General features: G+C 69.2%; 55 protein-coding genes and 1 pseudogene (1 of these 56 running past the window's edge). 10 read left to right on the plus strand and 46 right to left on the minus strand.

The window, feature by feature from the left end:
• Nucleotides 1-636: 636 nt before the first annotated feature.
• The 7 genes from tyrS to AB8M85_RS16490 all read right to left on the minus strand — a co-directional run bounded on the left by tyrS (nt 637) and on the right by AB8M85_RS16490 (nt 9032).
• The gene (gene tyrS, locus AB8M85_RS16460) at nt 637-1956 is read right to left on the minus strand and encodes a tyrosine--tRNA ligase (RefSeq protein ID WP_372699923.1); all 1320 of its coding nucleotides are present in this window, start codon (nt 1954-1956) and stop codon (nt 637-639) included.
• A gap of 31 nt (nt 1957-1987) precedes the next feature.
• Complete coding sequence (locus AB8M85_RS16465; protein WP_372699924.1) at nt 1988-4270, minus strand: UvrD-helicase domain-containing protein; 2283 nt, start codon at nt 4268-4270, stop codon at nt 1988-1990.
• Nucleotides 4271-4342: 72 nt separating this feature from the next.
• On the minus strand, nt 4343-4858 hold the full coding sequence (locus tag AB8M85_RS16470; RefSeq protein WP_372700009.1) for an adenine phosphoribosyltransferase: 516 nt from the start codon (nt 4856-4858) through the stop codon (nt 4343-4345).
• Nucleotides 4859-4888: 30 nt separating this feature from the next.
• A complete protein-coding gene (locus tag AB8M85_RS16475) occupies nt 4889-5590 on the minus strand; it encodes a DNA-3-methyladenine glycosylase (protein WP_372699925.1) in 702 nt (233 codons plus the stop codon).
• Entirely contained in the window at nt 5587-6336 is a 750-nt protein-coding gene (locus tag AB8M85_RS16480; RefSeq protein WP_372699926.1) for a maleylpyruvate isomerase family mycothiol-dependent enzyme, read from the minus strand. The genes AB8M85_RS16475 and AB8M85_RS16480 overlap by 4 nt, the downstream gene beginning before the upstream one ends.
• A gap of 63 nt (nt 6337-6399) precedes the next feature.
• Nucleotides 6400-7821, minus strand: a complete 1422-nt coding sequence (gene argH / locus AB8M85_RS16485) for an argininosuccinate lyase (RefSeq protein WP_372699927.1) — start codon at nt 7819-7821, stop codon at nt 6400-6402.
• A gap of 2 nt (nt 7822-7823) precedes the next feature.
• Complete coding sequence (locus tag AB8M85_RS16490; protein ID WP_372699928.1) at nt 7824-9032, minus strand: argininosuccinate synthase; 1209 nt, start codon at nt 9030-9032, stop codon at nt 7824-7826.
• A 126-nt stretch (nt 9033-9158) separates the two neighbouring features.
• Here AB8M85_RS16490 and AB8M85_RS16495 point away from each other — a divergent pair, with 126 nt between their 5' ends.
• Nucleotides 9159-9632, plus strand: coding sequence for an ankyrin repeat domain-containing protein (locus AB8M85_RS16495; protein ID WP_372699929.1), 474 nt, complete (start codon nt 9159-9161; stop codon nt 9630-9632).
• On the opposite strand, the gene AB8M85_RS16500 is transcribed toward AB8M85_RS16495, so the two are convergent.
• From AB8M85_RS16500 to argC, 8 genes are all read right to left on the minus strand, one after another.
• Nucleotides 9629-9982 (minus strand): ArsR/SmtB family transcription factor, encoded by a 354-nt coding sequence (locus AB8M85_RS16500; protein WP_372699930.1) that lies wholly within the window; start codon nt 9980-9982, stop codon nt 9629-9631. The genes AB8M85_RS16495 and AB8M85_RS16500 overlap by 4 nt on opposite strands.
• Entirely contained in the window at nt 9979-10431 is a 453-nt protein-coding gene (locus AB8M85_RS16505) for an SRPBCC domain-containing protein (protein ID WP_372699931.1), read from the minus strand. The genes AB8M85_RS16500 and AB8M85_RS16505 overlap by 4 nt, the downstream gene beginning before the upstream one ends.
• Before the next feature lie 140 nt (nt 10432-10571).
• Complete coding sequence (locus AB8M85_RS16510) at nt 10572-11087, minus strand: arginine repressor (protein ID WP_372699932.1); 516 nt, start codon at nt 11085-11087, stop codon at nt 10572-10574.
• On the minus strand, nt 11084-12061 hold the full coding sequence (gene argF, locus AB8M85_RS16515) for an ornithine carbamoyltransferase (protein ID WP_372699933.1): 978 nt from the start codon (nt 12059-12061) through the stop codon (nt 11084-11086). The genes AB8M85_RS16510 and argF overlap by 4 nt, the downstream gene beginning before the upstream one ends.
• Nucleotides 12058-13359, minus strand: coding sequence for an acetylornithine transaminase (locus tag AB8M85_RS16520; RefSeq protein ID WP_372699934.1), 1302 nt, complete (start codon nt 13357-13359; stop codon nt 12058-12060). The genes argF and AB8M85_RS16520 overlap by 4 nt, the downstream gene beginning before the upstream one ends.
• Complete coding sequence (gene argB, locus AB8M85_RS16525) at nt 13356-14303, minus strand: acetylglutamate kinase (protein WP_372699935.1); 948 nt, start codon at nt 14301-14303, stop codon at nt 13356-13358. Before argB ends, AB8M85_RS16520 begins: the two co-directional genes overlap by 4 nt.
• 7 nt (nt 14304-14310) lie before the next feature.
• Nucleotides 14311-15522 carry a bifunctional glutamate N-acetyltransferase/amino-acid acetyltransferase ArgJ gene (gene argJ / locus AB8M85_RS16530; protein ID WP_372699936.1) on the minus strand — a complete coding sequence of 404 codons (1212 nt, stop codon included), beginning with the start codon at nt 15520-15522 and terminating at the stop codon, nt 14311-14313.
• Nucleotides 15519-16550, minus strand: coding sequence for an N-acetyl-gamma-glutamyl-phosphate reductase (argC, locus tag AB8M85_RS16535; RefSeq protein ID WP_372699937.1), 1032 nt, complete (start codon nt 16548-16550; stop codon nt 15519-15521). Before argC ends, argJ begins: the two co-directional genes overlap by 4 nt.
• 134 nt (nt 16551-16684) lie before the next feature.
• Here argC and AB8M85_RS16540 point away from each other — a divergent pair, with 134 nt between their 5' ends.
• The 3 genes and pseudogenes from AB8M85_RS16540 (at nt 16685) to AB8M85_RS16550 (ending at nt 18777) form a co-directional block, all read left to right on the plus strand.
• Nucleotides 16685-17671, plus strand: a complete 987-nt coding sequence (locus AB8M85_RS16540; RefSeq protein ID WP_372699938.1) for a quinone oxidoreductase — start codon at nt 16685-16687, stop codon at nt 17669-17671.
• 2 nt (nt 17672-17673) lie between these two features.
• Nucleotides 17674-18186 (plus strand): annotated as a pseudogene (locus AB8M85_RS16545) (DUF2087 domain-containing protein); the annotation flags it as partial.
• A 12-nt stretch (nt 18187-18198) separates the two neighbouring features.
• A complete protein-coding gene (locus tag AB8M85_RS16550; RefSeq protein WP_372700010.1) occupies nt 18199-18777 on the plus strand; it encodes an aminoacyl-tRNA deacylase in 579 nt (192 codons plus the stop codon).
• Between the two features lie 74 nt (nt 18778-18851).
• On the opposite strand, the gene AB8M85_RS16555 is transcribed toward AB8M85_RS16550, so the two are convergent.
• From AB8M85_RS16555 to pheS, 3 genes are all read right to left on the minus strand, one after another.
• Entirely contained in the window at nt 18852-19874 is a 1023-nt protein-coding gene (locus AB8M85_RS16555; RefSeq protein WP_372699939.1) for an Abi family protein, read from the minus strand.
• A gap of 275 nt (nt 19875-20149) precedes the next feature.
• Entirely contained in the window at nt 20150-22693 is a 2544-nt protein-coding gene (gene pheT / locus AB8M85_RS16560) for a phenylalanine--tRNA ligase subunit beta (RefSeq protein ID WP_372699940.1), read from the minus strand.
• 2 nt (nt 22694-22695) lie between these two features.
• Nucleotides 22696-23781, minus strand: a complete 1086-nt coding sequence (gene pheS / locus AB8M85_RS16565) for a phenylalanine--tRNA ligase subunit alpha (RefSeq protein ID WP_372699941.1) — start codon at nt 23779-23781, stop codon at nt 22696-22698.
• A gap of 161 nt (nt 23782-23942) precedes the next feature.
• On the opposite strand from pheS, the gene AB8M85_RS16570 reads away from it, so the two are divergent.
• Together AB8M85_RS16570 and AB8M85_RS16575 are read left to right on the plus strand one after the other, a co-directional pair.
• Nucleotides 23943-25865, plus strand: a complete 1923-nt coding sequence (locus tag AB8M85_RS16570; protein WP_372699942.1) for a penicillin-binding transpeptidase domain-containing protein — start codon at nt 23943-23945, stop codon at nt 25863-25865.
• A complete protein-coding gene (locus tag AB8M85_RS16575) occupies nt 25852-26316 on the plus strand; it encodes a hypothetical protein (RefSeq protein ID WP_372699943.1) in 465 nt (154 codons plus the stop codon). The genes AB8M85_RS16570 and AB8M85_RS16575 overlap by 14 nt, the downstream gene beginning before the upstream one ends.
• Here AB8M85_RS16575 and AB8M85_RS16580 read toward each other — a convergent pair.
• From AB8M85_RS16580 to infC, 7 genes are all read right to left on the minus strand, one after another.
• Nucleotides 26288-26908 (minus strand): pyroglutamyl-peptidase I, encoded by a 621-nt coding sequence (locus AB8M85_RS16580; protein WP_372699944.1) that lies wholly within the window; start codon nt 26906-26908, stop codon nt 26288-26290. The genes AB8M85_RS16575 and AB8M85_RS16580 overlap by 29 nt on opposite strands.
• Nucleotides 26905-27369, minus strand: coding sequence for a (deoxy)nucleoside triphosphate pyrophosphohydrolase (locus AB8M85_RS16585; protein WP_372699945.1), 465 nt, complete (start codon nt 27367-27369; stop codon nt 26905-26907). The genes AB8M85_RS16580 and AB8M85_RS16585 overlap by 4 nt, the downstream gene beginning before the upstream one ends.
• On the minus strand, nt 27366-28328 hold the full coding sequence (locus tag AB8M85_RS16590) for a cation diffusion facilitator family transporter (RefSeq protein WP_372699946.1): 963 nt from the start codon (nt 28326-28328) through the stop codon (nt 27366-27368). Before AB8M85_RS16590 ends, AB8M85_RS16585 begins: the two co-directional genes overlap by 4 nt.
• 56 nt (nt 28329-28384) lie before the next feature.
• Complete coding sequence (locus tag AB8M85_RS16595; protein WP_372699947.1) at nt 28385-29323, minus strand: TrmH family RNA methyltransferase; 939 nt, start codon at nt 29321-29323, stop codon at nt 28385-28387.
• Nucleotides 29324-29472: 149 nt separating this feature from the next.
• The gene (gene rplT, locus AB8M85_RS16600) at nt 29473-30129 is read right to left on the minus strand and encodes a 50S ribosomal protein L20 (RefSeq protein WP_372699948.1); all 657 of its coding nucleotides are present in this window, start codon (nt 30127-30129) and stop codon (nt 29473-29475) included.
• Between the two features lie 104 nt (nt 30130-30233).
• Nucleotides 30234-30428: a 50S ribosomal protein L35 gene (gene rpmI / locus AB8M85_RS16605; protein ID WP_372699949.1), complete on the minus strand. Its 195-nt coding sequence runs from the start codon at nt 30426-30428 to the stop codon at nt 30234-30236.
• Between the two features lie 116 nt (nt 30429-30544).
• Nucleotides 30545-31525, minus strand: coding sequence for a translation initiation factor IF-3 (infC, locus tag AB8M85_RS16610; protein ID WP_372699950.1), 981 nt, complete (start codon nt 31523-31525; stop codon nt 30545-30547).
• A 317-nt stretch (nt 31526-31842) separates the two neighbouring features.
• Here infC and AB8M85_RS16615 point away from each other — a divergent pair, with 317 nt between their 5' ends.
• Nucleotides 31843-32211, plus strand: coding sequence for a DUF1844 domain-containing protein (locus AB8M85_RS16615; RefSeq protein ID WP_372699951.1), 369 nt, complete (start codon nt 31843-31845; stop codon nt 32209-32211).
• Nucleotides 32212-32325: 114 nt separating this feature from the next.
• Here the strand turns inward: AB8M85_RS16615 and AB8M85_RS16620 are convergent, their stop codons facing one another.
• The 7 genes from AB8M85_RS16620 to AB8M85_RS16650 form a co-directional block, all read right to left on the minus strand.
• Complete coding sequence (locus AB8M85_RS16620; RefSeq protein ID WP_372699952.1) at nt 32326-33249, minus strand: SseB family protein; 924 nt, start codon at nt 33247-33249, stop codon at nt 32326-32328.
• Nucleotides 33250-33252: 3 nt separating this feature from the next.
• Nucleotides 33253-33990, minus strand: a complete 738-nt coding sequence (gene priA / locus AB8M85_RS16625; protein WP_372699953.1) for a bifunctional 1-(5-phosphoribosyl)-5-((5-phosphoribosylamino)methylideneamino)imidazole-4-carboxamide isomerase/phosphoribosylanthranilate isomerase PriA — start codon at nt 33988-33990, stop codon at nt 33253-33255.
• Nucleotides 33991-34057: 67 nt separating this feature from the next.
• Nucleotides 34058-34210 (minus strand): hypothetical protein, encoded by a 153-nt coding sequence (locus AB8M85_RS16630; protein ID WP_372699954.1) that lies wholly within the window; start codon nt 34208-34210, stop codon nt 34058-34060.
• Complete coding sequence (gene hisH, locus AB8M85_RS16635) at nt 34210-34848, minus strand: imidazole glycerol phosphate synthase subunit HisH (protein ID WP_372699955.1); 639 nt, start codon at nt 34846-34848, stop codon at nt 34210-34212. The genes AB8M85_RS16630 and hisH overlap by 1 nt, the downstream gene beginning before the upstream one ends.
• Nucleotides 34849-35469, minus strand: coding sequence for an imidazoleglycerol-phosphate dehydratase HisB (gene hisB, locus AB8M85_RS16640; RefSeq protein WP_372699956.1), 621 nt, complete (start codon nt 35467-35469; stop codon nt 34849-34851).
• Nucleotides 35470-35525: 56 nt separating this feature from the next.
• Nucleotides 35526-36656: a histidinol-phosphate transaminase gene (locus tag AB8M85_RS16645; protein ID WP_372699957.1), complete on the minus strand. Its 1131-nt coding sequence runs from the start codon at nt 36654-36656 to the stop codon at nt 35526-35528.
• Nucleotides 36657-36723: 67 nt separating this feature from the next.
• Nucleotides 36724-37134, minus strand: a complete 411-nt coding sequence (locus AB8M85_RS16650) for a LysM peptidoglycan-binding domain-containing protein (RefSeq protein ID WP_372699958.1) — start codon at nt 37132-37134, stop codon at nt 36724-36726.
• Between the two features lie 263 nt (nt 37135-37397).
• On the opposite strand from AB8M85_RS16650, the gene lexA reads away from it, so the two are divergent.
• Nucleotides 37398-38147, plus strand: a complete 750-nt coding sequence (lexA, locus tag AB8M85_RS16655; protein ID WP_372699959.1) for a transcriptional repressor LexA — start codon at nt 37398-37400, stop codon at nt 38145-38147.
• 61 nt (nt 38148-38208) lie between these two features.
• Here the strand turns inward: lexA and AB8M85_RS16660 are convergent, their stop codons facing one another.
• Together AB8M85_RS16660 and hflX are read right to left on the minus strand one after the other, a co-directional pair.
• Nucleotides 38209-40227, minus strand: a complete 2019-nt coding sequence (locus AB8M85_RS16660; protein WP_372699960.1) for an ATP-dependent DNA helicase — start codon at nt 40225-40227, stop codon at nt 38209-38211.
• The gene (gene hflX / locus AB8M85_RS16665; protein ID WP_372699961.1) at nt 40220-41788 is read right to left on the minus strand and encodes a GTPase HflX; all 1569 of its coding nucleotides are present in this window, start codon (nt 41786-41788) and stop codon (nt 40220-40222) included. The genes AB8M85_RS16660 and hflX overlap by 8 nt, the downstream gene beginning before the upstream one ends.
• A 186-nt stretch (nt 41789-41974) precedes the next feature.
• On the opposite strand from hflX, the gene AB8M85_RS16670 reads away from it, so the two are divergent.
• Nucleotides 41975-42619, plus strand: a complete 645-nt coding sequence (locus AB8M85_RS16670; protein ID WP_372699962.1) for a class I SAM-dependent methyltransferase — start codon at nt 41975-41977, stop codon at nt 42617-42619.
• On the opposite strand, the gene dapF is transcribed toward AB8M85_RS16670, so the two are convergent.
• From dapF to AB8M85_RS16700, 6 genes are all read right to left on the minus strand, one after another.
• A complete protein-coding gene (gene dapF, locus AB8M85_RS16675; RefSeq protein WP_372699963.1) occupies nt 42616-43557 on the minus strand; it encodes a diaminopimelate epimerase in 942 nt (313 codons plus the stop codon). The two genes, AB8M85_RS16670 and dapF, sit on opposite strands and share 4 nt — an antisense overlap.
• A 9-nt stretch (nt 43558-43566) precedes the next feature.
• The gene (miaA, locus tag AB8M85_RS16680) at nt 43567-44487 is read right to left on the minus strand and encodes a tRNA (adenosine(37)-N6)-dimethylallyltransferase MiaA (protein WP_372699964.1); all 921 of its coding nucleotides are present in this window, start codon (nt 44485-44487) and stop codon (nt 43567-43569) included.
• A 1-nt stretch (nt 44488) separates the two neighbouring features.
• Nucleotides 44489-46021 (minus strand): tRNA (N6-isopentenyl adenosine(37)-C2)-methylthiotransferase MiaB, encoded by a 1533-nt coding sequence (miaB, locus tag AB8M85_RS16685; protein ID WP_372699965.1) that lies wholly within the window; start codon nt 46019-46021, stop codon nt 44489-44491.
• 61 nt (nt 46022-46082) lie between these two features.
• Entirely contained in the window at nt 46083-46778 is a 696-nt protein-coding gene (locus tag AB8M85_RS16690) for a regulatory protein RecX (RefSeq protein ID WP_372699966.1), read from the minus strand.
• Between the two features lie 27 nt (nt 46779-46805).
• On the minus strand, nt 46806-47855 hold the full coding sequence (recA, locus tag AB8M85_RS16695) for a recombinase RecA (RefSeq protein WP_372700011.1): 1050 nt from the start codon (nt 47853-47855) through the stop codon (nt 46806-46808).
• Nucleotides 47856-48050: 195 nt separating this feature from the next.
• A complete protein-coding gene (locus AB8M85_RS16700; RefSeq protein WP_372699967.1) occupies nt 48051-48272 on the minus strand; it encodes a DUF3046 domain-containing protein in 222 nt (73 codons plus the stop codon).
• Nucleotides 48273-48320: 48 nt separating this feature from the next.
• Here AB8M85_RS16700 and AB8M85_RS16705 point away from each other — a divergent pair, with 48 nt between their 5' ends.
• Complete coding sequence (locus tag AB8M85_RS16705; protein ID WP_372699968.1) at nt 48321-48794, plus strand: MarR family winged helix-turn-helix transcriptional regulator; 474 nt, start codon at nt 48321-48323, stop codon at nt 48792-48794.
• A 94-nt stretch (nt 48795-48888) separates the two neighbouring features.
• On the opposite strand, the gene AB8M85_RS16710 is transcribed toward AB8M85_RS16705, so the two are convergent.
• The 6 genes from AB8M85_RS16710 to dapA form a co-directional block, all read right to left on the minus strand.
• Nucleotides 48889-49326, minus strand: a complete 438-nt coding sequence (locus tag AB8M85_RS16710; RefSeq protein ID WP_372699969.1) for a helix-turn-helix domain-containing protein — start codon at nt 49324-49326, stop codon at nt 48889-48891.
• Nucleotides 49327-49474: 148 nt separating this feature from the next.
• The gene (locus AB8M85_RS16715) at nt 49475-49984 is read right to left on the minus strand and encodes a CinA family protein (RefSeq protein ID WP_372699970.1); all 510 of its coding nucleotides are present in this window, start codon (nt 49982-49984) and stop codon (nt 49475-49477) included.
• Complete coding sequence (gene pgsA, locus AB8M85_RS16720) at nt 49981-50589, minus strand: CDP-diacylglycerol--glycerol-3-phosphate 3-phosphatidyltransferase (protein WP_372699971.1); 609 nt, start codon at nt 50587-50589, stop codon at nt 49981-49983. The genes AB8M85_RS16715 and pgsA overlap by 4 nt, the downstream gene beginning before the upstream one ends.
• A gap of 9 nt (nt 50590-50598) precedes the next feature.
• Entirely contained in the window at nt 50599-53487 is a 2889-nt protein-coding gene (locus AB8M85_RS16725) for a DNA translocase FtsK 4TM domain-containing protein (RefSeq protein ID WP_372699972.1), read from the minus strand.
• 50 nt (nt 53488-53537) lie between these two features.
• On the minus strand, nt 53538-55244 hold the full coding sequence (locus tag AB8M85_RS16730) for a ribonuclease J (RefSeq protein WP_372699973.1): 1707 nt from the start codon (nt 55242-55244) through the stop codon (nt 53538-53540).
• A gap of 15 nt (nt 55245-55259) precedes the next feature.
• A protein-coding gene (gene dapA, locus AB8M85_RS16735; protein ID WP_372699974.1) for a 4-hydroxy-tetrahydrodipicolinate synthase crosses the window boundary here: on the minus strand, nt 55260-55655 show its 3' portion. Its footprint extends 522 nt past the window's final position; the window shows 396 of its 918 coding nt (coding positions 523-918); its start codon lies off the right edge, out of view; its stop codon occupies nt 55260-55262.

Here is a 55655-nt window from a genome sequence, read left to right on the forward strand (position 1 = left end):
TGCACCAAGTTACAAGAATCCCGGCAAACTGTCCTCAGCAGGCACACGGGGGTGCACCCACCAAAAACCATTCACCAATTCATAAAAAATCGGTGTCAACAAACATGGCACACTATTGAGTTCTCAAACAACAGACAGCTAACGATTCCGAGCAATCTTCGAATCTTTCAATTCGTTTTCTTTTTGCTTTTCTTTCGTTGCTACATATCTAATTTATTCGTCCGTTTGTTCGTTGTCAAATCGAGGTTTTCGGTTTGATTTCGACCATTCGGCCTCCCCGCCCTCATTTTCCCGGTTCGAGGCGTGCAAAAGACGCTCGAAATCATCGGGATATTTGAAGGGGTTCGGTCGCTGTCCGAGAGGCTTTCGCTTCCCGTGTCCGCTGCAGTAGCGGCGGCGACAAGAGAAAACACTACACGCGCCGGGCGGTGTCCGCAAATCGGCTTGTCCCGGCCCTCCTACATGGGGCAACCGCCCCGGATCCCCGGAACTCCGTGGGTTTTGCCGCTGCGGCGCCCCCCATTCTTCGACCGCCGGCAAGCAAGAAGGCCGGCCCGTCTGACGTGATTCACGTCTCGACGGACCGGCCTTCTCCCGTGCCGGGCCGGCCAGCGGTCCCGGGGCAGACCCTGCGAGTCAGGAGGTCACTTCGACCATCGCCAGGTTCTTCTTGCCGCGCCGCAACAACAGGTAGCGGCCATGGAGCAGGGCCGCCGGTTCAACAACTGCATCGACGTCGGAGAACTTCTGGTTGTTGACGTAGGCACCTCCTTCTCCGACGGTGCGGCGGGCAGCGGATTTCGATTCGGACAACCCAGTGGCCACCAGCAGGTCGATCACCGACAGCGCATCCGCGGAAACCTGTGCACTGGGCAATTCAGCAGTTGCCGCCACCAGCAGGTCCTCGTCGAGTTCCTCGAGCGCACCCTGGCCGAACAACGCAGCCGAAGCCGCAATGACCTTGTCCGTGGCTTCCTCTCCATGGACGAGAGAGGTGACATCGTAGGCCAGCTGCCGTTGGCCGGCCCGGGCAAAGGGGCGTTCCGCCAGTTCGCGCTCGATGGCTTCGATTTCCTCGCGCGTACGGAAGGTGAACACCTTGAAGCGGTTGACCACATCCGCGTCGGCGGTGTTGAGCCAAAACTGGTAGAAGGCGTAGGGGCTGCACATCTCGGCATCGAGCCAAATGGCGTTGCCCTCGCTCTTGCCGAACTTGCTGCCGTCCGAGTTGGTGATCAGTGGTGTGCCGTAGGCGTGCACCGAGGCGCCTTCGACCTTGCGGATTAATTCGGTTCCACTGGTCAGGTTTCCCCACTGGTCGGATCCACCCGTCTGCAGCCGACAGGCGTACTCGCGGTAGAGCTCCAGGTAGTCCATGCCCTGCAGGATCTGGTAGCTGAATTCGGTGTAGCTGATGCCCTCGTCGCTGTTCAGGCGGGAGGCCACGATGTCCTTCTTGACCATGGTGCCCACACGGAAGTGCTTTCCGATCTCACGCAGGAAGTCGATGGCGCTCATCGGCGCCGTCCAGTCCAGGTTGTTCACGATCCGCATGGCGTTGTGGCCCTCGGTGGAGAGGAACCAGCTGACCTGGCGCTGTAGGCGGCCCACCCATTCGTTGACGGTTTCCTTGGTGTTCAGCACGCGTTCGGCCGTCTGTCGTGGATCACCGATCAGGCCGGTGGAGCCACCGACCAGGCCCAGGGGACGGTGTCCCGCCAACTGCAGCCGGCGCATGTTCAGCAGTTGGACGAGATTGCCCAGGTGCAGCGAGGCCGCCGTCGGGTCGAATCCGCAGTAATAGGTGATCGGCTCCCCCGCGAGCATCTGTTCCAGCTCGGCTTCGTCCGTGGAGACGTGGACCAGGCCACGCCACTTCAGTTCCTGCCAGATGTTGGGGAAGGAGGGATCATTCTGCTGTCCCGCAATCGCGGGATTCAATTCACTGACTGACACGCAATTAAACCTAGCAGCATGCCACCGTGGATCAGTCCCCGGATTCGATTCCGGCGGGAATGTTGCCTTCGGCCAGCACATGCAGCCGTTGGGTCGCCCGGGTCATCGCGACGTACAGGTCCCCCACGCTGCCCCCCGCCTCCTCGACGATCTCCTGGGGCTCGAGGACCAGGACCACATCGAATTCCAGTCCCTTGGCCTGGGTGGCTGTCGTGACCACGATGTCCTGGTCCAGGGCCCCGGAGCCGCTGCCGACGCGGCGTCCGTATTCGCCCACGACGGTCGCACGCACGTCGTCGATCCGGTGGGTCGGGACGATGACGGCAACCAGCCCCCCGTCGGCGATGCGGATTTCGGTGGGCAAGGCGGCCATGGTGGCGGAGACCAGCTCCCCGGTCCCGATGCGGTCGACCACCGGGGGCCATTCCCCGTCGCGCACCGCCTTTGGCGTCGACACCGCCAGACCCGCTTCCTGGGCCATGCGCGCTGCTGCCTCGGCGATCTGGACGGGGGTCCGGTAGTTGACGGTCAGTTCCTCGAGCGTGAAACGGCTTCCGACGAACGGCTCCATCGCCGCCGACCAGCTACCGACGCTCGCGGCCGAGCTGGCCTGGGCGATATCTCCGACCACCGTGAAGGACTTCAGCGGGCACCGGCGCATCAGCAGGCGCCATTGCATCGGCGAGAGTTCCTGGGCCTCGTCGACAACGACGTGCCCGTAGGCCCAGTTGCGGTCGCTGGCTGCCCGTTCGGCGGCGCTGAGACGCTGTCCGGTCTCCTCATTGAGGTTCGCCAGTTCCTCGGCGCTGACGGAGCCGTCGATGCCGATCTCCGCCAACGTGGCGCTGACGTTCTGGAGCGCCTGCTCCGCATTCGCCAGATCGCGCTTGCGGCTCGCCTCGGCCTGGGCCTGTTCCCGCCCGACCGAGGCATCGAACGCGCCCAGCAGTTCGGCGGCTTCGTCCAGGAGAGGGACATCGGCTTCGGTCCACGGAGCATCGGCACCGCGCAGCAGGGCCCGGCGTTCGGCATAGGCCATCTCGGGGGCTACCGCCGCGAGGATTTCGGGCTTGGAATAGAGGTCGCCGACGAGCTTCTCCGCGCTCATGGGCATCCAGCAGAGGTTCAGGGCGATGCGAACATCCCGGGAGGCCCGGACGTCCTCCAACAGGTAGGAGCGGTCGGCCGCGTTGCCGGTGCCCGAGGACTCCTCGAGCTTCTCCTGCAACTGGTCGGCGAGTTCGCGCAGCATGACCTTGACGAATGTCGCCCGCGCTTCGTTGTACAACTTGCCCGTGGCCCGGGCTTTGTCCTGGGCGCGGCGGACCTGGCGCGGGGTGATCGTCAGCGGGGTTCCCTCCACGACCACCCGGCGGGGCCCGTTGGGCACGCGCTGGCGGTTGGCGACCGCCCGGGCAATGACCTCGGCCATGCCCAGCTGGCCCTTGATGCGCGCGGCTTCGCGATCGTGTTCCGGCACGGCGTTGATGCCGGGCATCAGCCGCCCCACGGAGGACATGACAACCCCGGTTTCACCCAAGGACGGCAGGACGCGTTCGATGTAGCGCATGAAGGCCGTGGAGGGCCCGACCAGGAGCACGCCTGCTGATTTCAGCCGTTCGCGGTGTTCATAGAGCAGGAAGGCGGCCCGGTGCAGGGCAACGGCCGTCTTGCCGGTGCCGGGGCCACCCTGGACGACCAGGACGCCGGGCAAGGGCGAGCGGATGATGCGGTCCTGTTCGGCCTGGATGGTGCTGACGATGTCGGCCATGTGGCCGGTCCGCCGGCTGGACAGGGCGGCCAGGAGCGCGCCCTCGCCCTGGTGGGAGGTTCCCTCGGCCAGCAGTTCGGGGTCCAGCACGTCGTCCTCGAGGGCCACGACGTTGCGGCCCTTGAGGATCAGGTGGCGGCGGCGGCGCACGCCGTGGCGTTCGAAGGCGGTGGCCTGGTAGAAGGCCCCGGCCTCGGGGGCGCGCCAGTCGACCAGGAGCCGGCTCTGGTCCTCGTCGGTCATCCCGATGCGCCCGATGTAGTGGCTGGGCGCGTCGCCATTATCGCCGGGTCCCTCCAGGTCGAGGCGGCCGAACACGAGGCGGTCCTCGACGGCGTTCAACTGGGCCAGGCGGTCCTCGTAGAGGTTCGCGAACGAATCCCGCTCGGAGATGTTCTGCAGCGATCCCTGCGCCCCGCCGCGCCGGACCCGGGCCAGCTGCTCGGTCTTCTCCGCGCGCAGCGCATCAAGGCGCCGGTACAGCCGTGAGACGTAGGCACGCTCCCGCTCGAGTTCTGGCGCGGGTGAGGGTGACTGCGGCATGGAATCCTCCTGGTGCGAAATGGCAGGCCGACAAGTCTACCGGTTGCCCGGTCCCCCGTTGGCGCGTGGTGCTCAGACTTTTTGCAGCGACACGACGTGGTGCCCGTCCAGGCGCCGGCGTCCGCCGAGCGCTTCGAGCTCCAGCACGACGCCGATGCCCGCGACTTCCGCCGAGGCCTTCTGCAGCAGGGCCACGGCCGAGCTGATGGTGCCGCCGGTGGCCAGCACGTCATCGAGGACCAGGACCCGGGTGCCGGGTGCGACGTCGTCGCGGTGCAGTTCCAGTGTCGCGGTGCCGTACTCGAGGGTGTACTCCTCCGAATGGACGGCCCGCGGCAGCTTGCCCTTCTTGCGGATCGTCACCATGCCGGTGCCGCTGGCATAGGCAGCGGCGGCGGCCAGGACAAAGCCCCGGGCCTCGAGGCCGGCCACGGCGTCAAAGGTCCCCGCGAAGGGCGCGATGATCTCGTCCACCATCCGCCGCAACCCCTCGGCGTCGGCGAAGGCGGGCGTGAGGTCCTTGAAGGACACCCCGGGCTGCGGGTAGTCGGGGACGATCGCACAGAGGCGGTCCAGGAGTTCGGGCATGGTCTCGGTCGTGGAATGCACCCATCCACTCTAGTCGGTGCCGGCAGCCCTTCCAGCCGGTTTCCTGCGGCGACGCGGCGTGGCCGCGCGGTAGGCCGATACCGATTCCTCGCCGTCGAGCCAGAACCGCCAGGGGTAGTCGGTGCTGCCCCCGGGGCCGGCGACGCCGACCCGTGGTCCGGTCTTCACCCCCGACGGCGCCAGGGCGGGCAGCGGCGACAGGGTGGCCCTGGGTCCCGGGGAGGCACCGCCGTCGTGCCCGGTCCCCGCGGGCCTGGTGCCGGGGTACTGCGTGTCGAGGTGCATCCCGTCGCTGGACAGGTCCAGGCCGAGCGCCTGGGCGAGCTTGGCCGGGCCATTGGCGAGGTCCCGCGCCCGGGCGGGGTTCCGCCGTCGTTCCCGGGCCCTCTGCTCCCCCGCGACGATTTCCCCGCCGCGCAGCAGCACCGCCGAGGCCCGGCCCTCGGTGCCGCAGACGATGTTGGCGCAGTGGTGCATTCCGTAGGTGAAGTAGCAATACAGCGTCCCGGGCGGGCCGAAGAGCGAGGCGTTGCGGGCCGTACGGCCGCGGAAACCGTGGGAGCCGGGGTCAGACTCGCCCTCGTACGCCTCGACCTCGGTGATCCGGACCGCGACGGCTGACCCGTCCCGGTGCACGGTGAGCACGGTGCCCAGCAGCAGCGGGGCCACCTCCAGTGCGGTGCGAGCCAGCTGCGGGTCCGTGCCGGTCACGGTGCGGTGGCCAGCCCTGAGGGCCAGGGCAGCAGCTCGGGCAGGTCGACGCTGTCGGCCGAGGCGGTCGCGCGGACCGGCCCGGAGGGTTCGCGGCCGGCGAGCCAGGCGGCGAGGTCGAACTCCATGCCGGTGACGACGTAGCCGGTGGCCCCCTCGCCCAGTGTGTCGCCCAGCGTCAGGGGCGGGCGTCCGGTGGGCTGCAGGAGCAGGCGCGCATCGGAGGGCACGCGCAGGGACAGGAAGTCGAAGAGGTGGGCCGAGAATTCCGTGGGCCAGTCGGCGAGCGTCGCCGTGGTGCCCAGGTCGGTGGCGTGGATGAGGACCTCGCGCCAGGCGGCCAGCACGCAGTCGGTGACGGTGCCCTCGCCGCGGAAGCTGGTCGCGGCGTCCCAGCCGCCGGCGGGGATGTCGGTGATGGCCTCGTCGAGCAGGTCCAGCCCCTGGCGGACCTGGGCCGCAAGTGCGGCGGGCTGCTGCAGGGCGCCCAGCTCGATCCGCTCGTTGCGGCCGTCGACCCCGCCGTCGTAGAAGCCGATGCGTTCGCCCCGCGCGGCGTAGGCCAGCTGCCGGGCCAGGGCGCGGGACACCCCGTCGAGGTGGGCCAGCAGCTGGGCGTTGCTCCAGCCAGGCAGGGAGGACGGGGCGGCGAAGTCCCCGGAGGCGAGCGCGCCGAGCGCGGTGCGGGCCTGGGCGGTGGCGTCGTGGACGGCAGCGGCCAGCGACGTGGTGGTGGGCTGTGTCATGACAGCAGACTACCGCCGTCGTCCAGCGGGGACGACGGCGGTAGCTGTGGTGGTGGTGCCGGGTCAGGCGGCGAAGTCGCGCAGCGGTTCCAGCTGCTCCTTCAGTGCGGCCAGCTGTGCGGCGACGGCTGATGGCGCCGTGCCGCCCTGCGAGGAGCGCGAACCCAGCGAGCCGGCGGTGCTCAGAACCTCGCGGACCGCGGGGGTCAGCTCCGGGGAGATCGCGGCGAATTCCCCGTCCGTCAGGTCCCAGAGTTCGACACCGCGCGATTCGGCCTGGCGGACCGCCGCTCCGGAGAGCTCGTGCGCGTCGCGGAACGGCACGCCCTGGCGGACCAGCCATTCGGCGATGTCGGTGGCCAGGGCGAAGCCCAGCGGGGCCAGCTCGGCCATGCGCGGCGTGTTGAACTCCAGCGTGGCGATCATCCCCGAGACGGCCGGAAGCAGCAGCTCCAGGGTGTCGGTGGCGTCGAACACCGGCTCCTTGTCCTCCTGCAGGTCCCGGTTGTAGGCCAGCGGCAGGCCCTTGAGCGTGGCCAGCAGCCCGGTCAGGTCGCCGATCAGGCGCCCGGCCTTGCCGCGGGCCAGCTCGGCGACGTCGGGGTTCTTCTTCTGCGGCATGATCGACGAGCCCGTGGAGTACGAGTCGTGCAGCGTGACGAAGGAGAACTCCTTGGTCGCCCAGAGGATGACCTCCTCGGAGATCCGGGACAGGTCCACCCCGATCATCGCGGCAACCCAGGAGTACTCGGCGAAGACATCGCGCCCGGCGGTGCCGTCGATCGAGTTCCAGGTCGCCGAATCGAAGCCCAGGTCGGCGGCGACGGCGTTCGGGTCAAGCCCCAGCGAGGATCCGGCCAGGGCGCCGGAGCCGTACGGGGAGACCGCGGCGCGGCGGTCCCAGTCGGCCAGCCGCTGCACGTCGCGCAGCAGGGCCCAGGCATGGGCGAGGAGGTGGTGTCCCAGCAGCACCGGTTGGGCGTGTTGCAGGTGGGTGCGGCCCGGCATGGCCGCCTCCGGGTGCGCTTCGGCCTGCTCGATCAGCGCGTCGATGGTGGCCAGCACGCCGGCCGCGATGACCCGGGCGTGGTCGCGCAGGAACATCCGTCCCAGCGTGGCGATCTGGTCGTTGCGCGAGCGTCCGGCGCGCAGCTTGCCGCCCAGTGCCGGACCGGCGCGTTCGATCAGGCCGCGCTCGAGCGAACCGTGCACGTCCTCGTCGGAGTCCGCGGCGGTGTAGGTGCCGTCGGTGACGTCGGATTCGAGCTGGTCCAGCGCGGCGATCATGCCCTGCAGCTCGGCCTCGTCCAGCAGGCCGGCGGTGTGCAGGACGCGGGCGTGGGCGCGGGAGCCGGCGATGTCGTAGCGGGCCAGCCGCCAGTCGAAGTCGGTCGACTTGCTCAGGGCCGCGAGGGCGTCCGCGGGGCCGCCGGAGAACCGGCCGCCCCACAGTGCGCCCTCGTTGGTGCCGTGTGCCTCGGGCATGGCTACTTGCCCTCGGCCACGCGCTCGTCGCGCTCGGTGGCGACCTTGGCCGAGAGGCCGAAGATGTCGATGAACCCGCGGGCGCTGGACTGGTCGAAGGCGTCGCCGGTGTCGTAGGTGGCCAGGTCGAAGCGGTACAGCCCGGTCTCCGAGCGGCGGCCCTCGACGACGGCGCGCCCGCCGTGCATGACCATGCGGATGTCGCCGTTGACGTAACGCTGTGTGTCGGCCACGAACGTGTCCAGCGAGCGCTTCAGCGGGGAGAACCACTGGCCGTCGTAGACCAGTTCGCTCCACCGCTGGGAGACGGTGGATTTGAAGCGGGCCTGCTCGCGCTCGACGGTGATGTTCTCGAGGTGCTTGTGGGCCTCCATGAGGGCCATGGCGCCCGGGGCCTCGTAGATCTCGCGGGACTTGATTCCCACCAGGCGGTCCTCGACGATGTCGATCCGGCCGATGCCCTGGGCGCCGGCGCGCCGGTTCATCTGCTCGATGGCCTCCAGCGGGGTGACGGCCACGCCGTCGATGGCCACCGGGATGCCCTCGCGGAAGGTGACGGTGACCTCGTCGGGTGCCGGCGGGAACTCCGGGGAATCGGTGTAGCTGTAGACGTCCTTGGTCGGGGCGTTCCAGATGTCCTCGAGGTAGCCGGTCTCCACAGCGCGGCCCCAGACGTTCTGGTCGATCGAGAACGGGTTCTTCTTGGTGGTCTCGATCGGCAGGTTGTTCTTCTCCGCGTAGTCGATGGCCTTGTCGCGGGTGAGGGCCAGGTCGCGGACCGGGGCGATGCACTTCAGGTCCGGGCCGAGGGTCTGGATGCCGACCTCGAAGCGGACCTGGTCGTTGCCCTTGCCGGTGCAGCCGTGGGCGACGGTGGTTGCGCCGAACTGCTTGGCGGCGGTGACCAGGTGCTTGACAATGACCGGGCGGGAGATCGCCGAGATCAGCGGGTAGTGGTCCTGGTAGAGGGCGCCGGCCTGCAGGGTGGGCATGCAGTACTCGTTGGCGAACTCGTCGCGGGCGTCGGCCACGTAGGCCTCGACGGCGCCGCAGCCCAGGGCGCGGTCGCGGACGGTTTCGAGGGATTCCCCGCCCTGTCCGACGTCGACCGCCACGGCGATGACCTCGGCGCCGGTGGCTTCGCCGATCCAGCCGATGGCCACGGACGTATCCAGGCCGCCGGAGTAGGCCAGGACAATGCGTTCCTTCACGGTGTTCTCCTCTGGGAATGGGGACCGGCGCTGCTCCGCGTCCGGCATATTCGTTTCTTATTCATTAGTCTACATAATTATGCAGCCTATGCAATGTGCGCTCCGATGGCCGGTAGGCTGGCGACCATGAACGAGCCAGCAGAACAGCCCGCAGACCAGCCGACGCCGGAACTCACCGACGAGGAACTGGCTTTCCTTCATTCCACCTTCGACCTCGCCCGTCAAGGTGAAGCCGCGAAGCTCCTGGCACTGATCGAGCAGGGGCTGCCGGCGGACCTGACCGACCACAAGGGCGACACGCTGTTGATCCTGGCCTCCTACAACGGCCACAACGAGCTGGCCCGCTCCCTGGTCGAGCGCGGGGCGACCGTCGACCGGCTCAACGACAAGGGCCAGTCGGCGCTGACCTGCGCCGTGTTCCGGCAGAACGAGGAGCTGACGCGGTTCCTGCTGGAGGCCGGCGCCGACCCACGGCTCGGCCAGCAGAACGCCCTGGCCGTCACCGAGATGTTCGACCTGCCCGCCATGCGCGAACTGATCGACGGATACCTCGGGAACGGGAACGACGGCGACACCACCCCGCCGGCGCCGGTCGCCTAGCGCCCTTGGCCCTGGACCTGCCCCGCCCCGGCCGCATAGCCCTCGGCCGCCCGCTTGATGGCGGCCAAGTGGTCCTCCCAGGCCGCGCCCAGGCGGTCCAGGTGCTCCCGCGCCGGGGCCAGGCCCGCGGGGACCACGGCGAAGCGCACCTCCCGGCCGTGGCGCTGCCGGGAGACCAGTCCCGCGTCCTGCAGGACCGCCAGTTGCTGGGCCACCGCCTGCCGGGTGATGCCTACTGCAGGGTGCAGCTGGGAGGCCGTTGCCGGGCCGGCGGCGAGCAGATCAAGCAGCCGCTGGCGGACCGGGTCGCCCAGGGCCGCGAAGACCGCCGCCGCGCCGGGACCGCTCACGCGGCCGCCAGGTGGCTGCGGGCCACCTGCAGCTCCTGGTCCCACCCGGCACTGTTCTCCTCGACGGCGCGCCGTCGCTCGTCCGCGCTCCCGGGCAGGCCCGCGAAGCCGCTCTCGGTCACGGTTAGCCGCACACCGCCCCCGCGCAGGTCCTCGATGCGGAATTCCACCAGCGTCGCCTCCTGGGTGTCGGCTCCTCCCCCGGGTGTGCCGCCGAGCCAGCGGAAGGCGGCGTAGCGCGGTGGTTCCAGCGTTTCCGTGCGGAGGGCGAAGGCCCCGTGGACGGGATCGTGGACGGTGGCGACGCCCCCGTCGACCTCGATGCGGTGCACGCGGTACTCGCCGTCGTTGATGAACCAGCCCGGTTCCGAGACCAGGGCCCAGACGCGCTCGGCGGGCGCGTCGATGTCGATCGAACGGGTGATGCTGTCGGGAAGGTTCTCGTCCATGGCCCTGGCCTCTCGTCGGTGCCCGGCAGGTGCCGGACTTGATGTGCAAGTAAATGCTTGCACATCAGGCCGGCGAGGACAAGGGCCGCGGGGACAAGGCCCCGGCGCACGAGTGCGGCGCCCTGCTACTGCGGCCCCTGCTACTGCGGGTTCGCCAGCTCCAGGAAGCGCGCGGCCACGTCGGCGCCGCCGTCGGGATCGCGGGTGATCAGCATCACGGTGTCGTCCCCGGCGATGGTGCCCAGAACGTCGGGCATGACCGAGTGGTCGATCGACAGGGCCAGGAAGTTGGCCGCCCCGGGCGGGGTCCGCAGGATCACGATGTTCGCCGAGGCCTCCGCGGTGACGATCAGGTCGGCCGAGAGCTTGGCCAGGCGGGCATCCAGCACCTCCTGGGTGATGCCGGTCTGGGGGGCACGGTCCCCGCCCTCGGAGCGCAGTGCGTAGACCAGTCCGCCCTCGGTCCCGCGGACCCGGATGGCTCCGAGCTCGACGAGGTCCCGGGACAGCGTGGCCTGGGTGACCTGCACGCCGTCGGCCGCCAGCAGCGAGGCCAGCTCCGCCTGGGAACGCACCGACCCGGCGCCGAGGATGGCCTTGATGCGCGCCTGCCGGGCGATCTTCGTGGTGGGCTGGCTGCCCGCTGGGACGCTCATCGTCGGGCCCCGTCCCCGATGCCGGCGACCTCGGCCTGTCCGGAGGCGGCCATGAGCCAGGCCATGAGGGCCTTCTGGGCATGCAGGCGGTTTTCCGCCTCGTCCCACACCACCGACTGGGGACCGTCGATGACCTCGGCGGCGATCTCGTATTCGCGGTAGGCGGGCAGGCAGTGCAGCACGATCGCATCGTCGGCGGCGTGCGCCATGGCCGCCTCGTCGACGCGATAGGCGCCGAAGAGCTCCACGCGTTGGGCCTTCTCGTCCTCCTGGCCCATGGAGACCCAGGTGTCGGTGGCGACGACGTCGGCTCCGGACAGCGCCTGGGCGGCGTCGGTGGTGATCGTCACCGATCCGCCGGTCTCGGCGGCGCGGGCCCGGGCGGCGGTGACCACTGCCTCGTCGGGAAGGTACCCCTCGGGTCCGGCGATGCGCACGTCCATGCCCGCCGTCACCCCGGCCAGCAGGTAGGAGTTGGCCATGTTGTTGGCGGCATCGCCCAGGTAGGCCATGGAGAGCCCGGCCAGGGCCCCCTTGTGTTCGCGGATGGTCAGCAGGTCGGCCAGCAGCTGGCAGGGGTGGTAGTCGTCGGAGAGCGCGTTGACCACCGGGACGTCGCTCTGGGCGGCCATCTCCTCCAGGCCGGCCTGGGCGTAGGTGCGCCAGACGATCGTGGAGACCATCCGCGAGAGTACGCGGGCCGAATCGGAGATCGACTCCTTGTGGCCCAGTTGCGATTCGCCGGCGTTGATGACCAGCGGGGATCCGCCGAGTTCGGTGATCCCGGCGGCGAAGGAGACACGGGTGCGCGTGGAGGTCTTGTCGAAGAAGACCGCGACGGTCTGCGGTCCCGCGTAGGGCCGGTAGCCGTAGCGGTCGGACTTCATTGCCGCGGCCAGGTCCAGGACCTCGGCCTGCTCCGCCTGGGTCAGGTCGGTGTCGACGAGGAAATGGCGGACGGTGGGGGTGCTCACGTGGGGTTCTCCTGTGCGGTGGCGGTGGCGTAGAGCCCGGGCAGGGCTTCGATGAAGCGCTGCAGCTGCCCGGCGGTGACGATCAGCGGCGGGGCCAGGCGCAGCGACGCCGGTCCCGTGGAATTGAGGATGAAACCGGCCTCGAGCCCGGCACGCACCACGGCGGGGGCGGCCTCGGCGGCCAGGTCGAACCCGACGAGCAGGCCGTGGGCCCGCACATCGGAGACGAAATCGAGGGCCCCGAGCCCGGTGGTGAGCAGCTGGTCCATCTCGCGGACGTGGGCCAGCAGCCCCTGGGTCTCGATGACATGCAGGGTCGCCAGGGCCGACGCGGTGGCCGCCGGGTTCCCGCCGAAGGTAGTGCCGTGCTGCCCGGCCGAGAGCAGGGACGAGGTCCGTTCCCCGAAGGTCAGCAGGGCCCCGATCGGGAAGCCGCCGCCCAGGCCCTTGGCCAGTGTGATGGCATCGGGCTCGATGCCCTCGGAGGCGAACCACGCCCCGGTCCGGCCGATGCCGGTCTGGACCTCGTCGATCACCAGCAACGCGCCGGCAGCGCGGGTGATCTCCCGGGCCGCCTGCAGGTAGCCCTCGGGGTAGCCGCGCACCCCGGCCTCGCCCTGGATCGGTTCGATGAAGACGGCGCAGACACTCTCGTCGACCGCGGCGCGCAGCGCCTCGACGTCTCCGGCGGGCACCCATTCCACTCCCCCGGGCAACGGTTCGAAGGGCTCGCGGTAGGCCTGCTTCCACGTCAGGGCCAGGGCGCCCATCGAGCGGCCGTGGAAGGCGTTTTCGAGCGCGATGATGCGCGTGCGCGGCGTGCCGGTGCCGGCCCCGTCGTTGCGCCGGGCGAGCTTGAACGCGGCCTCGTTGGCCTCGGTCCCGGAGTTTGCGAAGAAGACCTTCGACCCGGCCGGCGCCTGGGCCAGCGCCAGCAGCTTCTCGGCCAAGGCGATCTGCGTGGGGCTGGTGAAGAAGTTCGAGACGTGCCCCAGGGTGGCCAGCTGGCTGGAGACCACGGAGGTGAGGAACGGGTGCGCGTGGCCCAGCGCGTTGACCGCGATGCCGCCGAGCAGGTCCAGGTACTCGCGTCCATCGGCGTCCCAGACGACGCAGCCGGATCCGCGCACCAGCACGCGTTGCGGGGTGCCGAAGACGCCCATCAGCGAGGCGTTGTAGCGCTCGGTGAGCTCGGCGGAGTGCAGGCCCTGCAGCTGGGACAGTTCGCCGGCCTCGGCCAGCGGGTACGACGGCGGTGTGCCGGTGCCGTGCTCGGGTTGCGGTGCGGGTGTGCTCATGGCTGTTCCTCCGGGACGACCTGGGTGCCGACGCCGGCGGAGGTGAAGACCTCCAGCAGCATCGAGTGGGGTTGGCGCCCGTCGACGATGTGGGCGCGTTCGACGCCTTCCTCGACGGCCTGGAGGCAGGCCTCCATCTTGGGGATCATGCCCGATTCCAGCCGCGGCATCAGCCGGCGCAGTTCGGTGGCCGTCAACGAGGAGACCAGCGAGGACCTGTCGGGCCAGTCCGAGTAGAGGCCCTCGACGTCGGTGAGGATGACCATCTTGGAGGCCCCCAGGGCCGAGGCGACCGCGGCGGCGGCGGTATCGGCGTTGACGTTGAGCACCTGGCCGGTCGGCTCGCCGTCGTCCCCCACCTCGGGGGCGATCGTGGAGATGACCGGGATGCGCCCGGCGCCCAGCAGGTCGACCAGGGCGCGCGGTTCCACGCCGGTGACCTCGCCGACGAGGCCGAGGTCCACGGCCTCGCCGTCGACGACCGTCCCCGTCCGGACGGCCCGGAGCAGGGCGCCGTCCTCGCCGGAGAGCCCGACCGCATACGGGCCGTGCGAGTTGATCAGGCCGACCAGTTCGCGTCCGACCTGGCCGGTGAGCACCATGCGCACGACGTCCATGGCCTCGGGGGTTGTCACGCGCAGACCGCCGCGGAATTCGGACTCGATGCCCAGGCGTTCGAGCATGGAGCTGATTTGCGGGCCTCCCCCGTGGACGACGACGGGGTGGATCCCCACGTGGTGCAGGAAGACGATGTCCTCGGCGAAGGCCCGGCGCAGGTCGTCGTTGACCATGGCGTTGCCGCCGTATTTGACGACCATGGTGGTTCCGGCGAAGTGCTGGATCCACGGCAGCGCCTCGATGAGCGCCTCGGCCTTGCGGTGCGCGGTGTCCCAGGCATCGCCCGAGAGCGTTTCCGGGGGGCCGGCGGGGGTTTCGGTGTTCATGGTCGTCCTAGCTGGAGTATGCGGAGTTCTCGTGCACGTAGTCGTGGGTGAGGTCGTTGGTCCAGATGGTGGCCTCGGTGGTGCCGGCGTTGAGGTTGACCTCCACGAGCACGTCCCGGCCGGAGAGGTCGACCAGGGACCGGTCCTCTCCGATGCCACCGGAGCGGCAGACCTGCACCCCGTTGATGGCCACGTCCAGCCGGTCGGCCTCGAAGGCGGCGCCGGTGGTGCCCACGGCGGAGAGCACGCGGCCCCAGTTGGGGTCCTGGCCGAAGATCGCGGTCTTGAACAGGTTGGACCGGGCCACGGCGCGGGCGACTTCCTCGGCGTCGTCCTCGGAGGCGGCGTTGAAGGCGCGGATGCTGATCTCGTGGGCCGCCCCCTCGGCGTCGGCGATGAGCTGGCGGGCCAGGTCGGTGCAGAGCCCGGTGAGCCCTGCGGTGAATTCGGCGGTGTCGGGGCGGGTGCCGGAGGCCCCGGAGGCCAGCAGGATGACGGTGTCGTTGGTGGACATGCAGCCGTCGGAGTCGGCGCGGTCGAAGCTGACCCGGGTGGCCGCGCGCAGGGCGGTGTCCAGTTCGGCCGGTTCCAGCTCCGCGTCGGTGGTGATGACCACGAGCATGGTGGCCAGCCCGGGGGCGAGCATTCCGGCGCCCTTGGCCATGCCGCCGATGACGTATCCGGTCCCGGCGAAGCCGGCCTGCTTGGCCACGGTGTCGGTGGTCATGATCGCGGTGGCCGCGGCAGCACCGCCGTCGTTCCTCGAGCCCTCGCCCAGGGCGGTGGAGGCGGCGGTGATGCCGGCGTGGATTTTGTCCATGGGCAGTTGTTCGCCGATGAGCCCGGTGGAGCAGACCAGCACGTCCCCGGCGCTGATGCCCAGTGCCGCGGCCGTGGCCTCGGCGGTGGCGTGGGTGTTCTGGAAGCCCTGGGGGCCGGTGCAGGCGTTGGCGCCGCCGGAGTTGAGGATGACGGCGTCGGCCCGGCCGTCGCCGATGGCCTGGCGTGACCAGTGCACCGGGGCCGCGGCGACGCGGTTGGAGGTGAAGACGGCGGCGGCGTGCTTCAGTGGTCCGTCGTTGACGACCAGGGCGAGGTCGGGCGTGCCGGAGGCCTTGAGCCCGGCGGTGACGCCGGTGGCCCGGAAGCCGGAGGCGGCGGTCACGCCCTGGCCGGCGGGCGCGGCGGCTGGCGGCTGGTGTCCTGCGGGGGTGGTCATGGTGCGATGCCTTCCAGTTCGAGTCCGCGGGTTTCGGGCAGTCCCAGGGCGATGTTCATGGACTGCACGGCGCCGCCGGCGGTGCCCTTGACGAGGTTGTCGATGGCGCAGACCACGATGACGCGGCCGGCGTGTTCGTCGTAGGCCAGCTGCACGGTGGCGTGGTTGGAGCCCTGGACGGCCTTGGTGGCCGGCCATTGGCCCTCGGGCAGCAGGTGGACGAAGGGCTCGTCGGCGTAGGCGGCCTCCCAGGCCGCGCGCAGCGTCGCGGCGTCGGTGCCGGGCTTGACGCGTGCGGTGGCGGTGGCCAGGATGCCGCGGGCCATCGGGGCCAGGGTCGGGGTGAAGGAGACGCTGACCGGTTCGCCGGCGGCGGCGCCGAAGCCCTGTTCCATTTCCGGGGTGTGGCGGTGTCCGCCGCCCACCCCGTAGGGGCTCATCCCGCCCATGACCTCGGAGCCGAGCAGGTGGGGCTTGAGCGACTTGCCGGCCCCCGAGGTCCCGGAGGCGGAGACGATGACGACGTCGTGGGCCTCGAGCAGGCCGGCGGTGAAGCCCGGGACCAGGGCCAGCTGGGCGGAGGTCGGGTAGCAGCCGGGGACGGCGATGCGGGTGGCGCCGCGCAGCTTCGCGCGGTGGCCGGGCAGTTCGGGCAACCCGTAGGGCCAGTGCCCGGCGTGGTCCCCGCCGTAGAACTTCTCCCAGGCGGCCGGGGATTCGAGCCGGTGGTCGGCCCCGGCGTCGATGACGAGGGTGTCGGCCGGCAGCTGCGCGGCGATCGCCGCGCTGGCCCCGTGCGGCAGGGCGAGGAAGACGACGTCGTGCCCGGCCAGCTGTTCGGCGGTGGTGTCCACCAGGGTGCGGTCGGCGAGCGCGTGCAGGTGCGGCTGCAGGGCCCCGAGCCGCTGGCCGGCGTTGCTGTGCGCGGTGATGGCCCCGATGGTCACGTCGGGGTGGTGGGCGAGCAGGCGCAGCACCTCGCCGCCCGCATATCCACTGGCCCCGGAAACGGCTACCGAAATACTCATGGGGGCAGTCTACAACGAAGTTATGCACTATGGCTAATAATTATTCATCGCGGGTTCCGGTGTCGCCGCGGGCTGCGGGCTGCCGACCGGACGGCCTACAGTGAGGTCAACGACCGCACACGAAGGAGTCCACCATGCCCTATGCCCTGCAGGTCCCCCACGCGGGTGGCCCCGACGTCTTCGAACGCGTCGAGGTCGACCGGCCGGTCCCCGGGCCCGGCCAGCTGCTGGTCCGCGTCGCCGCAGCCGGGGTCAACTTCATTGAAACCTACCAGCGCTCCGGCGTCTACCAGGTCTCCTATCCCCTCGTGCCCGGATCCGAGGGCGCGGGAACCGTGGAGGAGACCGGGCCGGACGTGACCGGGTTCTCCGTCGGCGACCGCGTGGCCACGGCCGAGGGGTCGGGCAGCTACGCCGAGTACATGCTGCTCGACGCGGACAAGGCGCTGCCCGTCCCCGAGGGCGTCTCCGACGAGGTGGCCGCCGCCCTGCCGCTGCAGGGGATGACCGCCCACTACCTGATCAACAACAGCTACCGCGTCCAGCCCGGCGACACCGTGCTGACCTACGCCGGCGCCGGCGGGGTCGGCCAGCTGCTCATCCAGCTGCTCAAGCTCCGCGGCGCCACGGTCATCACCACCACCTCCACCCCCGAGAAGGCCGAGCTGGCCCGGGCCGCCGGGGCCGACCACGTGCTGGCCTACGACGAGGTCCCCGACCGGGTGCGCGAGCTGACCGGCGGGCGCGGCGTGGAGGTGGTCTACGACGGCATCGGCAAGGAAACCTTCGAGGGCTCGCTGGACGCCCTGCGCACGCGCGGCACCCTGGTCCTGTTCGGCGGGGCCTCCGGGCAGGTCCCCCCGTTCGACCTGCAGCAGCTCAATGCCCACGGATCACTGACGGTGACCCGGCCCAAGCTCGTGGACTTCCTGCTCGACGCCGACGAACGGACCTGGCGCTCCTCCGAGCTGTTCGGACTCGTCGCCGACGGCACGCTGAAGGTCGACGTCGGCGAGCGCTTCGCCCTGGAAGACGCCGGAGCCGCCCACACAGCGCTCGAATCGCGCGCCACCACCGGCAAGGTCATCCTGGTCCCCGGCCACGGAGAGGTCCGCAGCTGACCATGACAGGGAACGACGACGGGGCGCAGCCGGCCCCCGATGGCTGGCGCCCGGTGCTGGCGGCACTGGCCAACGCCGAGCAGCGGCTGCTGCTGGCCGAGGTGATCACCGCGGAGGCACGCCGCCAGGGCACGACGGTCCCGGACCGGCGGCGGGAGAAGGGGCTGGCCCGGCTCGCGGCCGCGGGCCTGCTGGCCGCGGACGGGGAGGATGGCTGGCGGGTCGATGCCGCCGGGTTGCGTGCCCTGCTCGCCGCCCCGGCCGCCGGCGTCCGCCCCTCCTCAGGCGACGACGTCGTCGACCGGTTCGTTCGCGAGGGCCGCATCCACACCTACCCGGCGAAGCCCGGCCCGCGCCGACAGCTGCTGGAGTGGGCCGCCCAGCAGGCCCTCTCCCCCGCCGAGGAGCTCTCCGAAGCGGAGGCCACCGACCGGCTCGGGCACCTCACCGCCGACCCGGTGGCGTTGCGCCGCTACCTCGTCGACGCCGGGCTGGTGTCCCGCTCCCCCGACGGTTCGGGCTACCGCCTGGCGGGCACGACGCAGGACACCCCCGGCGGATCCCCAGCGGAGCCAGCCGGGGCCGCCGGCTCCGAGGCCACAGGGCCGGAAGCCACGGCACCGGAAGCCACCGCCGACGCCGACGGCGCGGCGGCGGCAGCGGCCCGCGCCGCTGGACTCGAGGTATCGGCCACCCGCCACGGGCGCGTCAACAGCCTCGCCGAAGCCGCCGCGGCCCGCGGCATCGACCCGCGCGACCTCATCAAGACCCTGGTCATCCGCCGCAGCGGGGACGACCACGTCTTCGTCCTGGTCCCCGGGGACCGGACGTTCTCCTGGCCCAAGCTGCGCGCCCTGCTGGGCACCAACCGGCTTTCCATGCCCGACGCCGCCGAGGCGAAGGACGTCACCGGGTACGAACGCGGGACGATCACCCCGTTCGGTTCCGCCCGCGCGCTGCCGGTCTACGCGGACCGGGAGATGACCGGACGCACCATTTCGATCGGCGGCGGTGCGCACGGCGTGGGCCTGACCCTGGACGCCGACGAGGCGCTCCGGGCCCTGGACGCCACGGTCGCGGACCTCTCGGACCCGCCAGTGGTCTGAAGCCGCCGCGTGACCAGATTCTCAGCGCCGCATTCACCTTTCACGCGAGGTCGGCGGCTATTCCGCAATCGTCGTCAGGTGTTGGGCTTCCATAACGCCAAATCTTCCCAGTTTCGGGGGAATCCCATACTGAGGTATGGCGATACGAGATCAGCTCCATCTTCGGCACGCACGTCGACGTGGAACTTTCTCAACTGTGTTTTGAAGGCCAGGGGCCATGCCGAGCCGCTGGAGTGCGACGTGAGCACGAACGCCAAACAGGCTGCATAGATATATAGCCGCTGCTTCGGTTTCGGCGTTGCAGTGAACTCAGCGGCGAGTAGATGCTCCAGCATGTCCCCACTCGTCTGGTGGGGGCCCAAGGAAAATGCGCGCTTGAATACTCTGTTGAAAAGACGTGGGCCATGGGCGCTTGCATTTCGAAAATCGACCATCATGCGAATGACGACTCCGAACATTCGCGGATGCGTGAAACCAAAAGACTGAGCAACGGCCCGTGCGTCTGATGAAACCATGAGATCAAAGAGATAAGGCAAGCTGCCGAAACTCAAAACCTCAGTCACAGCCCAAACGGGAACCTCTTGCCGTGGATATTTCAACAAGTGATGTGTCAGGAAATCCTCATCTTCGGCCGCCGCTCGAACAGCCTGACGGCAAGTTTCAACCCAAGCCTCAAACTTGGTAGTTTCACCTTTTGGCTGATTGCATTTCTGCCGATCGAGGCACTCGACCGACACATGTGCCGCGACGTCCTTGGCTGCGAGGGTGTGGGCAATGGACGCCCTCAGCCGAACTTCGAAGTCCAGTAGTCCTTCCAGGCAAACGCGCCCCAGCTTAAAGTCGAATGCCTCCAGCTTCATCACGTGTTCAATACTGGCACCCGGGACATAAGTGTCCCTTCTGTACTGACGCAGACGTTCGTCGACGTCTTCCGGTGCGAGATGCTCGCGGAACACATACCGATAGGCAGCGGAGCGGAAGTAGCCCACACGCGTCAGGCAATCGAGCGCAACCCGACGGTCTGGAACTTCAAGGCCCATGGTTTCAAGTCTTTGGAGGAGCTCTCTGCGGTCTTGAAATTCCTTCGTGTAATCCACGCTTCACCGTCCACCGCGGAACGAAAATCGTCCCCTTGAGCCGAAGCTCAGAGGGGGACGATGTCTGATGTCTAGAACCTAGCACATTCTGCTGACGCTGGGCATGTCCCCCGTGCCCCTGCGTCAACGCGACGGTTGCCGACCTCTCGGATCCGCCCGGTGCTTGAGCCGCCCCCCGGACCACGGAGACCGGCCCGGGAAAGCCCGCCGACGGCATACAGGGCAGGAACCTCCCGGCTGGGAGTCTCCTGCCCCGTCGTCGTATCCGATGCCGGTCAGCGCTGGATGGCGCCGAACTTCTCGGCGGCCGCGGCGACAGCCGCAGCACGCGACGCGGAGGCCTCGTCGGCGGTCAGCGTCCGGTCGGCGGCGCGGAAGCGCAGGCCGAAGGCCAGCGACTTCTTGCCCTCCTCAATGCCCGGGCCCTGGTAGACGTCGAACAGGGCGACGTCTTCGAGCAGCTCGCCAGCGCCCAGACGCAGGGTCTCCAGCACGTCCCCGGCGACGACGTCCCGGTCCACGACCAGAGCCACGTCCTGGGTGGAGAGCGGGTAGGTCGACAGCGGCCGGGCCACGACCAGGTCGGCTGCGGCCTCGAACAGGGCGTCGGCGTCGAGCTCCATGGCCACGGTGCGTGCCGGCAGGTCCAGCTCCGCGAGCAGCTTCGGGTGCAGCTCGCCGGCGAAGCCGAGGTGTTCGCCGGTGCGCAGCGACAGGGCTGCGGTGCGTCCCGGGTGGAACGCCTGGTGGCCTCCCTGGGAGACGACGATCTCCACGCCGAGGATGTCCCCGACCAGGCGGGCCACGTCCAGGGCCGAGGCCCAGTCATGGGCGCGCGGCGTGGAGCCGGCGGCCGGGGCCGCGTCGTGGCCGAAGAGCACGGCGCCGATGTGCAGGGGCTGGTCAGGCAGGCCGGCATCCAGCCCGTCCAGGACCTCGTCGGAGGGACGCACGCCCAGGGGCGGGATCGCCGGCGTCCCGAGCGTGTCCCCGGGCAGGTACACCAGCCCGGCCTCGTAGACGGCGAGGTCGCGGAACCCGCGCGAGAGGTTCCGGCGGGCGGTCTCCAGCAGCCCGGGCAGGATGCTCGTGCGCAGGAACCCGAACTCGGCCGAGAGCGGGTTGGCCAGCTTCACCGCGGCCACGTCCTGCCCGGCGGTCGCCGTGCCGAACGTGTCGTTTTGCGCCGCGGAGGCGAACGGGTAGCTGAGCACCTCGACCAGGCCGGCGTCGGCCAGGCCCTGCAGCACGCGGCGGCGTTGCTGCTGGGTGCGGGTCAGTCCGCGGCCGGGAGGGGCCACCGGCAGGGTCGCGGGGATCTTGTCGTAGCCGACGAGGCGGGCGATCTCCTCCACCAGGTCCTCGCGGATGCGCAGGTCCGGGCGCCAGGACGGCGCGGTGACGCGCAGTCCGCCGGTGACCTCCTCGACGGTGGCACCCAGATCCGCCAGCGTGGCCTGGACCTGTTCGGGGGTGTAGTCGACGCCGATCAGCCGGGAGGCGAAGCCCTCGGGCAGGTCGATGACCGCCGGTTCCGGCCGGGTGCCCGCATCGGTGGCGGTGTCATCGGCCGTGCCGCCCGCCAGCTCGACGAGCAGCTCGACGGCCCGCTGGGCGGCCTCGTCGGCGACCTCCCAGTCGACGCCGCGCTCGAAGCGCTTGGACGCCTCCGACGGCAGCTTGTGGCGGCGGCGGGAGCGGGCGATGGCGATGGGGCTGAAGTGCGCCGCCTCGATGAGCACGCGCGTGGTCGTCGCGGACACCTCGGTCTCCGCACCACCCATCACGCCGGCGACGCCGATGGGACCGCGGTCGTCGGCGATGACGACGTCCTGCTCGTGCAGGGTGCGGACCTTGTCGTCCAGGGTCTGCAGCTGCTCGCCCGCCGCAGCCCGGCGCACGACGATGTCACCGCGGAGCGCGTCGGCGTCGTAGAAGTGCAGGGGTTGGCCGAGCTCGAGCATCACGTAGTTGGAGATGTCCACGACCAGCGAGATCGAGCGCATCCCGGCCAGGCGCAGGCGCGAGGCCATCCACGGCGGGGTCGGGCGCGTGGCGTCCACGCCGGTGACGGTCCGGGCGACGAAGCGGTCGCAGCCCGGCGCCGCGTAGGCACCGGCGTCGTCGGCGATCCGCACCGGGTATCCGGGCCCCGAGGCGGCGGGAACGGTGATGCCGGCGGCCGGATCCGTGAAGGACGTTCCGGTGGCATGGGCGTATTCGCGGGCCACCCCGCGGATCGAGAAGCAGTAGCTGCGGTCCGGGGTGACGTTGATTTCGGCGGCCTGGTCGTACAGGCCCAGCAGCTCCATGGCGTCGGAGCCGACCTCGGGGTCCAGCCCCAGGGTGGAGAGGACCAGGATGCCGTCGTGGTCCTCGCCGATGCCCAGCTCGCGGACCGAGGCGATCATGCCGGCGGAGAGGTGGCCGTAGGTCTTGCGGGCGCTGATGGCGAAGTCCCCGGGCAGCACGGCGCCGGGCAGGGTCACCACGACCTTGTCGCCCTCGGTGAAGTTGTGCGCGCCGCAGACGATGCCCTGCACGCCCGAGGGGTCGATGCCCTCGTGGGTCAGGGTCTGCGGCTGGCCCTCGGGCACCACGCGGACCTGGCACCAGTTGATGGTCTTGCCGTTGGACTGGGGTTCCTTCACCAGCGACAGGACCTGGCCCACCACGATGGGCCCGGAGATGGTGTCGGTGGGACGGTGGACGTCCTCCTCCTCGAGGCCGACCTTCACCAGGTCGGCCATGACGTCTTCGGCCGTGGCGTCGGCCGGTACCTGCGCGTATTCGCGCAACCAGGACAGGGGAATGCGCATGTCTAGATCTCCATCCCGAAGTGTTCGCTGAAGCGGATGTCGCCCTCGATCATGTCGTGCATGTCCGGGACGTCGTTGCGGAACATGAGCGTGCGCTCGATGCCCATGCCGAAGGCGAAACCGGAGTAGACCTCCGGGTCGACGCCCGCGGCGCGCAGCACGTTGGGGTGCACCATCCCGCAGCCGCCCCACTCGATCCACGCCGGTCCGCCCTTGGCGCCGGGGTGGAAGATGTCCATCTCGGCCGACGGCTCGGTGAAGGGGAAGAAATTCGGGCGCAGCCGGATGGCGGCTTCGGCGCCGAACATCTGCCGGGCGAAGTGCTCCAGCGTGCCGCGCAGGTCGGCCATGGTCAGGCCCTTGTCCACGGCCAGGCCCTCGAACTGGTGGAAGACCGGGGTGTGGGTGGCGTCGAGTTCGTCGGTGCGGAAGGTCTTGCCGGGGCAGAGCACGTAGACGGGCAGGTCGCGTTCGAGCAGCGAGCGCATCTGCACCGGGGAGGTGTGGGTGCGCAGGACCAGGTGCGATTCGGGCGGGTCGACGAAGAACGTGTCCTGCATTTCGCGGGCCGGGTGGTCCGGGGCGAAGTTCAGGGCGTCGAAGTTGAACCATTCGGATTCGACCTCGGGGCCCTCGGCGATTTCCCAGCCCATGCCCACGAAGATGTCGGATACGCGCTCGGACAGGGTGGAGAGCGGGTGCCGGGCACCGGCACGACGGCGGTGCGGGGCCGCCGTGACATCGACGGCTTCCTCGACGAGGATGCGGGCCGCGTGTTCCTCCTCCAACACGGTCGTCCGTGCGGCGAGCGCCTTGTTGACGCGGCCGCGGGCGGCGCCCATCAGCTTGCCGGCGGTGGCCTTCTCCGACTTGTCCAGCTGGCCGATCGCGCGGTTGGCCAGCGACAGCGGGGACTTCTCCCCGGTGTGGGCCAGCCGGGCCGTCTTGAGGGCCTCGAGGTCGCCGGCGGAGGCGAAGTCCGCCAGGGCCGCGTCGACCGCCGCCTGGACGGCGGCCTCGTCGGTGGGATGCGGGGCCGTGGTCGCGGCCTCGGGGGAACCACCGGTGGGTGGGGTGGGTTCTGGCATGGCAGTGGGCAGCCTTTTCACGAGGGTGGTGTCCGGTTTCTGCAACCAGTCTAGTAGTTCGCCCGCATGGGCCCGAATGCATGTCAGGGCGGGGTCGGCTCCGGATGCGTGGACCTGCGCTGCCTTGTGGTCCACTCCACGCCCCGGCAATAATGGCGATCATGCATGTAGCCCGGCGCCTGACCCTGACGACCGTCCTGTCCACACTCGCCCTGGCCAGCCTATCGGCGTGTTCCCCCCAGGTTCCAAACCCCGAGCCCACCGCCCAGGCACTGGCCCGGGCCCTGGACAGCCACGATTTCTCCTCGGTGCCGCTGGACGGCACGGATCCCGGCACCGCCTCCGCCGAGGTGTCGAAGGCGTTCGCCCCGTTGGGGGACCTGAAGCACAGCACCACCGTCGAATCGGTGCAGTCCGCCGAGGACCAGGACACCCCCACGGCCACCGCGACCTTCAGGACGGACTGGGCCATGGACGAGGCGGGCACCGAGTGGCAATACACCACCACGGCCACGCTCCGCTACGACGCCGAGGCGAAGTCCTGGGAGGTCCAGTACGATCCGTCGATCGCCCTGCCCGGGCTGGAGGAGGGCCAGTACGTCGCGCTGACGACCCGCAAGGCCGACCGGGGACAGATCCGCGGCGCCGACAAGCAGGTCCTGGTCAAGGACCGGCCCGTGGTCCACGTCGGCATCGACAAGACGCGCCTGGAGGACGGCCAGGCGGCCAGTGCCGCGAAGAAGCTGGCCAAGCTGGTCCACATCGACGCCGCCGCCTACGCGGACCGCGTCGTCGGCGCCGGCGACAAGGCCTTCGTCGAGGCGATCACCCTGCGCGACAACGCGGACCGCACCGCCACCGACGCCAAGATCACGGCCATCCCGGGCGGCCGGGCCATTCCCGATGCCGAGCCCCTCGCCCCCACCCGGACCTTTGCACGCCCGATCCTGGGCAGCGTCGGCCAGGCGACCGCGGAGGTCATCAAGAAGTCCGAGGGCAAGACCAAGGCCGGGGACGTCGTGGGGCTCTCGGGCCTGCAGAAGACCTACAACGACCTGCTCGCCGGAACGACCGGATACTCGGTGGATGTCTACGACTCGTCCAACGAACAGGTCCGCCAGCTGATCCACCGCGACCCGGTCGACGGCAAGAACCTGGTCACCACGTTGGACCCGGCCCGGCAGGAACTGGCGGAGAAGCTCCTGGCCGAGGTCGATCCGACCTCGGCACTGGTGGCGATCCGGCCCTCCGACGGCGCGATCCTCGCTGCGGCATCCGGCCCGGCCGGCGACGGCCTGAACACGGCAATGCTCGGCAAATACGCCCCGGGCTCCACGTTCAAGGTCATCACCGCGCTGGCCATGCTGCGCGAGGGCACGACGCCGGCAAGCAAGGTCGACTGCCCGGCAACCACCACCGTGGACGGCAAGGAGTTCAAGAACTACGACGGGTACCCGAGCGCCAAGCTGGGGACCATCCCGCTCTCGGAGGCCATCGCCCAATCGTGCAATACCGTCTTCGTCCAGGGAGCCTCCGGGATGAAGGCCGGGCAGCTGACCTCCGCAGGCGCCTCGCTCGGCCTCTCCCCCACCCCGGCCACCGGCAGCGCGGCGTTCCTGGGCTCGATCCCGGATGATTCGACCGGAACCACCCTCGCCGCCAACGGCATCGGACAGGGAGTGGTCCAGGCCTCCCCGTTGGGCATGGCCACCGTGGCCGCGTCGGTGGCCGCCGGGCAGACCGTCTCGCCGCACCTGATCGCCAGCCCGAAGCCGGATGCGGCGGAGAAACCGGAGAAGAAGCTCACCTCCGACGAGGCGTCGGAGCTGAAGAAGATGATGGCCGGCACCGTCACGCACGGCACCCTGGCGGACCTGCAGCGCGTCCCCGGCCCCACGGTCTACGGCAAGTCGGGCACGGCGGAATACGACGCCGACCACAACGCCCACGCATGGGTCATCGCCTTCCAGGGAGACCTGGCTGTCGCCGCGTTCGTCGCCGAGGGCCAGGGCGGGGCCCAGACAGCCGGACCCCTCGTGGCCGATTTCCTGACCGGGGTGCAGAAGTCAGGTGGCAACGATTGACGGCGCGCGCTGGCGGGCGGTCGCGAACTGGCTGAACCTCGCGACTCCCTGCGGGCTGCTCCTCGCCCGCGCCTCCGGATGCCGGGTCGTCGACGGCGGCCGCGGCCTGCATTTCGCCTTGGGCTACCGCCCGCGGCTCCCGGTGGCGGCGGCCTTCACGGTGGGCAACGTGGTCCTGTTCCGGGGCGAAGCCGACGCCTCCCGCCGCCCGGGCCTCGTCGACCACGAGGCACGCCACTGCACGCAGTACGCGCTGTGCCTGGGCCTGCCGTTCCTGCCGTTGTATGCCCTCGCCGCGGGCTACTCGTGGCTCCGGACCGGCGACCCGGCCTCGCGCAACGTCTTCGAACGACGGGCCGGACTGGCTGATGGCGGGTACCGCGAACGACCGCCCCGTCCACTTCGGCCGGTCCTCGCCCGCTTCAGGCCAGGGTCCCGGCCGCGAGGCTGATGTCCGTGGCATGGTCGAGGGCCTCGCGGGCGACCAGGACCAGTGCCCGGGCCAGGAGTTCGGGGTCGGCGCCGTCCGCGCCGGTCGGGGGGACGTGGACGAACCCGCCGCGGGTGCCGCCCGCGTCATCGGCCAGTGCGTGCATCAGCGCATAGAAGACCTGGTTGCACACATAGGTCCCGGCGCTGTGGGAGACCTGGACGGGCACGCCCGCGTCCCGCAGGGCCGCCAGGGCCCGCTTGACCGGCAGCGTGGTGAAATACGCGGCCGGTCCTCCCGGCACCACGGGCACGTCGACCGGCTGTGCCCCGGCGTTGTCGGGGATGCGTGCATCGACCAGATTCAGGGCGGCCCGCTCGAGCCGGACGCCGTCGGCCGCCGCATTCAACCCGGTGCAGACGACCAGGTCCGGCCGGTAGGCGTCCATGGCGTAGCGCAGCGCCGCCGGGGCGTCGGCGAAGACACAGGGCAGTTCGACGGCGGTCGCCGGCTGACCGGTGTCGTTGAGCAGTTCGGCAGCCCGCCGCGCCGCCCCGATGGACGGATTGGCGCGGTCCCCGCCGAAGGGCTCGAATCCGGTCAGCAGGATCATGGCCGGGTGCCGGCCGGTCGTGCCGGTGCCGGCTCCCCACCGGCATGCTCGGCCAGGAGCGCCTCGAGGATCGGCAGGTCGGCCGGGATCCACGGCAGGTCCGTAACGGCATCCGCCGCCAGGTCCACCCACCGCAGCTCGTCGTGGTCCTCGAGGGGTTCGGGGACCCCGTCGGTGATGACGGCCAGCCACACGCGCATGGCGGCGGGCCCGGCGAGCTTCCAGCCCTGGTCCATTGGACCGCGGACCTCCGCGCCCAGCTCGACGTCGACGCCCAGCTCCTCCCGCACCTCGCGCAGCAGCCCATCCTGGCAGGACTCGCCGGGTTCGACCTTTCCGCCGGGGAATTCCCACTGCCCGGCCAGCGCCGGGGGACCCGATCGCCGGGCGGCCAGCAGCCGGCTCGGCGATTCCAGCGAATCGACCAGGGCGGCGCCCACGATCTGCTTCAGCGCGTTCATCGTCCCCCGTCCCCCTCCGCGGCGGCACCGGTCCGGGCGTCGCCGCCGGCGGGACGCTTGATGTCGGGCTCGAGGTAGATCATCGTCGCGGTGGGCACCGCGTCGCGGATGCGGATTTCGGCGGCGTCGATTGCGTGGGCGATGTGCTCGCCGGTGGCCCCTCCGGCGATGCCGATCTTTGCTGCCACCAGGATCTCGTCAGGGCCCAGGTGAAGGGTCTTGAGGTGGATGATCGGGGTGCCGTCCGAGGTGATCGCCTGTTCGATCTTGGCGATGTTCTCGCGGGACGCCGACTCGCCCAGTAGCAGGGACTTGGTCTCGATGGCCAGGATGACGGCGATGCAGACCAGCAGCAGCCCGATCATCGCCGTTCCCGCGGCGTCGAAGAGCCCATTGCCGGTCAACAGGGTCAACCCGACGCCGAGCAGGGCGAAGAACAGGCCGAGCAGCGCGCCGAAGTCCTCGAGCAGGATGACCGGCAATTCGGGGGACTTGGCGCGGCGGATGAACTCGACCCAGCCGGACGTGCCGCGGACGTGGTTCGATTCGCGGACGGCCGTGCGGAAGGAAAGCCCCTCGGCGATCAACGCCCCGACCAGGACCGCCAGCGGCACCCACCACCAGGGTCCCTCGAGGCCATGGGGGTCCTTGAACTTCTCGTAGGCCTCGAAGAGGGCGAACAGACCGCCGACGCTGAACAGGATGATGGAGACGATGAACGCGTAGATGTAGCGTTCCCGGCCGAACCCGAAGGGGTGTTCGGGGCTGGCCTGGCGCTTGGCCCGCCTGCCCCCAACGAGCAAAAGCACCTGGTTCCCTGAGTCGGCGACCGAGTGGATCGCCTCGGCCAGCATCGACGAGGACTGCGTGAGCAGCCAGGCCACGAATTTGAAGAGTGCAATGGTCAGGTTGGCCGTCAGGGCCGCGATGACCGCCTTGCTTCCACCGGATGCTGCCATGTTTCCGCCTCTCTCGTGGCGCCGTGCGCCGTCGGGATGGTCCATTCGACACGCTACTACGCGCCGGCGGGCCTGCCATCCCCCGCTGTCGTCGGCAGCTGGCCTGCACGGCGTTGGGCCCGCGCGGAGGCGTAGAGGCAGACCGTCGCCGCCGTGCCGACGTTCAGCGACTCGGCGACCCCGTAGAGCGGCACCGCGACCCGGTGTCCCGCGGCGGCCAGTTCGGACTCGGCCAACCCCTGCGCCTCGTTGCCGAAGAGCCAGGCGGTGGCATCCTCCAGCCGGGGTGCATCCTGCACGACGGCGGTGTCACCGGCCGCGAGGCGACGGCCGGCGCTGGCATCCTGCAGCGCATCGAGATCCACGGCACCGTAGCCGTCGGCAGCGAGCAGTTGCACTTCGGCGCGCGCTGCCGCCTCCACCAGCTCCCCGAAGGGCACCGCGGTGGCGATGGGCAGGTGGAAGACCGATCCGACGGTCGACCGGACCGCCTTGGGGTTGTAGATGTCGACGCTGCCTTCGATGAGCACGACGGCGTCGGCTCCGGCGGCGTCGGCAGCGCGCAGGATGGTCCCGGCGTTGCCGGGATCCTGGATGCGGCACAGCACGGCCACCAGGCGGGGACCTTTCGAGAAGACGTCGTCCAGGGTCGTTTCGGGGATGCGGCACACCGCGACGACACCCTGTGGGGTAACGGTGTCGGCCATGGCCGCCACCACCTGGGCACTGGCGGTGCGCAGCCGCACCCCGTCCCGCAGGACGCCCAGTTCCGGGTGGCGCTCGAGCATCTCGGGGGTCGCGAAGACCTCCTGGACGATCCCGCGTCGGCCCGCGGAGGCGGCCTCGTCGTGGCTGGCGAGCGCCTCGCGGACCGCTAGTGGCCCCTCGGCCAGGAACGCCATCCGTTTGGTGCGGCCCGGGCGCGTGGCCAGCCGGGCAACATCCTTGACCCGGTCGGCGCGTGGGTTGGTCATGTCCGGCTCGGCTGCATCCATGTGGAATACCTTATCGGGATCGGGCGGCGGGTCGGCCGGCAGGAGCTTGCCGGTATGCCGCGGCTCGTTAAACAGCGCAGGGGACGGAATCCACTCGGGATTCCGTCCCCTGGGACCGGCGGGCCCATGGCCCGCCGATGCCGTCCTGCCTACTTGGAGAACTGCTGGCGGGACTCGCCACCGGCCGGCTCGAAGCCTGCGGCCTTGGCGGCCTCGACGGAGTTGAACCAGAACTCCGGCTGGGTCTGCTCGTACCAGGTCGAACCCGGGACGTGGTACTTCTTGGACTGGTTGCCCTTGATGACGTATCCCTCGGGGGCATCCTGGCCGTCAACGGCCTTCACGACGCCTTCGCCATCGTTGGCGGCCTGTGGGGCAGCAGCTGCCTTGGGGGCTGCGGCCGGAGCGGCGGCCTTCGGGGCCGACTTGGCTGCGGGGGCGTTGACGTCGGCCGGCAGGGCTGCCTTGGCGACCTGGACGAGTGCGCCGAAGGCGTTGGCGTCGGAGACGGCGAGCTCGGCGAGCATGCGGCGGTCGACCTCGACCTCGGCGGCCTTCAGGCCCTGGATGAGGCGGTTGTAGGTCAGGCCGTTGGCGCGGGATGCAGCGTTGATGCGCTGGATCCACAGGCGACGGAAGTCACCCTTGCGCTTGCGGCGGTCGCCGTAGCTGTAGACGAACGAGTGGAGCAGCTGCTCCTTGGCCTTGCGGTACAGGCGCGAACGCTGACCGCGGTAGCCCTTGGCCCGCTCGAGGACGACCCGACGCTTCTTGTGGGCGTTGACTGCCCGCTTCACACGTGCCACGTGTGTACTCCTTAATATCTAGCCCTCGGTAGGCCTGCCATGCGGCGGCCGCTCCGGGGGAACTCCGTGGTTGGTTGGGAACACCAGGCTCCCGGTGCGTCTGCCTAGAGGCCCAGCATCCGCTTGATGGTCTTGGTGTCCGCTTTGGCCACGATCAGGTCACCCTTGAGCTGGCGCTTGAGGCTGGAGGGCTTGTGCTCCAGGTAGTGGCGGCGATTGGCCTGCTGGCGCTTGAGCTTGCCGCTACCGGTGAGCTTGAAGCGCTTCTTGGCTCCACTGTGGGTCTTGAACTTCGGCATGTCCGCCGTTCTCCTTACGTGCTCCCGTTGCCCTGTCGGACCGGGGATCTTGAGGGCTTCCAGGACTGGAAACCCGTGGGTCATCTGCGTCGCCCCGGGGGACGGACCACACCGGGCTACTTGCCCGGGCGCGGCTTCGCGGTGTTGCGTGGTGCCGGCTTCGGAGCAGGCTTGGGGGTAGCCGTCGGCTTCGGCGCCGGCTTGGCGGCCGGTTTCGGAGCCGCGGCGGGCTTCGGCGCTGCTGCAGGCTTCTCAGCAGCAGCCGGCTTGGCTGCAGCCGCGGGTTTCGCCGCGGGCTTGGACTCGGCCTTCGGCGTCGCCGCCGTGGGCTCCTCCGCGCTTGCCTTCGGCGTTGCCGCCTTGGGCTCTGCCGCGGCCTTTGCCTTGGCCTCTGCCGCTGCCTTGGCCTCTGCGGCTGCGGCTGCCTCATCGGCCTTCGCCTGCTCGGCGTTGTCCGCCTCGACCTTGGCCAAACGCGCCTTGAATTCGTCCGGGAGGTTGTCACCCATGGACTGCGTCATGGCAGGCTGATCGCCCGACGTGTCGACGCGGCCTTCTTTCACGGCCGATGCCTTGGCCTTGTCGTTCTCCCGCTGCGCCTGGCGACGGGCTTCGGCCTTGGCCTCGGCCTTGTTCTTCAGCGGTCCGACGACCATGACCATGTTGCGGCCATCAATGCGGGGGCTCGATTCCACAACCCCCACGGATGCAACGTCCTCGGCGAATTTGTTGAGCAGGCGGATACCCATCTCGGGGCGCTGCTGCTCGCGCCCGCGGAACTGGATCATGGCCTTGACCTTGTCGCCGGCGCCCAGGAAACGCAGGGCATGGCCCGTCTTCGTCTCGTAGTCGTGCTTGTCGATCTTGAGCCGGAAACGGACTTCCTTCAGAACCGTGTTCGTCTGGTTCTTGCGGGCCTCGCGCGCCTTGACGGCGGCTTCGTACTTGTACTTGCCGAAGTCCATCAACTTGCACACGGGAGGCTTTGCCGTCGGCGCCACCTCAACCAGATCAAGGTCGGACTCCGCGGCCAGACGCAATGCGTCTTCGATGCGGACGATGCCCACCTGTTCGCCATTGGGTCCAACCAGCCGCACCTCTGGGACGCGGATTCGATCATTAATGCGTGGATCGCTGATGTGTCACTCCTGCTGTTCGTCGTCGAGAACCACCGGCGACATGGAGAAGGCCTCCAGCTGCCGGGCAGTTGGAGGCCTGAGAATCGGTGCGGATGCTCTCGCACGCCGCGGAACTCGCGTTCCGTACCGAAGTGACCCGGCAACCTTGCGCGGTTACTGCGGGTGGGAGTAGGCCTCCACTTGCGTACTGGTTCGATCTTCGTCAACCATCCTGCCGTTTCGGGCCGGACACACGGACTAAGCAAAACCAGTCGGTCTGTGAAAAGCTTAGCAGCATGAGTACCCCTGAAACCAATCCGGACGCCTCCTTCGGCGATACCAACCATGTCCGCGACATCGCGGAGGTAGCCGCCGTCGAGGTCATCACGACTGCCGCCGTTCACCTGATGAGCGCCGCGGCGGTCAAATGCGGTCTTGCCGAGGGCGAGGACGCCGAGGAGCTGAAGGACCTCGACGAGGCGCGCAAGCTGATCACCGCCCTCGCCGGACTGATCACGGCTGCCGCCCCCGAGGTCGGATCCCAGCATGCCGGCCCGCTGCGCGACGGACTGCGGTCGCTGCAGCTTGCCTTCCGCGAGGCCTCGACCATCCAGGATGCCCCAGGGCAGGGACCGGGCGAGAAGTTCACCGGTCCGGTGAACTGACCCCTCCTGCACGCCCGGGAGGCCATCGCGGAAGCCGCGGTGGCCTCCCTTTTCCATGTCAGGGCCGATGGTGCCGTGGCCGGCGGTATCGGCTCGGCTGCCGGGACCGGTGGATCAGGCCTGCGCCGCGGGCCCCTGCAGTCCGAGTTCGAGCGAGTCGACTCGGGCGGCGAATTCCACGTCGGCACCCAGCACGCGTTGGAGCCGCTGGAGGGCGGCCGCCAGCTGGTCCTGGGACAGACCGGGGCGCAGGGAGACGTTGAGGCGCAGTTCGGGCCCCGGTCCCCCGCCGGGGATGACCGCTCCGTCGCCGGTGCGGGAGGCGACCCCGGGGCCGGGGGCGGCGGCCAGGCCGGTGATCACCGGGTCCGCATCTGCGGCTGCCTGCAGGACCGGCAGAAGCGACTCGTCCGCATAGCTGGGCGTCCATTCCCGTTGTTGAGCCAGGGCCCACATGCCGGGACGACGCACGACGAAGGTGGTTTCGGCCCCGGGATCGATGACGAGCAGCTGGGCCTTCTCCGCAACGGCCGACAGGGCCGCACGAGGTCCGAAGACGGCGACCGGTCGTGCGTCCGGATGCCAGGCCTGCAGGCGGTCCACGCTGCTGAAGACCGGCAATGCGGGGCGTCCGTCGGGGGCCTTGATGCTCACCAGGGCCATGTCGGCTTCCTTGTCCTCTGCGAAGCCGTGTTCCCCGATGCCGCCGTCGGCCAGCGTGGCCACGACCGGGACGAAAAGCCGGGCGCTAGCCAGGGCACGATGGACGTCCACCTCGTCGCCGGTTCCCGATTTCAGGGCCGCGATGGCGGCGACGTACCCGGAGTCCGGCTCGCCGTCGTCCTGGTCGAAGTTGTGCAGCGGATTGCCCCCGCCGGCGAGGTCGCGCCCCGCCCACGGCTGGCCAGCAGAGTCCGTGGGCTGGCCGGAGCGGCGCAATGCGGCCTCGATATGCCCGGGCAGGTGCCGTCCGATCGGCCGGGCGGGGGCATCGGGGGCAGAGCCCGCATCGGGTCCGGTGGCATCCGCCTCGGACATGGGCTACTTCCGGCCTGCGACGTCGAGGGCCTGGGGCAGCGTGAACTGCCCCGAGTACAGCGCCTTGCCCACGATGGCCCCCTCGACGCCCTCGGGCACCAGGGCGCGCAACTGCCGCAGGTCCTCCAAGCTGGAGATGCCACCGGAGGCGATGACCGGACGGCTGGTGCGGGTGCACATCTCCCGCAGCAGCCCGACATTGGGCCCGCGGAGGGTGCCGTCCTTGGTCACATCGGTGACGACGTAGCGGGCGCATCCGGCGTCTTCGAGGCGGGCCAGGACCTCCCACAAGTCCCCGCCTTCGCTGGTCCAGCCGCGGCCGGCCAACCTGGTGCCCCGCACGTCCAGCCCCACGGCGATCTTCTCACCGTGGCGGGCGATCGCCCGTGCCGTCCATTCCGGGTCCTCCAGCGCGGCGGTTCCCAGATTCACGCGCGCCGCACCGAACGCGAGGGCGCGCTCAAGGGACTCGTCGTCGCGGATTCCCCCGGACAGCTCGATCTTGATCCCCAGCTCCCGGGAGATCCTGGAGACGGCCTCGGTGTTGTTCCCCCGGCCGAACGCGGCGTCGAGGTCCACGAGGTGCACCCATTCGGCACCGTCCTGCTGCCACGCCAAGGCGGCGTCGAGGGGGTCGCCGTAGCCGGTTTCACTGCCGGCCTCGCCTTGGACGAGGCGGACTGCCTGGCCGTCGGCGATGTCCACTGCGGGCAGGAGTTCGAGGATGCTGGTCGTGGTCACTGTGGTGGTCTCCGGTCGTCGGGGGTGGTCGGGTCGGGCTCGCGTGGCGCTGCGCCGGCCCGGTCGTCTACTTCAGGGTCAGGACGTAGGCGGCGAGCAATGCCATGCCCGCCAGGACCCAGGCGGTGATGATCCAGGAGATGTGGGCCTTCTGCTGGCGCAGCGACAGAGCCCCGCCGGCCAGGATGCCGCCCAGGGCCATGAGGACGATGCTCCACATCAGGCCAGCGTCCCCAGCCAGTTGGCCAGAAGCTGTGCCCCGGCGTCGCCGGATTTCTCCGGGTGGAACTGGACCGCCGAGAGCGGCCCGTTCTCCACGGCGGCGATGAAGCGGCTTCCGTGTTCGGACCAGGTGACGGCAGGGGGCGTCATGCGCGGCTGGGCGACGGGGAAATCCCACGTCTGCACCGCGTAGGAATGCACGAAGTAGAAACGCTCGTCCTCGATGCCGGCGAAGAGGCGGGAACCGGGGGCCGCCTCGACGGTGTTCCACCCCATGTGGGGCACCACCGGAGCCTTGAGCAATTCCACGGTCCCCGGCCATTCGCCGAATCCAGCGGTGCGGATGCCATGTTCCACACCCTCGTCGAAGAACACCTGGTGGCCCACGCAGATGCCCAGAACGGGCCTTCCGCCGGCGATGCGACGGCCGATGAGGGGCCCCGCCCCCACGTCGTTCAGAGCCTGCATGACACTGGCGAAGGCACCCACCCCGGGGACCACGAGGCCGTCGGCTTCGCGGATGTCCTCCGCCGCGCGGCTGAGGGTGACCTCCGCACCGACGTGTTCAAGGGCGCGGACGGCGGATCGGATGTTTCCCGACCCGTAGTCCAGCACGGTGATGCGTGGGCCCGGCATCTACAGGGCCCCCTTCGTCGAGGGGATCGCACCGCCGGTGCGGACGTCGGGTTCGATGGCTTCCCGGAGCGCCCGGGCAAACGCCTTGAACTGGGCTTCCACGATGTGGTGCGGGTCGCGGCCGCCCAGGACGCGCATGTGCAGGCAGATCTGCGCGTGGAGCGTCAGCGCCTCGAAGACATGCCGCGTCAGCGATCCGGTGAAGTGGCCTCCGATGAGGTGGTACTCCTGCCCGGCCGGTTCCCCGCCGTGGACCAGGTAGGGCCGTCCCGAGATGTCGACGACGGCGTGTGCCAGTGCCTCGTCCAGCGGGATCGTGGCTTGGCCGAACCGGCGGATTCCCGCCTTGTTGCCCAGGGCCGTGCGCAGCACCTCCCCCAGGGTGATGGCCACGTCCTCAACGGTGTGGTGCACGTCGATGTGGGTGTCCCCCGTCGCCTGGACGGTGAGGTCGATGAGTGAATGCTTCGCCAGTGCCGTCAGCATGTGGTCGTAGAACGGGACACTGGTGCTGATGTTCGCGACGCCCGTTCCGTCGAGGTCGAGTTCGACGACGACGGTGGACTCGCTCGTGGTGCGCTCCAACCGGGCACGGCGGCCGCTGGGCAGTTCTGCAGACACAGACAATCCTTTGGTGTGGGGGAACGGGCAGCACTCGGACCACCCGGGGGTTAAGTCTAGCCTTCCAGCCCGGGGGCAGGACGGGCGGTGCCACCCACGAGCGCTTCAAGCGCTTCGAGGAAGGCCGTGGTCTCGGCTTCGGTGCCTGCGGTAACACGCAAGTGCCCGGGGATTCCGACGTCGCGGACCAGCACACCGGCGTCCAGCAAACCCTGCCAGACGTGGCCCGAGTGCTCGAGGCCGCCGAAGAAGACGAAATTTGAGTCGCTGACGGCCGGCGTCAGGCCCAGCCGCTTCAGCTCGGCGACGATCCGGTCGCGCTGGCCCTTGATGTCCTCGACAGTGGCCAGCAGCGCGTCCACGTGCTTGAGGGCCGCGTTCGCGGTGGCCTGGGTGACCGCCGAGAGGTGGTAGGGCAGCCGGACCAGCCGAAGCGCGTCGGCGATCTCCGGGGCGGCGGCGAGGTAGCCGAGTCGGGCGCCCGCCAAGGCGAAGGCCTTGCTCATGGTCCGCGTGACGATCAGGCGTTCCCGGCCGGGGATCAGGGTGAGTGCCGATTCGGTGCCGGCCAGGGCGAATTCGGCGTAGGCCTCATCGACGATGACGATGGAGTTGCTGGCCCGTCCGGCCTCGTACACGGCTTCGACCACGTCGAGGCCCAATGCGGTCCCGGTGGGGTTGTTCGGGGAGCACAGGATGACGATGTTCGGGGCCGCGGAGGTGACCTGCCGGGCGGCGGAGGCCGCGGTGAGCTGGAAGTCCTCGCTTCGTTCACCGGCGATGTAGGTGGTGTCGGTGCCGCTGGCCAACAGGGGGTACATCGAGTAGGTCGGCGGGAAGCTCATCACGGTGCGTCCGGGGCCGCCGAAGGCCTGCAGGATCTGTTGCAGCACCTCGTTGGAGCCGTTCGCGGCCCAGAGGTTTTCCGGCCTCAGACCGTGGCCGAGATACGCGGCGAGACGCTCGCGCAGTTCGGTGAATTCCCGATCCGGATAGCGGTTCAAGCCGGTTGCCGCGTCCGCAACGTCGTCGGCGATGGCCTGGCGGACGGCTTCCGGGAGGGGATGGGTGTTTTCGTTGACGTTCAGCAGGACGGCGACATCGAGTTGGGGCGCGCCGTAGGGTTCGATGCCACGCAGGTTGTCCCGCAGCGGCAGCTTGGCCAGTTTTTCCAGCTGATTACTCACCGCACCATTCTATTGGCCCATGGCCCATGCCGGGAATCACGGGCAGCTCTGGGGTCATATTCCGGCCTCAATCACCGGTGGGGACGAAGATCTCCTGTCCGGGAACGAGCACGGAGCCGCGCAGGTCGTTCATTTCGGTGATTTCGGCCACGACCTGCTGGCGGTCACGCTCCGGGGCGAACTCGGCGGCGAGCTCCCAGATGGTGTCCCCGTCCATGACGGAAACCGTAGTCGCCTCGACGGGCCTGGTTTCCGCAGCTCCCGACGCCATGACCGGTGCAGTGAAGATGCCCGCCAGGACGATGGCAGCCGTGGCAGCGAGCATCAGCGGCAGTCCGATCAGGATAAAGCGGCCGCGACGGGTCAGCTGGAGGGGTGCGGGGGACGCCTCCGGGCCTCGTGCCCGCTTGGATGCCGACGGGACACCGGTGCGGCCCGCTCCGACGAACACCGGGGCTGCGATTGCGATTTGCGCCATGGTCTTGCCTTCCTGTCGGCCCGCCGTAGCGGGAACCTGCTTACGGGCCATCAGCCCTTCTTCGAATGCATCTTCGAATGTTTTCATCATTTTTAGCATCTATGTACGAAGAATGTCGAGACACGTTCGAATAAACCTTTGAACGAACCGAGTGGGTCGCATAGAGTGGAACCATCGGCCGCACGACGAGAGTCCACCAGCCGCATCCGACATATTGCGCACAACTTCCGGTACGCCGGCGATCGACCAGGACGGGATGGACCATGAGCCCAGCGGAGAATCCGGCCCCCAAGAAGGCGCCCAAGAAACTGACGGATCGGCAACAGCAAATCCTCGACACGATCCAGCGCGCCGTCTCCGACAAGGGGTATCCTCCGTCGATGCGCGAAATCGGTGACACGGTCGGGTTGGCGAGCCTGTCCAGCGTGACCCACCAGTTGTCACAACTGGAAAAGCTCGGCTATATCCGGCGCGACCCGCGCCGCCCGCGCGCCATGGAGGTCCTGCAGGCACAGCAGCGCGGCGACGACACCATCGCGGGTGCGGCCGGCCCCGAGGCGGGACCGGCGGAGGTGCCGGAGAGTCTCTCAGGCCAGCCCCGCCCCTCCCTGTCGATTATCGGGACCGACGAATCCGCGGATGTCGCGAGGGTTCCGCTGGTCGGCAGAATCGCCGCCGGTGGGCCGATCCTTGCGGACCAGTCCGTGGAGGACGTCATGTCGCTTCCCCGCCAGCTGGTTGGCCATGGTGAGTTGTTCATGCTCAAGGTCAGCGGCGATTCGATGGTCGAGGCTGCGATTTGCGATGGGGACTGGGTGGTCGTGCGCCGCCAACAGCATGCCGAGAACGGCGATATCGTGGCGGCGCTCCTGGACGACGAAGCCACGGTCAAGACCTTCCGCCAGCGTGACGGGCATACCTGGCTCCTACCCCAGAACCGCCAGTACGAACCGATCCTCGGCGACCATGCCACAGTCATGGGCAAGGTCGTTTCGGTGATGCGCTCGATCTAGCTGCACTCCATCCCGGCATGTCCGCAGGGTCCTCCGTCAGCCGACGGAGGACCCTGCCTTTTCATGCGCTTCCGGCGGCCAGGCGGCGCAGCGAACCGAGGACGACGTCCTTGTCCGTCGTAGCCCACATCGGAGGAAGCGAGGCGCGCAGGAAGTTCCCGTAGCGCTCGGTGGCCAGGCGGGAGTCCAGCACGGCGACCACGCCGCGGTCGGCCGTGGAGCGGATCAGTCGACCCGCGCCCTGGGCCAGCCGGACTGCGGCATGGGAGGCGGAGACGGCCATGAAGCCGTTGCCTCCGTGCCGGGCGACGTCCCGGCTGCGGGCGGTGGACAACGGATCGTCCGGCCGGGGAAAGGGGATCCGGTCGATGACGACCAGCCGGCACGAGTCACCGGGAACGTCGACGCCTTGCCACAGGGTCATGGTGCCGAAGAGGCACGTATCGCGCTCGTCGGCGAACTGCTGGACCAGCGAGGACATGCTCGATTCGCCCTGGCAGAGGATATCGGGGGCCACACGCGGCCGGAGGGCTTCGGTGGCCTCCTCGGCGGCGCGCCGCGAGGAGAAGAGTGCCAGCACTCCGCCGCCGGATGCATCGATCAGGTCCGCCAACTCATCCAATGCCTCCGGAGCGAGGCTGCGGGATGGCTTGGGCAGATGCCGGGCAACGTAGAGCATGCCTTGCCGCGCGTAGTCGAAGGGGCTGCCAACGTCGACGCCGGTCCACGCGGGGGCGCCCTCCCCCAGCAGGCCCAGTGATCCGGCCACCGGCTCGAAGGCGGCGCCGATGGCCAGGGTGGCCGAGGTCAGGATGACGGTGCGCCCATCGAACAACCCCTCGCGCAGCTTGCCGGCAACCGACAGTGGTGCGACATTGATGGTTGCCGGGGCCGTGTCGTCCGCCGCGGTGTATCCGGCGCCCGGGGTGAAGCTCCCCTGGCGTGATATCCACACCACCTCGCGTTCATCGGACGGTCCATCGAGCCGGTCGCACTGTTCCACCAGGTACATCAACTGCGACCGGGCCATCTGCCGTCCGCCGTCTGCCGTATCGCCATTTGCGGGTTTGGAATCGGAGAGGGCAACCCGGGCGGCCTCGCGTACCGCGGCCACAGCGGCCCGCTGGCCCTCGTTCAGCCCCTTGGGGAGCAACCCGGTCGCAACGCCCTCGAGGGCAGCTGCCAGGGACTTGCCCGCCTGGCTCAGGGCCTCGACGGCGACTCCCTTGCAGTTGCGCCGGGTGGCCGTTGCGGCGGCGGTGACCATGGCCGCCGACAGGGGCCGGGTGACCGAGCTGGTGACCCGGTCCTGGAGTTCGTGGGCCTCGTCGATGATCACCGTGTCGAATTCCGGGAGCACCGCCAGCCCCTCGAATGCGGACACGGCAAGCATTGCATGGTTGGTGATCACGATGTCTGCCTCACCGGCCTTCTTCCGCGCCAATTCGCTGAAGCATTCCTCGGCCATCGGGCACTTCTGGGCACCGAGGCAGTCCATGGCGGTGACCGAGACCTGTCGCCATGCGCGTTCGCTGACGCCCGGGACCAGGTCGTCGCGGTCTCCGCTCTCGGTTTCCTCGGCCCACTCGCGCACCCGCACGACTTCCTGGCCCAGAGCCGAGGTCGGACCTCCGCCGGTTGTCAGCGGGCGGGCGGAACCCTGGTCGTCGAGCGCGAACAGGGCGCCTTCGTCGTCGTCGGGGTAACCTCCCCCGAGCTTGTACTTGCACACGTAGTTGGATCGGCCCTTGGCCAGGGCCACATCGAGGCGGCGGAGCAGCTCGTCGTCGAGGTTCTCCAGCAGCCGGGGCACGTCGCGTCCGACGATCTGTGCCTGCAGAGCCAGCGTCGCCGTGGAGACCACCACCGGCTTATCCGACTCGAGCGCATGGGCGATGGCCGGGACCAGGTACGCCAGGGACTTGCCGGTTCCCGTACCGGCTTGCACCAGCAAGTGGCGTCCGCTGTCGAGGGACTCCACGACCTGTTTGGTCATTTCATGCTGGCCTGGCCGGCTCTGCCCGCCCATGCCCTCGACGGCTCGGTCCAGGAGGGCGACGACGTCCTCTACCTCAGCCATGGACGACGAACTGCTCCAGTTCCGCGGCGAGGCCGCCGCGTACCTTGACGGACATGTGGGTTCCCTCCGTGGTGTGTTCGGTGGCGAGGATTTCCGCATCCGTGCCATGTAGGCGGTTCACGAGGTCGCCCCGGTCGTAGGGGATCAGCAAATCCATGCTGACGTCGGGCCGCGGGATGGACGCGCTGATCTTGTCCAGCAGTTCCGGGATGCCGCCGCCCGTCCGGGCGGAGACCACGACGTGGTTGGGTTCGCGCTGGCGCAGGCGTTCGACCACGAAGGGATCGGCGATATCGGCCTTGTTCAAGACGATGATCTCCGGAATGTCCTGGGCCTCGACTTCCGTGAGGACCTGTCGGACGGCGTGGATCTGACCCTCCGGGTCCGGATGCGATGCGTCGACCACGTGGAGGATGAGGTCCGCGTCGGCGATCTCCTCGAGCGTGGACCGGAACGCCTCCACCAGCTGAGTCGGCAGCGCGCGGACGAAGCCCACCGTGTCGGCGAGCGTGTATCCCAGGCCGTCGTCGGTTTCCGTCCGGCGGACGGTGGGGTCCAGTGTGGCGAACAGCGCGTTCTCGACGAGGGCGCCGGCGTCGGTGAGCCGGTTCAGCAGGGAGGACTTCCCGGCGTTCGTGTATCCGGCAATGGCAACTGCGGGTACGGCGTTGCGTTTGCGGTTGGAGCGTTTGGCCTCGCGGGCCGGTTTCATGCCCTTGATCTCGCGGCGGAGCTTGGCCATGCGGTCGCGGATGCGTCGGCGGTCCAGTTCGATCTTGGTCTCGCCGGGACCGCGTGATCCGATGCCGCCGCCGGCGGTGCCGACCCGTCCGCCGGCCTGGCGTGACATCGATTCGCCCCAGCCACGCAAGCGCGGCAGCAGGTACTCGAGTTGGGCGAGCTCGACCTGGGCCTTGCCCTCCCGGCTCTGGGCATGCTGGGCGAAGATGTCAAGGATCAGCGCGGTACGGTCGATGACCTTCACCCGCACGATGTCCTCGAGGGCGCGGCGCTGGGACGGCGCGAGCTCGGAGTCGATGACCACGGTGTCGGCACCGGTGCTGGCCACGATGTCGCGCAGCTCCAGGGCCTTGCCCGACCCGAGGAATGTTCCCGGGTCTGGTTTGAGGCGGCGCTGGACGAGGCCGTCGAGGACCTCGGATCCTGCGGTCTCGGCCAACGCGGCGAGCTCGCGCAGGGAGTTCTCGGCTTCCTGGGCGGTTCCCTCGGTCCAGATCCCGGCCAGGACCACGCGTTCCAGGCGTAGTTGCCGGTATTCGACCTCGGTGACGTCTTCGAGCTCGGTGGACAGCCCGGCAACCCGGCGCAGTGCATTGCGCTCTGCCAGGTCGCGTTGCTCCCCGTCGGCGCTCGAGTGCTCCTCGGCATCGCGGCCGAGTGCCAACGCGCGTCCGCCTAGTGCGGACTGGCCGGCCCCTGCCGTCCGGCCCGTGGCGCGGCCGGCGGCATCGTCGGACGCCAGGATGCGTTCGATGACGGACTGGATCTCGTCCTCGGGCAGGTCGCGGTCGTCTGGATTGGGCTCGTTGTGAGTGGTCATGTTCCCCTTTGATGGTGCTGCCACCAATTCTAGTCGGCTCCCCCGACACGTCGAGGATTTCCTCCAGCGGCCGAATGCCCGCGCGGCGGAAAGTCGTGAGTGATTGGGAGAACTCTATCACTCCGGGACGCGTACCCTGATCGCGTCAATTCGCCTTGGCGCCCCGGGCCCGTTAATCTTCCACACATGGGTTCGGACCACTACTTCAGCGCACAGCCGTCAACGCCATTCACCCGCAAGCGCGTCCGGGTGGTCCTCGGCGGGACGGAACGGACCCTCAGCACCGCCGGCGGCATCTTCAGCCCGGATGGCATCGACAAGGGCACCGCAGTGCTGCTCGACGGCGTTCCGGCGCCTGCGGCCGAAGGCGATCTGTTGGATATCGGGTGCGGCTGGGGCCCGCTGGCCCTGACGATGGCCCTGGCGTCCCCCGCGGCGACGGTCCACGCGGTCGACGTGAACCAGCGCAGCGTGGAGCTCACCCGGGAAAATGCCTCCGCGCTGGAACTGGGAAACGTCGTGGCCTCCGCACCCGAAGCCGTTCCGGAAGCAGCCCGCTTCCAGACCATCTGGTCCAATCCCCCGATCCGCGTGGGCAAGGACGTCCTGCACGAGATACTGCTCCACTGGCTGCCCCGCCTGGCTCCGGGGGGAACGGCGTGGCTGGTGGTGCAGAAGAACCTCGGCTCGGACTCCCTGCAGTCGTGGCTGGCGCGCGAACTGCCGGAGGGGCTTGCCGTCTCGCGGCATTCGACGGCCAAGTCGTTCCGCATCCTGCGCGTGGACCGTGCCGTCGAGGCAGCGCGTGACGAGCCGGTGGTGGCGGGCTAGGCGACGACGCCTTCGGCCACCAACACCGCCGGACCGTCGAGGACCACATGTTCGCGCCCATCCGCTGCGATGGTGAATCCCACGGATACGGTGCCGCCGGGCACGCGGACGTCCCACCGTTCGGCCGCGACGCCACCGGCCCAGTGCCGGGTGGCCACCACGGCTGCGCAGGCACCCGTACCGCATGACTGGGTCTCCCCGACACCCCGCTCGTGGACGCGCATGCGGATCGCTCCGACCCCATCGGTGACCAGGGGATCGGCCGGCAGCACGAACTCCACATTCGTTCCGTGTTCGGGGACGGGATCCACCACCGGCGCCCGGTGCAGGTCGAGCTCGTCGAGCTCGACGGCCTCGGAAACGGCCACGACGGTATGCGGATTGCCCATGCTCACGCTCAGGCCCGGACGGGGCACTTCCATCCCGGCGTCGACGACCGAGTCGAGGGCCCGCTCGTCGGCCTGATGCGGGAAGATGAATTCCCACGGGCCCATGTCCACGGCGTAGCCCGCAGCCGAGCGGGTGATGATCTTCACCCCGGCGCGGGTTCCGATGGCGAGCGCTTCGCCGTCGTCCAGGGCCACGAGTCCGCGTGCGACCAGGAAGTGCACGAAGACCCGCACCCCGTTGCCGCACATCTCGGAGACCGACCCGTCGCCGTTGCGGTAGTCCATGAACCATTCGGCGTCGCCGTTCTCCGCCAACACTGCGCGGCCTTCGGCCAGCGTTTCGGAGCGGACGGCGCGGATGAGGCCATCGGCCCCGAGCCCCAGGTGGCGGTCGCACAACGCGGCGACCTGCTCGGGGAGGATGTCCTGCGCGTTCGCCGGGTCCGCGACAAGGATGAAGTCGTTTCCTGTCCCGTGCCCCTTGGTGAAGGCCAAACCGGAGAGTTCCCGGAGTCGTTCGGCGTGCTGTTCGGGGACCTTGATGCTCATGGTCCTAGCCTACGTGGCCGGGGGACCTTCGAAGTCCCGCACGGCGGCCGAGAGGGTGTCCACCAGGCACGGGTCGGTGGAATCGAACCATCGGACGCGCGGGTCCGCGCGGAACCACGTGACCTGGCGCCGGGCAAACCTGCGGGTGGCGACCGTGGTGGCCTCGATGGCCTCCTCGATGGTGCAGGTCCCGTCGAGTGCCTGGGTGAACTGCGCGTAGCCGATGGCCCGGGACGCGGTCTTGGTGTCGCGCAGCCCCTGGGCCAGCAGCCGCTCGACCTCGCCGAGGAGCCCTGCCTGGTGCATGGTCCGGACCCGGCGCTCCAGACGCTGGTGCAGGAGCGGCCGGTCCAGGTCCAGGCCGAGCTGAAGGCTCCGCTGCTGGTATTTCCGCTCGGGCATGTAGGAGCTGAAGGTCCGCCCGGTGATTTCGTGGACCTCGAGGGCGCGGATCAGCCGGCGATCGTCGAGTCCCCGGGCTGCGGAGGCGGGGTCTGCCGCAGCCAGGCGCTGGTGCAGCCCTGCCGTACCGTGGTCGGCCGCTTCCCGCTCCAATCGGCGGCGGACGGCTGGGTCGGTGGGAGGGAACTCGAGTTCGTCGAGCGCTGCCCGCACATAGAGTCCGGAACCGCCGACGAGGATCGGCAGCCGGCCCCGCTCCTGGATGGCCGAGATGGCCGTGCGGGCCTGCGCCTGGAAGGCGGCGACGCTGGCTTCTTCGCTGAGGTCCAGGATGTCGAGCAGGTGGTGGGGGATGCCGCCGCGTTCTCCCACGCCGAGTTTGGCGGTGCCGATGTCCATCCCGCGGTAGAACTGCAGGGCATCGGCATTGACGATCTCCCCGCCGAGTTCGCGGGCCAGGCCGATGGCTGCGTCCGATTTGCCGGTCCCCGTCGGGCCGACCAGCGCAATGACCGGCCGGGGCCGCATGCTAGGCACGGGGCGGCAGCGCCGGCATCCCCAGGGACACGCCGTTGCCGTTCGCCGCTGCCGGGGCCGTCCCGGCGCCGCAGGATTCTGCCTGGGAGCGGTCCCACGCGTCGCCGGCCCGGGACCGGCGCAGCTGGTAGTCCGCCGCCGTCGCCGGGTCGGCCACGAGGTGGAAGGCGGCGGCCTCGGTGATGGTGACGGTCACGAGGTCCCCGGGACGTGGCTGCTCGGCTGCCTCGGGTACGGAGAAGTGCACCAGCCGCTGGTCCCTGGCCCGGCCTGAGAGGCGGTGGGTCTGCTCTGCCTTGCGGCCCGACTGCGCGGTGACCATCACCTCGACCTCGCGACCGACCTGCCGGCTGTTCTCCTCTGCGCAGATCCGGTCCTGCAGGGCAGTCAGCCGTTCGTAGCGTTCCTGGACGACGTCCTTGGGCAGCTGGTCGGCCAGCTCCGCAGCGGGTGTGCCCGGGCGCTGGGAATACTGGAACGTGAAGGCACTGGAGAACCGCGACTGCTCGACGACGTCGAGGGTCGCCTGGAAGTCCTCCTCGGTCTCGCCGGGGAAACCGACGATGATGTCGGTCGTGATGGCTGCTTCGGGCATGCGCTCGCGCACGCGGTCGAGGATCCCCAGGAACTTCTTCGACCGGTAGGACCGGCGCATCTCCTTGAGCACCTTGTCCGAGCCCGATTGCAGGGGCATGTGCAGCTGCGGCATGACATTGGGGGTTTCTGCCATCGCGGCAATCACGTCGTCGGTGAAGGCCGCCGGATGGGGGCTGGTGAACCGGACGCGTTCCAGGCCCTCGATTTCGCCGCAGGCCCGCAGGAGCTTCCCGAAGGCCAGGCGGTCCCCGAATTCCACGCCGTACGAATTCACGTTCTGGCCCAACAGCGTGACCTCGATGGCCCCGTCGTCGACGAGTGCCTGGACCTCGGCCAGGATGTCACCGGGGCGCCGGTCGCGTTCCTTGCCGCGCAAGGAGGGGACGATGCAGAAGGTGCAGGTGTTGTTGCAGCCGACGGAGATCGACACCCAGCCGGAGTAGACGGAGTCCCGCTTGGTGGGAAGGGTCGAGGGGAAGACATCCAGGGATTCGAGGATCTCCAGCTGGGCTTCGTTGTTGTGGCGGGCCCGTTCGAGCAGCGTGGGCAGCGAGCCGACATTGTGCGTGCCGAAGACGACGTCGACCCATGGCGCCTTGCGCAGGATGGTCTCCCGGTCCTTCTGGGCCAGGCATCCGCCGACGGCGATCTGCATGCCCGGGTGTTCTTCCTTGACATGGGCCAGCCTGCCGAGGTTGCCGTAGAGCTTGTTGTCGGCGTTCTCGCGGACCGCACAGGTGTTGAAGACGACAACGTCCGCGGTCTGCGCGGGATCGTCCTGGGCGACCATGCCCGCGTCCTCGAGCAAACCGGCCAACCGCTCCGAATCATGGACGTTCATTTGGCAGCCGTAGGTGCGGACCTCGTAGCTGCGCGTCGGGGCCGTCGGGTCCACGGGGGAATCAGTGCTGGGAATGGTCAAACTCACCCCCCAAGGGTACCGAATGGACCACCGGCCACGGGAATCCACCGGTTCCCGGCACCGCGCCTCAGTCCCGCTGCGCGGGCCAGACCTCGTTGACCACCCGGAAAGCGATACCGGGTCCGTAGCCCTTGCGGCCGAGCATGGACACCAACCGGCGCACGCCCTTGTCGTGGTCAAGCCCCGCCGGCATCGTCCTGGCCTTCTTTTCCACGAGCTCGCGGGCCATCTCGAACTCGTCGTCGGAGCTGACCTGCTCAAGCGCGGCGTCGGCTAGTTCATCGCTGATGCCCTTGTCCCGTAGCTCGCGTCGCAACATGAGGCGGGACAGTCCACGGGTCCGCGCGCGGCTGCGGACCCACGCATCGGCGAAGGCGGCGTCATCGATGAGCTGGAGCTCCTCGAAGCGGTCCAGAACATGCCGTGCGGCATCGGCGGGAACGTCCCGTTCGGCGAGTTTGTCCGCGAGTTGCCGGCGGCTTTTGGGTGACCCGGTGAGTTGGCGCAGGATGATCGCCCGGGCCGAGGCCTCCGGGTCCGTGTCCGCTGGCCCTCCACCGGACGTGCCCGCCGACGGCTCCCCCGAAGCGGCGGAGTCGTCCCCCGTCCCGTCCGGATCGGCCGTCCGGCCCCGCCGTTGCCGTCGACCGGGGCGCGTCGCTTCCCCGGAAGCTTCCCCTGGGGAACCACCGGGGAACAGCGAGCCCACGGTTCCGTCGCCGGCACCCGTGAGCCCGCTGTAGTCATCTGCCTGGTTCCCCATGCCGGGCTGCAGTTCGATCAGGCCCGGCTAGGAGTCGTTGCCGACGGCCCGCAGTTGCGGATCGCCTGGTTCCCCGGGAGTGGCACCGATGCCGAGCTTTTCCTTGATCCGCCGTTCGAGCTCGTCGGCCAGATCTGGGTTGTCGCGCAGGAACTTGCGGGCATTTTCCTTGCCCTGGCCCAGCTGGTCGCCGTCGTACGTGAACCACGCACCGGACTTCTTGACGAAGCCCTCTTCGACACCCATGTCGATCAGGCCGCCTTCCCGGGAGATGCCGACACCGTAAAGGATGTCGAATTCCGCCTGCTTGAACGGCGGGGCCATCTTGTTCTTGACTATCTTCGCGCGGGTGCGGTTGCCGACCGGGTTCGTCCCCTCCTTGAGGGTCTCGATGCGCCGGACGTCGATGCGCACGGACGCATAGAACTTCAGGGCCTTGCCACCCGTGGTCGTCTCGGGGCTGCCGAAGAAGACACCGATCTTCTCGCGCAGCTGGTTGATGAAGATGGCCGTGGTCTTCGTCTGGCTGAGGCGTCCGGTGATCTTGCGCAGGGCCTGGCTCATCAGGCGGGCCTGCAAGCCGACGTGGCTGTCACCCATCTCGCCTTCGATTTCCGCACGCGGCACCAGGGCGGCGACGGAGTCGATGACGATGATGTCCAGCGAACCGGAGCCGATGAGCATGTCCATGATTTCCAGCGCTTGCTCACCGGTGTCCGGCTGCGAGACGAGCAGGGCATCGGTGTCAACGCCGAGCTTCTTGGCGTATTCGGGGTCGAGCGCGTGCTCTGCATCGATGAAGGCTGCGATCCCGCCATTGCGCTGCGCGTTGGCCACCGCGTGCAGCGCCACGGTGGTCTTGCCCGAGGATTCGGGGCCATAGATCTCCACCACACGGCCGCGCGGCAGCCCGCCGATTCCCAGGGCGATGTCCATGGCAATCGAGCCGGTGGGGATGACCTCGATCTTGGCGCGGGTGTCGTCGCCCAGGCGCATGACCGATCCCTTGCCGTACTGCTTGTCGATCTGCGCCAGCGCTGATTCGAGAGCCTTTTCGCGGTCCATTGCTGCGGCCATCATTCACCTCGGTTGTCTTGTGGCCGTATCGGCCTGTTGTCGTCCTGCTTCACACGGTATGCGCCACGCCGGACAATTTGGCGCGCGCCGGCTTTCCTGTGGAGAACCGGCGACTGCCCCGTGTCATGTCTCTGCTGACAGCCTACAACTTCTCCGAACACATATTCGAACAACAATGCGGCGTGTCATGGCGGATCAACTCTTGGGCGCGATGTCGCGGCCCAGACGACGCGATACGGGGACATCCTGCTTTTCGCAGATCGCCAACCACACCTTGCGGGGTTCGACACCTGCATCCAGGGCGTCCCGGGCGCTGCGGCCGTCCAGTTCACCGAGCACCAGTTCGGAGGCGAGGACCCGGGAATACCCCGAGCCGAACTCGTCGTCCATCAACCGCCAGAAGTCACTAAGTCTCACGTCGACCATTCTTCCACGATGTTGTCCTTCCGACCCTAAGATGGTGCCATGAGCGAACCTGGCCCCGGCGAAGATGCCGAACGGACCCGTGCGATCCACGACATGGAGGAGCAACTGAGCTTCCTTTGGCGCAGGGCACGCTCCAACGGCAACAAGGTGGCCAAGCAGGTTCATCCCGACATGGAGCCCGGCGCCTACGGCCTGCTCGCCGCCCTCCAGCGCCGCGGCAGCCTCCGGCTGACGGATCTGGCCGCCGAGATCGGTGTCGGCAAGCCATCGGTCAGCCGCCAGGTCAAGATGCTCGAGGACCTCGGCGTGCTGACCAAGGTGGCCGATCCAACGGACGGACGGGCCCAGTCGATCACCCTGACCGAGGTCGGAGCCCGGCAACTGGCAACCGCCCAGATCTCCCGCCAGCAGATCTTCCGCGACCTCTTGTCCGACTGGCCCGACGCGGACCTCCAGACACTGGCGGATTTGCTGACCAAACTGAACCGCTCCTACCTCAACGAGCGGGGCTGACCAACGAGAAAGGGGCAGCCGCGTCGGCGGCTGCCCTTTCTCGTTGACGTCCGGATGCGGACCCGGATCCCGGGTCGCGCTCCGACACCTGTGGCTAGTGGGACGGGGCCATGTCCTGCGGCAGGGCCTCGGTCCAGTCCTCGGGAAGGACCGTGGCGAACTGGTTGGTGAGATCCGACGGCACGGTGTCCGGGATGTCAACGCCCTCGGCCATGGCTACGCGGTCGCTGACCTCGCGCAACATGAGGGACAACGGGACATCAAGCGCCCCGCAAATCGATGAGAGCAATTCGGACGATGCTTCCTTCTGTCCACGCTCCACCTCGGAGAGGTAACCAAGGGAAACGCGCGCGTTGTGCGAGACCTCGCGCAGGGTCCGGCCCTGACGCTGGCGGACATCCCGCAGGACGTCTCCGATCTCGTGGCGGAGTACTACCATTTTGGGCTCCTTGTGCTCGCGATGGGCATCTTCTGTCAGTCCCACATCACGCCAACGGACGACGCCGTTTACGGATACGGGTTGCTTGACCATGTGTATCGCCTTACTCCTTCAGATCCTGTACCAGGAAGCTCCTGGCGGTGGGGTCCGGGTGTGGACCCTGTAGTTTCTTCAACTCACGGGATCCTTGTTTTGTTCCCATGCCCCCACCCTAGCCACAACGGGGCCCACACTGCCAGCACTACGGGGCCGTTGTGGACGCGGCCTTTCCAGCGAGCAGCGTGCAGAGCTGCTCCAGCGCCGCATTGCGCGCCCTGGCGCGGATCCTCTGGCGGCCACCTGCCAGGTGGAGCTCGAGTGAACCGCTGCCTCCGGCGGAGGCGTACCCGATGTACACGGTGCCGACGTCCTTGCCGTCATGGGCCTGTGGGCCCGCGACCCCGGTGCTCGACACCGCGAGGTCGGCTCCGCAGGCCCGGCGCGCTCCCTCGGCCATCTGGCGCGCGACCTCCGGGTCCACCGAGCCCTTATCCTCCAGCAGGCCCGCGTCGACGCCGAGCACGTCCTGCTTGACCTGGTTGTGGTAGGCGACGACTCCCCCGCGCAGCACCGCGGAGGCCCCGGGGACGTCGGCGATGGCCGCGGCGATCCAGCCTGCGGTCAGCGATTCGGCCGTGGCGACGGTCAGCGCCCGGCGCGTCCCCTCGGACACGATCCGTTCCGCGGCGGTGTGCCGTTCGCCGTCGTTCATTGCTGCTGCCCGTGGCCCTGGGCGGGTTCCATCCGGGCAGCCTGGATGATGTAGTCGATGCCGGTGTAGACGGTGATCACCAGGGCCAGCAGGATGACGACCAGCGCCACGACGGACAGCCAGCCGATCTCGGGGGTGATGGGCAGCAGGAGCAGGCCCAGCCCGGCCGTCTGGGTGACGGTCTTGAGCTTCCCGCCGCGCGATGCCGCGATGATCCCCCGGCGGATGACGGCGAAGCGCAGGATGGTGATGCCCAGTTCGCGGACCAGGATGACGATGGTGACCCACCACCACAATTCCCCGAGCCAGGACAGCGTGACCAGCGCCGCGCCGAGCAGGAGCTTGTCGGCGATGGGATCGGCGATCTTGCCGAAGTTGGTGATCAGTCCCCGGCTGCGGGCCAGGTCCCCGTCGAGCTTGTCCGTGTACATCGCCAGGGCGAAGAGGGCGACGGCCACCCAGCGGAGGACTCCGTGCTGCTCGTGGTCGGCCACCAGCGCCCAGACGAAGAACGGGACCATGATGATCCGCAACGTCGTCAGGACGTTGGCGATGTTCAGGGTCGGGACGGGCTGGGGCGTGGGGTCCGCCGGGGATTCAGTCACGTTTTCAGGTTACCGTCCGGTGAGGTTCCAGGCGTCCTCGGAACCGGAGCCATCGTCGTCGTCGTGGTAGTCGGTAGCCTGAGGACGGGAGTCGAGGTCCTCGGCGACGAGGTCGGTGCCGTAGTGGTTTGCATTGGCGTTCTCGACCAGGGCGGCCTCCGCGGGCGGGGCCTCCTGCGCGGTGGCCGGGGCGGTGTCCCCGCGCATGGCGGCCAGCACGGCGGGCAGGTCGTCGGGTTTGACCAGCACGTCGCGGGCCTTGGAGCCCTCGGACGGGCCGACCACGCCGCGCGATTCGAGCAGGTCCATCAGCCGGCCGGCCTTGGCGAAGCCGACGCGCAGCTTGCGCTGGAGCATCGAGGTGGAACCGAACTGCGTGGTGACCACCAGCTCGGTGGCCTGCAGCAGGACCTCGAGGTCGTCGCCGATGTCGTCGTCGATCTCCTTCTTCGGCGCCTCGACGGCCACGTCCTCGCGGTAGACGGCGGTGAGCTGGCCCTTGACGTGCTCGACGACCCGGTGGATCTCCGATTCGGTGACCCAGGCACCCTGGACGCGCATGGGCTTGGAGGCGCCCATGGGCAGGAACAGCGCGTCGCCCTGGCCCAGCAGCTTCTCGGCGCCCGGCTGGTCCAGGACCACGCGGGAGTCGGTGACCGAGGAGGTGGCGAACGCCATGCGCGAGGGCACGTTGGCCTTGATCAACCCGGTGACCACGTCCACGGACGGCCGCTGGGTGGCCAGGACCAGGTGGATGCCAGCGGCACGGGCGAGCTGGGTGATGCGCACGATCGAGTCCTCGACGTCGCGCGGGGCGACCATCATGAGGTCGGCAAGCTCGTCGACGATCACCAGCAGGTAGGGATAGGGCTTCAGGATGCGCTTGGAGCCCTCGGGCGGGACGACCTTGCCGTTGCGCACCCCCTTGTTGAAGTCGTCGATGTGCTTGTACCCGAAGTTCGCCAGGTCGTCGTAGCGGGTGTCCATTTCCCGCACGACCCACTGCAGGGCCTCGGCGGCTTTCTTCGGGTTGGTGATGATCGGGGTGATCAGGTGCGGGACGCCCTCGTAGGCGGTCAGCTCCACGCGCTTGGGGTCGACCATGACCATGCGCACCTCGTCCGGGGTGGCGCGCATGAGGATCGAGGTGATCATCGAGTTCACGAACGAGGACTTGCCCGCGCCGGTGGCGCCGGCGACGAGCATGTGGGGCATCTTGGCCAGGTTGGCGACCACGAATCCGCCCTCGACGTCCTTGCCGACACCCATGACCATGGGGTGCTCTGTCTTCCGGGCCGCGTTCGAGCGCAATACGTCGCCAAGTGCGACGACTTCCTTGTCGGCGTTGGGGATCTCGATGCCGATGGCGCTCTTGCCGGGGATCGGCGAGAGGATCCGCACGTCCGAGGAGGCCACCGCGTAGGAGATGTTCTTGGACAAGGCCGTGACGCGTTCGACCTTGGTGCCCGGGGACAGTTCGATCTCGTAGCGGGTGACCGTGGGGCCGCGGCTAAAGCCGGTGACCTGGGCGTCGACCTTGAACTGGTCCAGCGTGTCGGTCAGGGCCCTGACGACGGCGTCGTTGGCTTCCGAGCGCTCCTTCGCCGGGGGCCCGGCCGGCAGGAACTCGGAGTTGGGCAGCGTGTAGGCCACATCGCCGGAGAGCTGGAGCTGTTCGGTGCGCTGCGGGATCGGGGTCAGCGGGGCCGGCTGCGCGACCGGGTTGGAGGGCACGTTCGACGCGGCTGCGCCGGCCGGCGGCGCCCCGGCGAGCATGCCGTTGATCGCCGTCGTGTCCAGGGCCTCCGTGGCCGGTTCGCTCTCGGAGCCCGCGCCGAGGCCGACGTCGTTCTTGACCTTCTCCATCGCCTTCTCGGCGGCGGTGGGGCGGCGCACGCCGGGCGGGATGGTCGGTTCCGGTGCGGTGGCCGGAGCCTCGTCGTCGTCGTGGATGACGGCCTTGTCGTAGGCCTCGTCGCCGGAGAGCGCCTCCGCGGCGGCTGCCTCGGCCTCCTCCACCCGCTGGCGTGCACGGGCGGCCTTGCCGAAGCGCCGGCTCCGCTTGGGCTTGCCCTCGCCGCGGTCGCGGGTCCGGTCGGCGTAGAGGTAGCTCTGGTCGTGTTCGGGATCCTCGGGGTCGAACGGTGCGGTCCCGGGTTCGGGCTGGCCCATGATCCACTCGTAGCCCTGGCGGATGCGTGCCGGGATGTGCCGGAACGGGGTGGCGGTCATGATCATCAGGCTCAGCAACGCCAGGACGATCATCACGGCCAACGCGCCCCAGCGCGTCAGCAGTCCCGCCAGCGGGACGCTGGCGAGGAACCCCACCACGCCGCCGCCGGCCCAGAGTTCCTCGAACGGGGCGTTCAGTGCCGGCAGGCCGGCCACGATGTGCGCGATGCCGGCCCCGGAGATGGTGGCCAGGGTCAGGCCGATGGCCACGCGGTTGTTCGCCCGGTTTTCCTCGGGCCGCCGGAACAGCCGGAAGGCGCCGATGAACAGGACCAGCGGCAGCAGCGAGGCCATGAAGCCCAGCGTTCCGCCGGCGATGTTGTGCACTGTGGTGCCGTACCAGCCGATGCCGCGCAGCCCCCACCATTCGACGCTGCCGATGATGGCGGCGACGACGACCAGGAACAGGCCGGTCCCGTCACGGCGGACGTCCCGGTCCGGACGCACGTCCTGGCCGATCTTCCGGAAGGCGCCGCCGACCATGCGGGCCAGGCCCATCCAGAGCCCGCGGACCGCCCGCAGCGGCAGGGCGAGGTCCTGGTCGGCAACCTGGTCCTTGCCACCCTGGCGCGACGCACCGGCCCCGGATTTTCCGCGCGCCGGGGTCTTGCCCGCCGGTTTGCGGCCGGAGGCCTTCGTCGGGGTGGGGGAAGTACGGGTCGCCATACGCGTAACGGTACAGGGTCAAGGCCCTCGAGCCCCGGATTTACACGCCCTCAGGCCTCCAGGACGACCGGCACGATCATCGGCTTGCGGCGGAGTTTACGGCTCACCCAAGCCCCGATGGTGCGCCGGACGACCTGCTGGAGCTGGTAGGTGGTGTGGGTGGGGTTGTTGCGCACCGCCTCCTCGAGCGCCGCGGCGATCCTCGGCTTGATCTCCTCGAACACCTGCTGGTCCTCGGCGACCCCGCGGGCGTTGATGTCCGGGCCGGTGACAATGGTCCCGGTCTGGCGGTTGACGACGGTGATGACCGAGATGAACCCCTCCTCACCGAGGGTCCTGCGGTCCTTGAGGTCGTCGTCGGTGATGCTGCCCACCGCGGAGCCGTCGACGTAGACGAACCCGCACTCGACCTGCCCGACCTGGCGGGCGACGCCGTCGTGCAGGTCCACGACCGAGCCGTCCTCGGTGAGCAGGATGTTCGCCGCCGGAACCCCGGTCTGCTCGGCAATCCGCGCGTTGGCCAACAGGTGGCGGGTCTCCCCGTGGACCGGCATGGCGTGGCGGGGGCGGATGATGTTGTAGCAGTAGAGCAGCTCCCCGGCCGAGGCGTGCCCGGAGACGTGGACCTTGGCGGTGCCCTTGTGCACGACGTCGGCGCCCAGGCGCATCAGCCCGTTGATCACCCGGAAGACGGCGTTCTCGTTGCCCGGGATCAGCGAGGAGGCCAGGATGACGGTGTCCCCGGCGCCCACGGCGATCCGGTGGTCCCCGGTGGCCATCCGCGAGAGCGCCGCCATCGGTTCACCCTGGGAACCGGTGGACATCAGCACCACGCGTTCGTCCGGCAACTGGTCGACGTCCTTGAGGTCCACGAGGATCCCCTCCGGGACCTCCAGGTACCCCAGACGGGCGGCGATGCCCATGTTCCGGACCATGGACCGGCCAACGAAGGCGACCTGGCGCCCGTGGGCGGCCGCGGCGTCGAGGACCTGCTGGACCCGGTGGACATGCGAGGAGAAGGAGGCGACGATGATCCGCTTGCCGGCCCGGCCGAACAGGCCGTCGAGCACCGGGCCGATCTCCTGTTCGGCCGTGGTGAACCCGGGGACGTCGGCGTTGGTCGAGTCGGACATGAACAGGTCCACGCCCTCCCCCCCCAGCCGGGCGAAGGCCCGCAAGTCGGTGATCCGCCCGTCGAGGGGAAGCTGGTCCATCTTGAAGTCCCCGGTGTGCAGGACGGTTCCGGCCGCGGTGCGGATGAACACCGCCAGCGCGTCGGGGATCGAGTGGTTGACGGCGACGAATTCGCAGTCGAAGCCGGCGAACACCTGCCGGTCCCCTTCGGCGACGGTGACCAGCACCGGGGTGATGCGGTGTTCGGCCAGTTTGGCCTCGACCAGGGCCAGGGTCAGTTGCGAGCCGATCAGCGGGATGTCCGCGCGCAGGCGCAGCAGGTAGGGCACGGCCCCGATGTGGTCCTCGTGGCCATGGGTGAGCACCAGTCCGACCACGTCGTCGAGCCGATCGCGGAGGTAGCCGAAGTCCGGCAGGATCACGTCGACGCCCGGCTGGTCCTCCTCGGGGAAGAGGACGCCGCAGTCGACGATCAGCAGCTTCCCGCCGAACTCGAAGACGGCCATGTTGCGGCCGATTTCCCCCAGGCCGCCGAGCGGGACGACGCGCAGTGCGCCATCGGCCAGCGGGGGCGGGGGGCTCAGGCGGGCGGCATCGGCCGGGGCGACGACGGTGTCGGACATCGAGGGTTTCCCTTCCTAAAGGTCGAATCCCGCCTCGGCCAGGTCGGCGCGGATCGGCGCGGCCTCCTCCACGGTCGGCTCCACAAGCGGCAGCCGCACCTTCGCGTTGGGCAGCACGCCTTGCCAGTGCAGGATGGCCTTGGCAGCCACGGCGCCCTGGATGTGGGACATGACCGCGCGCTGGACCGGGTCGAGCTCGAAGTGCAGGGCGCGGGCGGTGGCCAGGTCCCCGGCCAGCATCGCGTCGACCAGGCGGCGGTACCGCGCGGTGGCGACGTGCGCGGTGACCGAGATGACGCCCTTGGCCCCGATGGCCATCAGCGGCAGGGTCAATCCGTCGTCGCCGGAGTAGACGTGCAGGTCGGTGTTGGCCAGCACCCGCGTGGTGGACTGGTAGTCGGCCTTCGCGTC

The organism is Arthrobacter sp. JSM 101049, assembly GCF_041679245.1.
Classification (GTDB): domain Bacteria; phylum Actinomycetota; class Actinomycetes; order Actinomycetales; family Micrococcaceae; genus Arthrobacter_H.

Bases quoted from the DNA above. Each gene is read 5' to 3' on its own strand.
- recA (WP_372700011.1), bottom strand. From the start codon at position 47,855: ATGGCCGCAGCAATGGACCGCGAAAAGGCTCTCGAATCAGCGCTGGCG.
- AB8M85_RS16670 (WP_372699962.1), top strand. From the start codon at position 41,975: ATGGGTTCGGACCACTACTTCAGCGCACAGCCGTCAACGCCATTCACC.
- AB8M85_RS16495 (WP_372699929.1), top strand. From the start codon at position 9,159: ATGAACGAGCCAGCAGAACAGCCCGCAGACCAGCCGACGCCGGAACTC.
- AB8M85_RS16650 (WP_372699958.1), bottom strand. From the start codon at position 37,134: ATGGCGCAAATCGCAATCGCAGCCCCGGTGTTCGTCGGAGCGGGCCGC.
- AB8M85_RS16660 (WP_372699960.1), bottom strand. From the start codon at position 40,227: ATGGCTGAGGTAGAGGACGTCGTCGCCCTCCTGGACCGAGCCGTCGAG.
- AB8M85_RS16590 (WP_372699946.1), bottom strand. From the start codon at position 28,328: ATGGCAGCATCCGGTGGAAGCAAGGCGGTCATCGCGGCCCTGACGGCC.
- pheS (WP_372699941.1), bottom strand. From the start codon at position 23,781: ATGCCAGAACCCACCCCACCCACCGGTGGTTCCCCCGAGGCCGCGACC.
- AB8M85_RS16595 (WP_372699947.1), bottom strand. From the start codon at position 29,323: ATGGATGCAGCCGAGCCGGACATGACCAACCCACGCGCCGACCGGGTC.
- lexA (WP_372699959.1), top strand. From the start codon at position 37,398: ATGAGCCCAGCGGAGAATCCGGCCCCCAAGAAGGCGCCCAAGAAACTG.
- AB8M85_RS16715 (WP_372699970.1), bottom strand. From the start codon at position 49,984: ATGAACGACGGCGAACGGCACACCGCCGCGGAACGGATCGTGTCCGAG.
- miaA (WP_372699964.1), bottom strand. From the start codon at position 44,487: ATGCGGCCCCGGCCGGTCATTGCGCTGGTCGGCCCGACGGGGACCGGC.
- AB8M85_RS16480 (WP_372699926.1), bottom strand. From the start codon at position 6,336: ATGACACAGCCCACCACCACGTCGCTGGCCGCTGCCGTCCACGACGCC.
- AB8M85_RS16705 (WP_372699968.1), top strand. From the start codon at position 48,321: ATGAGCGAACCTGGCCCCGGCGAAGATGCCGAACGGACCCGTGCGATC.
- AB8M85_RS16725 (WP_372699972.1), bottom strand. From the start codon at position 53,487: ATGGCGACCCGTACTTCCCCCACCCCGACGAAGGCCTCCGGCCGCAAA.
- AB8M85_RS16540 (WP_372699938.1), top strand. From the start codon at position 16,685: ATGCCCTATGCCCTGCAGGTCCCCCACGCGGGTGGCCCCGACGTCTTC.
- AB8M85_RS16710 (WP_372699969.1), bottom strand. From the start codon at position 49,326: ATGGTCAAGCAACCCGTATCCGTAAACGGCGTCGTCCGTTGGCGTGAT.
- AB8M85_RS16580 (WP_372699944.1), bottom strand. From the start codon at position 26,908: ATGATCCTGCTGACCGGATTCGAGCCCTTCGGCGGGGACCGCGCCAAT.
- AB8M85_RS16730 (WP_372699973.1), bottom strand. From the start codon at position 55,244: ATGTCCGACACCGTCGTCGCCCCGGCCGATGCCGCCCGCCTGAGCCCC.
- AB8M85_RS16520 (WP_372699934.1), bottom strand. From the start codon at position 13,359: ATGAGCACACCCGCACCGCAACCCGAGCACGGCACCGGCACACCGCCG.
- argJ (WP_372699936.1), bottom strand. From the start codon at position 15,522: ATGACCACCCCCGCAGGACACCAGCCGCCAGCCGCCGCGCCCGCCGGC.
- AB8M85_RS16630 (WP_372699954.1), bottom strand. From the start codon at position 34,210: ATGTGGAGCATCGTCCTCATGGCCCTGGGCGGCATCCTGGCCGGCGGG.
- AB8M85_RS16615 (WP_372699951.1), top strand. From the start codon at position 31,843: ATGAGTACCCCTGAAACCAATCCGGACGCCTCCTTCGGCGATACCAAC.
- AB8M85_RS16570 (WP_372699942.1), top strand. From the start codon at position 23,943: ATGCATGTAGCCCGGCGCCTGACCCTGACGACCGTCCTGTCCACACTC.
- AB8M85_RS16510 (WP_372699932.1), bottom strand. From the start codon at position 11,087: ATGAGCGTCCCAGCGGGCAGCCAGCCCACCACGAAGATCGCCCGGCAG.
- AB8M85_RS16505 (WP_372699931.1), bottom strand. From the start codon at position 10,431: ATGGACGAGAACCTTCCCGACAGCATCACCCGTTCGATCGACATCGAC.
- AB8M85_RS16690 (WP_372699966.1), bottom strand. From the start codon at position 46,778: ATGGGGAACCAGGCAGATGACTACAGCGGGCTCACGGGTGCCGGCGAC.
- hisH (WP_372699955.1), bottom strand. From the start codon at position 34,848: ATGCCGGGCCCACGCATCACCGTGCTGGACTACGGGTCGGGAAACATC.
- pheT (WP_372699940.1), bottom strand. From the start codon at position 22,693: ATGCGCATTCCCCTGTCCTGGTTGCGCGAATACGCGCAGGTACCGGCC.
- argH (WP_372699927.1), bottom strand. From the start codon at position 7,821: ATGCCCGAGGCACACGGCACCAACGAGGGCGCACTGTGGGGCGGCCGG.
- hflX (WP_372699961.1), bottom strand. From the start codon at position 41,788: ATGACCACTCACAACGAGCCCAATCCAGACGACCGCGACCTGCCCGAG.
- AB8M85_RS16585 (WP_372699945.1), bottom strand. From the start codon at position 27,369: ATGAACGCGCTGAAGCAGATCGTGGGCGCCGCCCTGGTCGATTCGCTG.
- AB8M85_RS16470 (WP_372700009.1), bottom strand. From the start codon at position 4,858: ATGCCCGAACTCCTGGACCGCCTCTGTGCGATCGTCCCCGACTACCCG.
- AB8M85_RS16620 (WP_372699952.1), bottom strand. From the start codon at position 33,249: ATGTCCGAGGCGGATGCCACCGGACCCGATGCGGGCTCTGCCCCCGAT.
- argC (WP_372699937.1), bottom strand. From the start codon at position 16,550: ATGAGTATTTCGGTAGCCGTTTCCGGGGCCAGTGGATATGCGGGCGGC.
- AB8M85_RS16465 (WP_372699924.1), bottom strand. From the start codon at position 4,270: ATGCCGCAGTCACCCTCACCCGCGCCAGAACTCGAGCGGGAGCGTGCC.
- rpmI (WP_372699949.1), bottom strand. From the start codon at position 30,428: ATGCCGAAGTTCAAGACCCACAGTGGAGCCAAGAAGCGCTTCAAGCTC.
- argB (WP_372699935.1), bottom strand. From the start codon at position 14,303: ATGAACACCGAAACCCCCGCCGGCCCCCCGGAAACGCTCTCGGGCGAT.
- dapF (WP_372699963.1), bottom strand. From the start codon at position 43,557: ATGAGCATCAAGGTCCCCGAACAGCACGCCGAACGACTCCGGGAACTC.